Source organism: Acidovorax sp. GW821-FHT10E03 (genome assembly GCF_059415205.1).
In genome coordinates this window covers 99,226-155,922 of sequence record NZ_JBWKMU010000014.1, presented here as the reverse complement: position 1 = coordinate 155,922, position 56,697 = coordinate 99,226, and the positions used below count along the sequence as shown (strand labels likewise).

The following is a 56,697-nucleotide window of genomic DNA, read 5'->3' as shown; positions in this document are numbered from 1 at the left end:
TTCGTGCTGACCGAGCAGCGCCCGCGCATGCAGTCGCGCGCCGAGGTCGTCCCCCTGCACCAGGGCGATGCCGTGGCCTTCGCCGTGCACCACCGCCCCGTGCAGGGCACGCGCGGCGTCTACCGCGTCCACATGCGCCACGGCGTGAGCCGCGTGCGCTCGGGGCAGCGGCACACGGCGGGCATCATCTTTCACGATGCTGCATAGCGATGCTCCCGCTGAGGCGCCGTCGGGGCCTTCACCCCTCTCTCGCTGCGCGGGAGGGCCGCGCCCGGTGGCCTGGCGGAGCCAGTTCCACGGGCGCGCTCGCCTGGATCGCGCCCGTTGCACCGGCCCGGGCCATCACGCTAGAACCATGAATCCATGAACCTCGGTCTTTTTGATGAACTGCCCGCCACGCCCCAGGCGCCCGAATGGCTGGAGCCAGGCGCCGTGGCGCTGCGCGGCTTTGCCCTGGCGCAGGCGGCGCAGCTGCTGCAGGCCGTCGAGGCGGTGGCGGCCCGCGCACCGTTCAGGCACCTGGTCACGCCCGGCGGCAAGCGCATGTCGGTGGCCATGACGAACTGCGGGCCGCTGGGGTGGATCAGCGACCGCAGCGGCTACCGCTACGGCCCCACGGACCCGCTGACGGGCGAACGGTGGCCGCCCATGCCGGCGGTTTTCCATGCGCTGGCCCGCGAGGCCGCCGGGGCGGCGGGCTACCCCGGCTTCGCGCCCGACGCCTGCCTCATCAACCGCTACAGCCCGGGCACGCGGCTGTCGCTCCACCAGGACCGCGACGAGGGCAACTACGACCACCCCATCGTGTCCGTCAGCCTGGGCATCCCGGCGGTCTTCCTGTGGGGTGGCGCGCAGCGCACGGACAAGGCCCGCCGCGTGGGGCTGCTGCATGGCGACGCGGTCGTGTGGGGCGGCCCGGCGCGCCTGCGGTTCCATGGCGTGCTGCCGCTGGCCGAGGCCGCGCATGCGCTGACGGGCGCGCAGCGCATCAACCTCACCTTTCGCCGGGCGCGCCAGGAACCTGGGCCGGTCTCTTCAGCAGGCGGCGCTGCCTAGCGCGGATACCCCGTCTGCGACGCGATGGAGGCCAGCAGGTGGTCGGCCGCCGCGCGCCCGCGCAGGCTGTCGGCCACGGTGAGCCGCTTGCCGTTGCGCAGCTCCACCTCGATGCGGTAGAAGGTCTCCTGCCGCGCCCCCGTCTGGGTGGAATAGCTTTCGGCCACCCGCAGCCGGGCGATGTCCGTGGCGGGCGCCTGGTGGTGGACCAGCATGAGCCCCAGGAGCCGCCGCTCGGTGCGGATGCCCCGGCCGTCCAGCTCCACGCTGAGGCTGTTGGCCACCGCGTAGAAGCCGCCCACCACCGCCGCCCCGCCCATGCCGCCGAAGGCGATGAGGAAGAGCACCGGCACATCCTGGCCGCCCGCCAGCGCGGCAATGCCCACGAACACCGCCCCGGCGAGCATCCAGACGATGGTCTGCTTCCAGGCGCGCCCATACGGCAGGTACAGCCGCACCCCACCGGGAATGCGCTCCAGCTCGCTCACCGCGGCCACTTCGGCGTGGCGCATTTCCCGCAGCTGCGGGTGCTGCGCCGCGTCCGCGCGCGCCCCGTGGGAAGCCGCGCCGGTGGCGTACACCGGCACGTCGAACACACGCAGGAACCTGAGCCCGGGATCGGCCGATTCCACCTGCAGCCGCCATGCGTGGTGTTCGCTGTCCACCGGCTCCGTGGCGGGCAGGCCCGCCGGCACCCGCAGGCGCAAACCCAGCTGGATGCCATCGCCCCGGGGCTCGACCTGGGCCACGCCCTGGCTCTGCCATACCGTGGTTTCGCGCGACTCGCTCTTGCCGCCAGTGCGGCTGCGGTAGTGCCGCACGCAGCTGAGCGTGACCGCGAAGTGCTGCTGCCCGGGCCGGTGCGCCACGGGCAGCGCGAGCGTGGCGCCAAAATCGCCGCCGATGGCGCCTGGAAACGGGTCCAGCACCAGCCGTACATCGCCAAAGCGCCAGGCATCCAGCGTGGCCCGCACGGCCCACACCAGCGTCGCGACAGCCGCCAGCAGCAGGGCCCCGAACACGGCCACCAGCAGGTACTGGGGGCCGTCCAGCGCCTCGTCCCGGTGGGCGATCGCGGACGGCCATGCGATCGCATTGCAGACCAGGGCAAATGTCCATGCGACCCACACCTCATAGCGCTTGTTCGACCGGATGCTGTTGCCCGCCCAGGCCGGCCGCCCCATCCAGGGCCGGGCCGATGCCTCCAGCGCCTGCGCGCCGCGCCCGGCGCGGGGGCCGCGCCATGCGCCATGGAGCATGCCCAGGCCCACGCCGCCGAACAGCACCACGAACAGCATCTTGAACAGCTGCATGCCCGGGCGCAGGCTGCGGTCCAGCACGGCCTCGTGGGGGTTCGACGGGTTCACCCAGGCCTGCACCGGCTGGCCCTCGCGCTGGGCGGCCTCCAGGCGTTCCCCCAGCTGCTCCTGGAAGTCGCCGATGTTGTCCGCGCCGGACCCAATCGCCACGCGCTGGCCTTGATAGTCCCGGCCCCCCACCTGGTAGCGGTAGCTGGCCGACACGCTGTAGGTGGTGGACTTGCTGCCACGCGAGGTCTCCAGACGCGCCGACACCAGCGTGGCCGGCACCGGCTGCCAGCCCTGCATGCGGCCCCAGTCGTACAGCGTGGGCAGCACGCCGAAAAGCAGCATGCCCACGCCCACGGCGGCAAAGGGCAGCGCGAACAGCGCCATCGCCCAGGTGCCGGACTTGCCCCCGCCCTTGCGCGCCTGGGACTCGCGGTGCTTCTTTCTCCGGGTGTTGCTGGTGGCCATCGGTGTGCTGATGAAGTGGCGCATGGCGGCCGGGGCCCTGCCCGCCACCGGCAGCGTGGCGGGCACGGCGCGGCCGGCCACGGCGTCACGTCCTCCTCCCTGTGTTCTTGTGTGCTGGAAAAATCTGCGCCTCCCGTGCGCTGGCACGGCCTGGACGGGGGCCGTGCGGCGCCCGGACGGGGGCAGGCCTGATTCTGCGACCCGCCGCGCGCACGCGCAATGCATGTGCGGCGGTTGTCGTTTTTTGAATCTTTCAGGGCCCTGGCGATTCATGGATATGCGCCGATAGCTATATATTCGATAGCAAAAGCACCCCTGCCCCGGCAGCCCATCGGGGCACCAGGGCGAATCGGCCTTTGCCAGAATGGCGCCATGACCACGCCCACCGCATCCCACCGCGCGCCCCGCTACTGGCTCATGAAGTCCGAGCCGGACGAGTGCTCCATCGACGACGCCCTGACCGCCCCGGACGCCACCGTGCCCTGGACCGGGGTGCGCAACTACCAGGCGCGCAATTTCATGCGCGACGAGATGCACATCGGCGATGGCGTGCTGTTCTACCACTCCAGCTGCCCGGAACCGGGCATCGCGGGCATTGCCCGCGTGGCGTCTTCCGTGCGGCCCGACCCCACCCAGTTCGATCCGCAATCGCCCTACCACGACCCCAAATCCCCGCCGGACAAGCCGCGCTGGCTGCTGCTGGACGTGCAGGCGGTGCGCAAGACACGGCTCGTCAACCTGGCGCAGCTGCGGGCGCGCCCCGAACTGGGGGAAATGCGGGTGCTGCAGCGGGGCAACCGCCTGTCGATCACGCCGGTGGAGCCTGCCGAGTGGAGCCTGATCCTGGAGATGCTGGAGCCGCGCGCGGCGGCCCGCCACGGGTAGCGGGAAACGGCCCCGGGGCTACCCCGGCGGGGGTGGCGCGGGTACCGGCCCGTCTTGCGGCACCGGCGCCATGGGCGCCGAGCGCACGCAGTTGCGGCCGTCCGCCTTCGCGCGGTACAGCGCGGCATCCGCCCGTTCCACCAGCTGCGGCCATCCGGCCTCGCCCCGGTAGCCGCACGCCACGCCAAAGCTGGCCGTGACGCGCAGCGCGGTGTCCTCCGCCGAGGTGAAGGTTTCCCGCTCGAGCGCCTGGCGCAGCTTCTCGGCGATCACGAGGGTCCCGGCCATGTCGTCCCCCGCAACCAGCACCGCGAACTCCTCCCCGCCAAAACGGGCCACGATGTCGTTGGAGCGCAGAACCGTGCGCAGCAGCCTGGCGACCTGGATGAGCACGCGGTCGCCGGTGGGATGGCCGTGGGTGTCGTTGACGGCCTTGAAGTGGTCGATGTCCAGGAGGATGAGGCACATCGGGTCCCCCGCGCCCCTTCCGGCCCGCTGGGCCTGCGCGTGCCCGTCGAGCGCCCGGCGGTTGAGCAGCGAGGTCAGGCCGTCCGTCTCCGCCAGGCTCTTGAGCTCGTTGGCCATGGACGCCCGCTCCCTGAGCTTGCCCTGGAGCACCTCGATGGCGCGAAAGAGGCCGGTGACCTCGCCCGCGGCCGTGGGGTGCCCGTAGGGCACGGCGGGCCGGTCTTCGGCCAGCCGCAGGACCGCCGCGTGGGCATGGAGCAGCGGGCGGAAGACGCGGGCCCGCACCGAAAGAATCAGCCACACCAGGATCGCGAAGATGGCGCCCGTCACGACCGCCACCGCCGCCAGAGTGGCCAGCGCCGCATCCCTGTTGTGCTCGGACCGCTTGACCGCCGCGTCGAGGAAAACGCTGCGGTAGGTTTCAATCGGCCGCATGGTCGGCACGTAGCGCTCGGTGAACTCGGTCGCCGACATCGTGTAGCGGGCGCCCGGGCGTCCTTCGGCGATCAGCCGGTCGATCAGCGCAAAACCATCGCCGAAGTAGCCGCGTTCGATCTCTTCGCGGGTTCTTGCCAGCGTTTCATTGTCATGCAGCCCCCCGTGGGCGCCGATCACCTGCCACAGCGCCCTCAGCCGCCCCTGCGTTTGCCGGCTCTCGATGATGTTCTTGAGCGGCAGGCGCTGCCCCAGGGCGATGGGCGCCATGATCTGCGAGGCGGCCCGTCCCCCATAGTCCCGGAAGTCGTTGAGCATCTGGCCGATCAGGACGGGAGAGGCCAGGCTCGCGTCGTGGTGCAGGATCTCGTTGGCCTGCCAAGCGATGATCGCCTGGACTTTGTCGGACGCCTCGAACATGCCCTGGATGGCCGCATCCAGCTCGTCCGGACGCAGCGAGGCCAGGGGCACCGCCGCCACCTCGTCGACCTGGCGCCGCGCCCGGGCCAGCTGCTGCGTGACACCCTCCAGCAACGCCGGCGGCACGGGGTGGTGGTGCAGGCCCCAGCGCGGCGGCTGCGGCTGCGCCAGCGCCGCCAGCGCGGCGTCCACCCGGGACCGCAACTGTGCCAGGCGCCGGGTTCCCGCGCTGTCGGGCGCGGGCGCTTCGGACATCACGACATTCGCGGGCCCCCGCTCCGCCGCGACCAGGGTGGCGATATCGAGAACGCGCCGGAAATGCTGGATGTCGTGCAGCCCCTGCCGCGCCATCTCGAATTCGTGGAACGTCGGCACCACGATCGTCAGCGCGAGCAGCGCCGTGGCGAGGATCGCGATCGCGACATGGATCGACAGCCTCGTGTTGAAGCTGCGCTCCGGCGACACAGCGGGGCTGGCGTCCTGCGCGGTGTCCGCCGCATCCATGGCGCCCGCCGCGCCCTCTCCTTCTTCTTTTTTCTCTGTGGAAAACAGTGGAAAGAACAGCTTGAACCTCCTGGAGCCCCGAAATTGCACCCATTGCGCGCAGCGGCATGCCGCCCGGCTGCCAGACTAGGTTACCACCTGCAACCAGAGGCCCAGGGGGGTGATACCCGCAGGGCCCCGCCCCACGGCATGCCGGGCGCCGGTAGGAACGTGCTGACGGCAGCCTGCTTTCCCGTCCGACATCCGGCGGGCCGGCCGGCGCGCAGTGTGGTCCCTTTCACCACCACCTAGGAGCACGACATGCGCACGGCAAGCAATGAGCTCATGCAGCTGGAAAGGAAATTCTGGCAATCGATGGTCGACGAGGACACGGACACCGCCCTCGCCATGCTCGATGAACCGGCACTGATGGTCAGTAGCCACGGCGCCATGCAGTTTGACCACGCCACCTACCGGCGGATGGCGGAACAGGGCCCGATGGTGATCAAGTCCTTCGAGCTGAGCAACATGAACGTGCTGTTCCCCGACGACAACACGGCCGTCCTGACCTACCACGCGCGGCAGGCCCTCACGCCCCGTGGAAAGTCGGAAGAAATCAATCAGGAAATGACGGATTCGTCCGTCTGGATGCGCAAGGACGGCGAGTGGCGCTGCGTGATGCACACGGAAACACCCGTGGACGCCCGCCCGCAGCACTGACCTCCCTGCCCGGGCCCGCCGCGCAACCGGCCACGGCCGTGCGGCCTACTCAGGTTGCTGGGGTTGCAGGGGTTGCGGCGGCTGCTGGACAGCGACCGCCGCCCGTGCCTGGGCATGCAGCTTGGCCAGGAACTCCCGGTCCAGCAGCAGCCACAGCATCACCGGGGCCAGCGCGGTGAAGATGAACAGGTTGAAGTGGTAGAGGAACGCCACCACGTCGGCCACCCACCCGGGCAGCCCTGTCTGCACGAACACCTCGCGCCCGGCGCGGTTGAAGGCGTCGTTGCACCACTGCAGGGCGACGTTGACCGCCTGGATCGGCAGCATGGCCACCGAGCCGATGAGCAGCTTTCGCACCCAGCCCCGAGGAAACGAGGCAAGCAGCAATGCCCACAGGATCACGATGCCGTAGCCCAGCAGGCGGTAGTCCACCACGGGGGCGAGCTTGCCCGAGCGGAACTGGCCGTTTTGCACCGAGACCACCTTGAGCGTGGTGTTCAGCACCCCGGTGGTCTCCTTCTGGGTGTAGCTCAGCGCCCAGTGGAACACGGCGGAAGACGCCTCGCCCGCCATGAAGAACACGGGCTTGGAGAGTTGCGGCGACAGGTAGTACCACAACGGCATCAGGCACAGCAGGCTGCCAATGGCGACCAGCAGGAAACGTCCGACCGAACTAAGCTGCATTGGCGAGGGGGGGTTGAGGGGGTGAGGGAGGTTGTTGCCGGGCGATCCAGCGGATCCAGAGCATCCAGACCACCAGCACATCCAGCATGATGAGCGCCTGCCAGAGGTACAGGTGGGCAAACTCGAACACGGTCATGTTCCACTTGCCCAGGTAGTACAGGCTGATGATGCGCAGCAGGTTGACGGCCTGCACCGCCGCGATGCCGATGGCGATGCCGGCGAGCTTGTGCTTCCAGCTCGAAGGAAACGCGATCATGCCGGCGATGAGGATGATCGCCGCCTCCACCCCGTTGCAGCCCGCCTCGATGGACACCGCGAAGCCCGTGGCCTTGCTCATGAGGATGCGGCCGTGGTGCGCCACGTCGGCATCGAGCGGGGTCATGAGCGCCGCGCTGGCGGTGGCTAGCAGGCTGGTCCAGGGCTCGATGGCGACCCGTTGCACCTCGTCGAGCATGTCGATGCGAAAGAGAACCGCCAGCACCACGATGAAAATGAGAAAGAATCGGACCATACGTCGATGAGAAGAACCTGGTGAGGCGCACCAGCGCGCCAGGATTGCGGCAGGCGGCGAGGCCATGACAATGCGGGCCCGTTCACTCGGGCGCCGCAAAGAATATCAGAAGCCATCCCAAATCCACAAAGCCCGAATGGCATGGGCATGGCGTTGGTCCCCGGCGCATGTCCCGGAGACGGCGCTTAAAGGTCCGGCGCCGCGTACACCAGCACCTTGAGGGCGCGTTCCGGGTCCACGTCCGCAAATGCCGCCGGGTTGTCCACCCTCTCCACGAACGACAGCCCGGGCGCCTGCGCCTGCATCTGCTCCCGCAGGAATCCCTCGCCCAGCTCCGGCGCGTTCAGGCACAGCAGCGCGTGTCCGCCGGGCGCCAGCAGGTCCGGCAGACGGCGCATGAGGCGGGCATAGTCCTTCGTGGCCACGAAGCTGCCCTTCTGGTAGCTCGGCGGGTCCACGATGACCAGGCCATACGGCCCGCTGCGGGTGATCTTGCCCCAGCTGCTGAAGATGTCGTGCGCCAGAAAGCTCGCGCCCGTGGCGATGCCGTTGAGCTGGTGGTTCTGCTGGCCCACCGCGATGGCGCCATGGCTCATGTCCACGTTGACCACCTGCCGCGCGCCCGCCTGCAGCGCCACGACCGAGAACGCACAGGTGTAGGCAAAGAGGTTGAGCACCTTCAGGCCGTAGCGGTCCGCGCTGCGCGCGGCAGCAAAGTCGCGCACCCAGCGGCGGCCGCCGGCCATGTCCAGGAACAGGCCGTGGTTCTGCCCACGCAGCACGTGCACGCGAAAACGTGCACCGGCCTCGGGGACCGCATGCGGGTCGGGCACGGCGCCCGCCATCAGGCGGGTATCGCTGCGGCCCTCGGCGCGCAGCGCCTCGCCCCGGTGCTGGAACACCCAGTTCAGCGGCTGGCCATCCGGCGCGATCAGCGACCACCGCGCCTGCAGCGCGGCGCCAATGGCGTCGAGCGCTTCCTCGGTGGCCGGGGCAAAGCTGGTGAGTACAAAAACGGGCGGGTACACATCGAGCACCCATTGCTCGCAGCCCGGGTGCAGCCCGCCCCGGCCGTGGAAGATGCGCTGGGCATCGGTGGGCAGGGGCATCGCGGCGATGGCGTCGAGCAGGGCTTGCATGGAGAAAAAAGGCTTCAATGAACGGAAATCAGGAGAAAACGGCCGCATGCGCTGGTGCACTCATGCCGCACAGCTATTATTTCAATAGCAACCATGGATTATCGCCTGTGGCCCGGCGCGGGCGGGCTGCGGCCGGGTGGCTTGTGCACCCGCCGTGCCGGCCTGTCAGGCTTCTCCTGCGCTGTCGGCCCCGGGCGGGGCCTGCCGCGCCAGCCACTGCTTGCGCGAAGTGCGCAGCTTGAAGCGCTGGCGGTAGGCCCCCGGCGTCACCCCGCACACGCGGGCGAACACCTTGCGAAAGCTGCCCGTGTCGCTGTAGCCGCATTGTTGCGCCACATCTTCCACGGTCAGGTAGGTGGTCTGCAGCAACGCCTGCGCCTGGGCGATGCGCAGGCGGTGCAGGTAGTCCTGGGGGCTTTCGCCATGCACCTGGGCAAACCAGCGCAGCAAGGTGCGCGGACTGGTGGCAGCGGCGCGGGCCGTGGCCTGCAGGCTGTAGGGTTCGTTGCGGTGGGCCTGCAGCCAGCGCCGCGCCAGCTCCAGGGCGCCCGCGGCCAGCGGATGGCCGGTGGGGGTTTCCATGGCGGCGGTGGCCGTCAGCTGCCGCTCCCGGTCGAACAGCAGCGCGTGCATTGCCGCCTGCGCCAGTTCGGCGGCGGGCGTGTGGCCGAGCAGGTCCAGCACGGCTGGGAGGGTGTCCTGCAGGGATGCCGTGGTCCACAGGGTGCCATCGCGTTGCCAGGCCTGCTCCCGCTGCCACACCACGTCGGCAGGAGGCGCTCCATCGGCGGCAGCCGGCCCGCTCTCGCTGGACTGCAGCACGATGGACGGCGCGAACACCCACGGCAGCGCCGCCTTGCGCCCCGCCAGCAACCCGCAGTGGGCCAGCAGGCTGGAGCCGTTGAACAGCGCCAGGGCCCTGCCGCCCCCGCGCAGGTGGCTGTGCAGCATGGCGCCGAAGTGCTGGCTGTAGCGGCTGCTGACCTCGCGCAACTGGGGCCCCGTGGGCACCAGCCAGCCGGGGATGACGACCACGTGCAGAGGGCCTTGCCAGCCATCGCCCCCTGCTGGCACGGGGGGCGGGGTGGCATCGCCCTCATGCGGCATCGGCAGCCAGAACCAGCGCAGCGCGGGCTGCGCGCCACCGGGCCGCATGGCGGCCAGCATGTTCATGGCACGCAGGGCGTCCACCACCGCGGTGGCCGTGCTGGCAATGCTGTCGCGCCCCCAGAGGATGCCCACATTCACGCAGGACGAAAGGACGGTGGTGCGGGTGGACATGGTGGCGATATTGCCACCATTCGTGGCCAGACCACCACCCCGTTGAGGTGTTACCGGGCAGTAGCATGGTTGCGCGACCACAGCACCCCGCCGGCGATGCGAACCGCCCGCGGGTCCAACACCCAGGAGACCTGAACCCATGCGACAGACCCCAGCCACCGCCGGCCAGACGACGGCATTGACCACCCTCGCCGCTGCCTGCGCCGCCCTTTTTCTGGCGGGTTGCGCCATCCAGCCCGGCGCGGCGGGCAGCGACCGCGGCGTGACCATCGAGCGCACCACCTACGGCATTCCGCACATCACCGCGCAGGACCCCGAATCGCTGGCCTACGGCGTGGCCTATGCCTATGCGCAGGACAACGTCTGCATGACGGCCGACCAGCTCGTGACCGCGCGCGGCCAGCGCAGCAGCACCTTCGGCGGCCAGGCCATCGGCCTGCTGGGGCGCCGCTACATTCCCAACGAACAGATCGACCTGTTCATGGCCGCCCACATGGACGACGCCGCGCTGGAGCGCCACTGGGCGGCCACGAGCCCGCAGGTGCAGGCCATGGCGCGCGGCTACGTGGCGGGCTACAACCGCTACCTGGCCGACAACGCCGCCGCGCTGCCCGATGCCTGCCGCGGCAAGCCCTGGGTGCAGCCCATGACCCTGGCCCAATACCGCCGCATGGCCGAGGTGGTGGCCGTGCAGGCCGGTATTGCCGCGCTGGCCGACGGCATGCTGGGCGCCCAGCCGCCCGCCGCCAAGGCCGCGCAGGCGCCCGCCCCTGGCGTGGACCTGGCCGACGCCGCGCAGGCGCTGCGCGACGTGGGCCTGCTCGACTCGCCCCTGGGCTCCAACGCCTGGGCCTTTGGCAAGGACGTGACGGCCAACGGCAGCGGCATGCTGCTGGGCAATCCGCACTTTCCGTGGAGCGGCCCCAACCGCTTCTATGAAATGCACCTCACCATCCCCGGCCAGATGGATGTGATGGGCGTGGGCATAGGCACCTACCCCATGGTCTCCATCGGCTTCAACAAAGATGTAGCCTGGTCGCACACGGTGTCCACCGGCAAGCGTTTCACCTTCTACGAAGTGACGCTGGCCGAGGGCGATCCCACGACCTACCTGGTGGACGGCAAGCCGGAGAAGATGACGGCCCGCAAGGTCAGCGCCCAGGTTCCCGGCCCGGACGGCAAGCTCCAGGCGCGCGAGCACACCGTGTGGTCCACCCGCTGGGGCCCGCTGGTGGTGGTGCCCCGCGCCGGCCTGACCTGGAACGCCAGGACCGCCTACGCCCTGCGCGACGCCAACACCGGCAACACCCGCATGATGGATGCGGCCCTGGCCTTTGCGCGCGCCCGCTCGGTGCAGGATCTGCACAAGGCGCACGCCAACCTGGGCCTGCCCTGGGTGAACACCCTGGCGGCCGACCGCAGCGGACAGGCCATGTACGCCGACGTGAGCGTGGTGCCGGACATGGACGCCGCGCAGCTCGCGCGCTGCGCCCCCAGCCAGCCCGCCGCCGCGCTGCGGGCCGCCGCAGGCCTGGTGGTGCTGAACGGATCGCGCGCCGACTGCGACTGGCACCGCGACAGCGCATCGCCCGTCCCGGGCCTGATCCCCATCGGCCGCATGCCCGTGGCCTTCCGCACGGACTGGGTGCACAACAGCAACGACAGCTTTGTCTACACCCACCCGGGGCAGAAGTTTGACGGCATCTCGCCCATGGTGGGCGACGCCAGCCTCACGCGGCCCCGCACGCGCGCCGGCCTCGCGGAAATCCCCGAGATGCTCGGCCGCGGCAAGGTCACGCCGCAGGCCATCCAGGACCAGCTGTTCCAGAACCGCAACTTCATGGCCCAGGTGGTGGTGCCCGACCTGCTGGCCGCCTGCGACAAGGCGCCCTCGGCAGAGTCGCGCGGCGGCTGCGCCGCCCTGAAGGGCTGGGACCGCCGCAACAACCTGGACGCGCGCGGCGCCCATGTGTTCCGCGAGTTCTGGCGCACCGCGCGCAACATCCCCGGCGTGCACCGCGTGCCGTTCGATCCGGCACAACCCGTGGCCACGCCCGCCGGCCTGAAGATGGACGACGCCGCCACCGCCGCCAAGGTGTGGGAAGCCCTGGACGGCGCCGTGAAGACCGTCCGCGCGAGCGGCTTTGCGCTGGACGCCACCCTGGGCAGCGTGCAGCGCCCGGACATCACCGAAGAGCCCATCGCGCTGCATGGCGGCGAGGAGTTCGAAGGCGTGCTCAACAACCTGGGCCGCCAGGAACCCGCGCCGCTCAATGCGCGTGGCCTGCGCATCGACTACGGCACCAGCTACGTGCAGACGGTGACCTTCGACGCCAAAGGCCCGGTGGCCCAGGCCATCCTGACCTACGGCCAGTCCACCAACCCGGCATCGCCACACGCCAACGACCAGATGCGCCTGTTCTCTGCCAAGCAGTGGCACACCCTGCCTTTCCACCGCGAGGACGTGGTGAAGGCGCGCATCGGCGAGCCGCTGCGGCTGGTGAGGCACTGAGCCTGTTCGAGGTTTTCTAGAAGTCGCGCAAGCGCCTGGCCGCAATGGGATGCCAGGCGCGGCGCGCCGCCCCGATAGCCCGCACCGAGCCCGCCGACAGCCCGGCTACGGGCAAGCGCCGCAACGCCGCAGGCCGCAGGCCGCCCGGCAAGGCGCTTGCCCGAAGGTTGGAGTGACCTCGGGCGATTGCACGCCAATGCGATCCCCGAAAAGACCTGGAACGGGTTCCGAGAGCCGCCGGCTCCGAAAATGCCATTACAGTCATTGCCGGAGCCCACTGCCGGGCCTGCGCACTCTTGATCGAAAGGAATTGCATGCTGTCCATCCTCGGAACCATCATCGTCGGCTTCATCGTCGGGCTGATCGCGCGCGCCGTGAAACCCGGCGACGACAAGCTGGGCTTGATCATGACCACCGTGCTGGGCGTTGCCGGGTCGCTGGCGGCAAGCTATGTGGGCAGCGCCATGGGCTGGTACGCACCCGGCGCGCCCGCCGGATGGATCGCGTCGGTGGCCGGTGCCATCGTGCTGCTGGTGATCTACGGGCTGGTCAAGAAGAAGGCCTAGCCACCGCGCCCGCTGGTGCACAGGTTTGAAGAAAATCGGCCTCCAGCGCCCATGGATAAAGCGCAAGCAGCTATCTAAACAGTAGCAAATTGCTGCTGCAGCGCCACATGCTGCAGCAGCATGATCGTCTTTCCGTCCTGGATGGCGCCCCCGGCGATGCCCGCCAGGGCCTCGGCCAGCGGCATCTCGATGACCTCGATGTCCTCGCCCTCGTTCACCAGGCCGCCTCCAGCCCGCACGCGGTCCTGCGGCTCGTACTCGGCAATGAAGAAGTGCAGCTTCTCGGTGACCGAACCCGGGCTCATGTACGCCTCGAACACCTTGCGCGGCTGGCGCACGCGGTAGCCGGTTTCCTCCTGCGCCTCGCGGCGGATGCAGGTCTCGGGGTCGTCCCCGTCAAGCAGCCCGGCGCAGGCCTCGACCAGCAATCCGTCCGCGCACCCATTGAGGAAGGCCGGCAGCCGGAACTGGCGCGTGAGCACCACCGTGCCCCTGCGCGGGTCGAACAGCAGCAGCGCCGCGCCGTTGCCCCGGTCATAGGCCTCGCGGCTCAGCGTCTGCCACTGGCCGTCGCGCCGGCGCAGCGAAAAACTGACCTTGCGCAGCACGTACCAGTTGTCGGACAGCAGTTGCACGTCCAGCAGCTTCACGTGCTCCGCGCCGGCATTGAGCTCGGCGATGGGCACGGCGGGCACCGGGCGGCTCATCATGCGGCATGCCCCCGGGCGCCAGCCTGCCGCCGGGGCAGCTCGTCCACGTGGTGGAACACGGGAAGCCCGCGCGCCCGGGCCCGCGCCACGTCCATGTCCGCGCCGCGCGACGCGCCGGGCAGGCGCAGCACGGCATCGCAGCGCGCCAGCAGCCGCTCTGCCACCGGGTACTGGTAGGCATGGAAGACGGCATCGCCCGGCTCGCGCCCGCCCGCCGCATGGATGATGGGCAATGCCAGCCACTCGCCCAGCAGGGGCAGATGGCCGCGCTCGTAGATCGGCAGCGCGGCCGCCTCCAGGCGGGCCCGGTTGGCGGCGATGCGGTCCGCGTCGCCGTCGGTGCCAGAGAGGTACGGGCCGGCGATCAGCACCAGCAGCGGAAAGTCAGTGTCGGAAGGGGCGGGCATGGTGTTGCAATATTCAATACGTGCAATATCATGCACAAACATGCAAATTCGCGCAACCCACCCATGCTGACCACACAACGCAAGCAACTCCTGCTCGACCGCCTTCGGCGGGACGGACAGATCGTGGCCAAGGCCTTCAGCGAAGAGCTGGGCATTTCGGAAGACACCGTGCGGCGCGACCTGCGCGAACTGGCCGCCGAGGGCCTGCTGCAGCGCGTGCATGGCGGCGCCCTGCCCGCATCGGCCGCCGTGGGCAGCCTGCAGGCCCGTGAGCAGCTGGCCCCTGAAGACAAACGCGCCTTGGGCCGTGCCGGGGCGGCCCTGGTGCGGCCCGGCCAGGTGGTGATCCTCGACGGTGGCACCACCTCGCTGCAGGTGGTGTTGCACCTGCCGCTGCACCTGCGCGCCACCGTGGTCACGCACAGCCCGGCCGTGGCCGTGGCATTGGCCGGCCACCTGCAGATCGAGGTGCTGGTGCTGGGCGGCCGGCTGTTCCGCCACTCGATGGTGAACGTGGGCGCCAGCGTGGTCGAGGCGGCGGCGCAATTGCGTGCAGACCTGTACCTGATGGGCGTGACCGGCGTGCATGCCGAAGCGGGCCTGACCACGGGCGATTTCGAGGAGGCCGCCGTGAAACGCGCCCTGCACCAGCGCGCGGCCGAGACGGTGGTGCTGGCATCCGCCGACAAGCTGGGCGCGGCATCGCCCTTCACGATTGCGCCCCTCGGCGAACTGGCGGCCCTGGTGGTGCCCGCGTCCACGCCCGCCGCACTGCGCAGAAAGCTGCAAGCCGGTGGCGTCACGGTGACCCCCGCAGCCGCCGCCTGATCTGATCAGCCCAAGGGCCCCGCGCCCAGGCGCAGGTGCGCCACCAGCGCCTGGGCAAAACCCGACAGCACCGCCCCCTTGCGCACACAGATCTGCAGGTCGCGCTGAGCCCAGGGCTCGTCCATCTCCACCACCACCGGCGGCTCGCTCAGCCCCGCCACCTGCAAGGCCGCGCCGCGCGGCACCAGCCCGATGCCCACGCCCGCCCCGACCATGCGGCACACCGCCTCGAAGCTGCGCACCTGGATGCGCACGTCCAGGTGCCGGCCCAGCTCGGCGGCGGCATTCATCGTGAAGGTGTGGATGGCCGAGCCCGCGTGTAGCATGACAAACGCGTGGTCGAGCACCTCGGCGAACCCCACCTTCGCCCGCCCGGCCAGCACATGGCCCGCCGGCACGATGAGCACCAGGCGGTCCTGCCGGTACGGGGCCAGCTCCACCCCCGCGCCCGAGCCGCTGTCGGCCAGCACGCCCACCTCGATCTCGCCGCTGGCCACCGCCACCACGATGTCCGCGCTGGTGCGCTCCTCCAGGCTCACGCTCAGCTGCGGATGCCGCTTCAGGAAACCCGCCAGGTCGTCGGGCAGGAAGGTGTGCGTGGCATGCGTGTTGGCCCACAGGCTCACGTGGCCGCGGATGCCAGTGGCAAACGGCGAGAGGTTGGCATGCATCTGCTCTATGCTGGCCAGCACCTGGCGGGCATTGCGCAGCAGCGCCTCGCCCGCACGGGTGAGCACGAGGCCCCGGGTCTGGCGCTCGAAGAGCGCGGTGTTCAGCGCCTCCTCCAGGCGCCGCAGCCGGTGGCTGGCCGACGAAGGCGCCAGACAGGCGCGCGCGGCGCCGCGCGTGAGGTTGCGCTCTTCGGCAATGGCGACAAAAAGGCGCAGATCGATCAGGTCATAGGTCAATGGAGGCCCCTTGGCATTCGTCCACAACGAACGAACGGTTGCGGCAATAACAATTGTGCCCGCCGCGCCCGGCAGGCACCATCGGGCGCATCGATCTTTCTGGGCCCGCCTTTGAGCCTGCATGGCGTTCGCATTTTTTACATGCCCTGACCGCTTGCAGCGCGCCCTTTCCCCCCCCGCGCCCCCACCCTCTGCCCGCATCCCATGCCCTGGAAACACTGGTCCGCCGAACGCCTCGGCCTCATCCTCGCCATCCTGGCCGCGCTGGGCTTCTCCTTCAAAGCCATCTTCGTGAAGCTGGCCTATGCCGTGCCCCAGGCCGTGCCGGTGGATTCCGTCACCCTGCTGTGCCTGCGCATGGCGTTTTCCGTGCCCGTGTTCGCCTGGGTGGGCTGGCGTGCCAGCCGCAACCTGGCCCCGCTCACCCGGCGCGACTGGCTGCTGGTGATCGCGCTGGGCCTGCTGGGCTACTACGGCGCGAGCATCCTCGACTTCATCGGCTTGCAGTACATCACCGCCAGCCTGGAGCGGCTGATCCTGTTCACCTACCCCACGCTCACCATCCTGATCGGCGTGCTGTTCATGGGCAAGCGGGCATCGCGCCGCGAGATGGGGGCACTGCTGCTGTCCTACGCGGGCATCGGCCTGGCCTTCGCCCACGACTTGCACATTGCGGGCGACACGCACGCCGTGCTCATCGGCGCGGGCTTTGTGTTCGGTTCGGCCGTGTCGTACGCGTTCTACCAGGCAGGCAGCGAGCCCGCCATCCGGCGCCTGGGCGCGGCACGCTTCACGGCACTGGCGATGCTGGTCTCCACGGTCGCCACGCTGGCGCATTTCATCGTGTCCCAGCCCGCGGGCTCCCTGGTGCAGCCGGCCCCGGTCTACCTGCACGCGCTGGGCATGGCCATTTTCTCGACCGTGCTGCCGGTATTCATGACCTCGGCGGCCATCCGCCGCATCGGCGCAGCCCAAACCGCGCTGGTGGGCACGCTGGGCCCCATCCTCACGATCTTCTTCGGTTGCTGGCTGCTGGACGAGCCGCTGTCCTGGCCGCAGATGGCGGGGGCCGCGCTGGTGCTGGCGGGGGTTCTGCTCATCAGCAAACGCGGCGCGCCGGCGGTGCGCCAAGCGAAAGAGGGATCGACTTCGCCCGCATCCGTTGAATCCACCGTCAGACCGACCTGACCCCTCGCGGCGGTTGGCTCCTAGGGGCGGCGCGCACTTCCTTCCAGTCAGCGCCTAGGCCGCAAAGGTGCCTGTGCCTGTGGTCGCGCTCGCGGGCTTACTTCAACCCCAGCCGCGTCAGCTTCTTGATCAACCCCACCCGCGAAATCCCCAACCGCCGCGCCGCCTCAGACTGGTTGCCCGACACCGCCACCATGGTGTCGCGCACCATGCGCACTTCCAGCTCCATCAGCGCGGCGTCCAGGGGGCCGGTGCTGCCGGGCGGGGCCGGCGGATGGGTTTTGAGGTTCGCTGCGGTGTCGCTCACGTCGGGCATATCGCCGCTGGCCAGTTGCAGCAGCTCGGCATCCACCTCGCGCTGGTCGGGCATCAGCAGTGCCCCGGCGGACTCCACCACGGCTTTGAGCTCGCGCACATTGCCCGGCCACTCGCGCGCCATCAGCCACGCCAAGGCGCTGGCTGACAGGCTGGCACGGTGCGCCACGCGGTGCAAAAAGCGGGTGGCCAGCAGCGGGATGTCGGCGGGCCGCTCGGCCAGCGACGGGGTGCGCAGCACCACGCCTTTGAGGCGGTAGAACAGGTCTTCGCGGAAGGACCCGTCGCGCACCATCGCTTCCAGATCGCGGTGGGTGGCCGCCACCACGCGGGTGTCGGCGCGCTTGGGCACACGGCCACCCACAGGCACAAAAGTGCCCTCTTGCAAAAAGCGCAGCAGCTTGACCTGCATGGGCGGCGGCATCTCGCCCACCTCGTCCAGAAACAGCGTTCCGCCGTGCGCGGCCTCCACCAGGCCGGGCTGGTCGCGGTAGGCGCCGGTGAAGCTGCCTTTCATGTGCCCGAAGAGCTCGCTCTCCAGCAACTCTGCCGACAAGGCACCGCAGTGGATGGCGACAAAGGCCTCGCTGCGGCGGGCGCTGCAGGCGTGCAAGGCGCGGGCCACCAGTTCTTTGCCGGTGCCCGTGGGGCCCAGCACCAGCACGCTGACGTGGGTGGGCGCCACGCGGCGCACCAGGGCGCGCAGTTGCACCGTGGCGGCCGCCTGCCCCACCATGCCCAGGTCATCCAGCGACTGCCCTGCGCGCAGGGCGGCCAGTTCGGCATCGAGCCGCGCCTTGCGCAGGCCGCGCGCCACCACAAACCGCAGCATGTCGGGGTCGATGGGCTTGGTCAGAAAGTCCCAGGCACCCAGCTCGGTGGCGCGCAGGGCCAGCGCGTGGTCGCCGTGGCCTGTCAACACCACCACCGGCACGCGTGCAAAACGCGGGATCAGCTCCAGGCCGATCTCTGGGTCCATGTGCGGCGGCATGGCCAGGTCCAGCAGCACCAGTTCGGGCTGCTGTTTTGCAAACGCGGCCAGGGCCTGGTCGCCATCGCCCGCCAGCGTCACGGTGTGGCCCAGGTTGCGCAAAAAGGCTCCGCCCAGCCGCTGAAAGGCTGCCTCGTCATCGACCAGCAGCACATGGCCGTTTTGCGGCTCGCCTGCTGGCGTGGCGTCCTGCCCTGCATCCGGTGGGGTGTCGGCTGCGTTGTATGTGGTGTTGGCGGTCATGGCAGGCGTTGCGTCGTCGTCAAAGGAAAGCGCAGCGTGAAACACGTGCTCCAAGGTGGCCGCTCAGTCAGCGCCACCGACCCACCATGCGCGGCCATGATGCGGGCCACGATGGCCAGGCCCAGCCCGGTGCCGCCGGGGCTGCGCGATGCGAAGGGCTCGAACAGGCGGCTGCGGATTTCGTCCGGCACGCCGGGGCCCGCGTCGCAGATGTGCAGCAGCACGGCGGTGTCGGTGGTTTCTGCGTCGATGTGTACGGGGCTGTGCGTGGCTGCCGCTATGGCATCTGCAGCCCCATCGGGATCGGCAGCATCGGAGGCCATCGCGATGCGCGCGTTCTCCAGCAAATTGGTCAGCGCCTGGTCCACCCGCCGGGGGTCGGCCTGCAGCACCAGCGGCTGGGCCAGGCCGGCACCCAGGCTCACCTCAGGCAATCGCAGGGCTGCGTTGCGCACATGGGCGGCCAGGTCCAGCTCGCGGGGCACCAGCTTCCAGGGCTTGGCAAAGTCCAGCAGGTCGTGCGTCAGGTTGGCAATACGCGCCACCTGGTCGGCCACCTCGCGCCGCGTGTCGCTGGGCGCAGCGGCCACGGCCATCGAGATGATGTTGAGCGGGTTGCGAATGTCGTGCGCCACCGTGGCGGCCAGCGCGCCCAGCTCGGCCAGCCGCGCCTGCACCTGGCGCTCGCGTTCGCGGGCAGCAAACTGCTGGGCCTGCTCTACGCGCACCGCCGCCTCGGCCACCACCGTGCCAAACAGTTCGGCCACGTGGCGCGGGCCGGGCGGTGCGGCGTCCCAGCCCTGCAGCGTGGTTTGCCAGCCTTGCTCGCCCGGGTTGCACACCAGCTGCGGGGTGCTGCCGGGTGGAGTTGATGGCGCTGACGACGTTGAGGGTGTTGTTGATGCGGACGGAGCGCCAATCTGCACCTCCACCTGCGTCCCAATGCGTGCACTCAGCAACGTTGCGGCCTGCTGCGCCAGGGCCTGGGGTGTCTCGGCCGACAGCAGCGCGCTGCGCCAGGCGCCCAGGTCGGCAATCGATACCTCGCCCCCCGGGTAGACCAGCCGCTCGGCCACGCGGCGCACCGGGCCGTTGAGCGCCAGCACACTGGCCGCCACCGCCAGGCCACCCAGCCAGCGCGACTCAAACGGCAGCAGCGGCGTGAGCGCCAGCACCACCGCCCCCAGCGCCAACAGCAGCGCCCATACCAGCGCGCGGCGCGCCCAGGCGTTGGCCACAAACACGCCGTAACGCAAGATGCCGTAGACCAGAATCAACGAATACAGCGGCAGGCCCAGCAGCGGAAATGGGTAGATCGGCAAATCCAGCACCGCAATGCCGTACCCCGCCAGGCACAGCAGGCCCCACAGGCACGACGCGGTAACGGCGGCAATCTGCCGAAACTTCTGCCCATCACCCGACCGACGCGCGCGCAGCAAGGCCAGCAGCAGCACCGCCACACCGCCAATGCCCAAAATGACCCAGGCCATGCTGGCGATGGTGCCCACCGGGTCGGCCACCGCAATAAAGCCAATGTCGCGGTGCTCAATCAAGTGCCCCGGCACCAGGATGATGGAAACCACCGACGCAGTCGCGCCCAGCGCATAGGCCGCCGCAACGCCCCAGCGCCCCAGGTCCACCCGGCAAAACACGGTGCAGAAATGAAAGAACAGCGCAGAGGTAAATGGCGCCGTAGCCAGCAAGCGCATCGCCACCGGTTCGGTCTCAGGCCCCAGCCAGTTGGGCAGCTCGTTGCCCACCATCCACAGCGAGATGCCGATCAAAAACGCCGCCAGCAACCGGGCCCCCGCCACGCGGTCGGCCCAGGCCAGCAGCAGGGCTGCCAGCACCAGCGTTTCGAGCACCGAAAACCCAAGAACTGCGTGGATCAGCATGTGCAGACGGTGGTGGTGATCATGGCGTGACCTGTTCCTGGCGTTAACGGTGGGGGCTGCGCGCACTGTAAACCAAGTATGCAGTTCACAAAGCAAATTTCAATGAAATCAACCACTTGCAGCGGCCGCTGAGGCTGGCCCGGGTTTCGCAATAGAGAGTGCAACCGCCACTCCTGCAAAGCCCGCCATGTTTGCCCTTTTTACCCCAGCGCCCCGCCACTGCACCGCCAACCCAGCGCAGCCCAGCCCGGTACTCGACCTGCCCGCCTTGGCTGGCGCCGCAGCCTGGGCACGTCTGCCCGCCGCCGTGCAACGCCGCTTTGGCGCCGCGCACGCCGACGTCAGCTACCACGGCCACATGGACCTGCGCTGCTCGCTGATCGGCCACATCTACGCCGCGCTGACCCGGGCCTGGGGCGGCCCGCTGACCCACATCAACACCACCGCCCTGCCCGCCACCGTGAACGTCAGCCACAACGGGCGCGGCGGTGTGGTGTGGGAGCGGCGCTTTCACACCGGAACCGAAACCGAAAACGGCACCCGCCACGGCGCAGACCGCACCGTCCGATCCACCAAGGAGCTGGGCACCGACGGCACCCTGCTGGAGCGCACCGACGGCGGCCTGGCCATGTCGCTGGATGTGCTGGAAGAAGACGGCGCACTGGTGTTCCGCAGCCGCCGCTTCTGGTGGGTGGTGGCGGGCCTGCGTATCCCCGTGCCGACGTTGCTGACGCCTGGCACCTGCCGCGTTGCCCACACCGACCTGGGCGCAGGCCAGTTCCGCTTCACGCTGAGCATGGTGCACCCGCTGTGGGGCGAAACCTTCCACCAATCCGGCGTGTTCACCGATCCCGTCATCGATCCCGTGACCGATGACTGCACCGACCCCGCTGACACCGACTCTTCTTCTCACTGAGGGCTTCACACCATGACCGCCATGAACACCATCTTTCTGCTGCTCTCCATCCAGGCCGCCCTGGGCGCTTTTGACAACCTGTGGCACCACGAGCTCGAAGCCCGGCTGCCGCACCGCACTTCCGCGCGGTACGAGCTCTCGCTCCACGCCGCGCGCGAAGCCATCTACGGCGTCGTCTTTGTCGGCCTGGCCTGGTTTGAATGGCGCGGCGCCTTTGCCGCCGTGCTCGCGGCCCTGCTGCTGCTCGAGCTGGGCATCACCCTGGCCGACTTTCTGGAAGAAGACCGCACCCGGCGCCTGCCGCCGTTCGAGCGCGTGCTGCACACCGTACTGACCATCAGCTACGGCCTCTTCCTGGGCCTGATCGCCCCCGTGCTGTGGGCCTGGGTGCAGCAACCCACCGCCATGGTGTTGGCCCCGCATGGCTGGGTGTCTTGGCTGTTTACGGCCTACGCCGTCGGCGTGTGGGCCTGGAGCGTGCGCAACACGCTGGCCACCATCAAGCTTTACCGCACAGCACAGCCTGCACAGCCCAGCGCCCTGCATGCCCGCGGCCTCCAACCCCAGCCAGCCACCCTGGTCACCGGCGCCACGGGTTTTGTGGGCAGCGCCCTGGTGGCGGACCTGGTGCGCGACGGCCAGCGGGTGATCGTGTTGACCCGCGACGCCCTGCAGGCCCGCGCCAGCTTTGGCCCCGGCGTGTGGGTGGTGGACACCCTGGACGCGATTCCGTCCGAAACGACCATCGACGCAGTGGTCAACCTGGCAGGCGCCCGCGTGCTGGGCATGCCATGGACCCAGGCGCGCAGACGCCAACTGCTGGCCAGCCGGGTGGACACCACCGTGGCAGTCGTCAGCCTGATGCGGCGCCTGCAAAAGGCCCCGCGCGTGCTGGTCAGCGCATCGGCCGTGGGCTTCTACGGTGCATCGCCCAACGCGTCGATAGAGCCACTGGACGAAACCGCCCCACCCCGCCCGGGCGAGTTCCAGTCCGACCTGTGCGCGGCCATCGAACACGAGGCCCGGCGCGCCGAGGCCCTGGGCGTGCGGGTGGTGCGCATGCGGTTTGGAGTGGTGCTGGGGCACGGTGGTGGCGCGTATCCGATGCAGGCACTGGCCGCCCGCCTGGGCTTGGGGGCCGTGCTGGGGCATGGGCGCCAGCCTGCGCCGTGGGTTCACTTGGCGGACGCGGTGGGGCTGGTGCGGTTTGCGATGGCACACCCACAGCTGCAAGGCCCTGTCAATGCCGTGGCGCCCGAGGCGGTGACGCAGGCCGCGTTTGCGCAGGCCCTGGCTGCATCGTTTGGGCGGCGTGCGTGGATGCGCATGCCGGGGCTGCCGTTGCGGACCATGTTGGGAGAGATGTCTACGCTGTTGCTATACGGGCAGAACGCCGTGCCGAGCGCTGCGCTGGGCCATCGCTATCCATTTGTGTACCCTCAACTCGGCGGCGCACTTGCCGTCCTTGCGCGGGCCAAAGTGACGCGATCTGCACCAGCTCTGCAAAATATTGGTCAAAACAGGCTCTAGCGCTTATTGGAAAAGCGCCATAAGCTATCAAAAATGAAGCATCCAGTGACGCCCCGCCAAGTACCGTCACCGCTGCAGCAACCGGCGCGGGTCCGGTCACACCTTGCCCACAAACAGGTTTGCCACTCTGGGCGTGTCTGGCTTGGCGTTGACCGCATCTCGCGCGGCCTTAATCGCCTGCAGCAAGCTCTTGTCCTCCTCGCTACCCGGGCCCTGCTGCACCTCGTCCTGTGATCAGCACCACCCACTTGTCGACGGCGACAATGTGGAGCCCCCATCACACCGGGCTATGTGAAAAGACCAACGCTAGACAGGAAGCCCTCAATGAGCAAGGCAGGCATTCAATCCAATCGTGGAGATGGCTATCAGACGCTGGTTGCCTTTGAATGGGCACTCACCGTTCTCGATGATCCAACCTTTGAATGGCTTGAGGTCGATGCCGCGACGCTAAAGGTTGATGACGTAGTCATCGGCAAAACAGACGGTTCAAAGATTTGCTGCCAATGCAAAAAGAACCAAACAGAGCATCAGGCGTGGTCAGTGACGGATCTGGCTGGCGAACTTCAAAAAACCAGCCTCATGCTTGCCAGTGACCCGAAGACCTCTGTACGTTTCTATTCCCGAAGTCCCTTCGGGGAATTGGCAGCCTTGCGGGAGTTCAGCACCACCTATGCCGACGAGGCCAACTACCAAGCAAACTTGGGGCAGGCAACGGGGACGACAGATGCAAAACTGAAAACCCAGCTTGCGCATCACACGCCGACACTTTCCACCTACGACTTCCTTCGTCGCACCACATTTGAATCCAGTCCAGAGCTGGATCGCATGGAAGCACTGCTCCGCGAGCGCCTGCGTCGGTTGGCAAGCAACCCAGATGCTGCATTCAATGCCCTTTGGACGCGCCTTGACCAGCTCGGCTTTCGCGCTGACGGTCAGAACGGACAAAACGCCGCGGTACAACACCGCCTGACCAAAGCGGACCTTCAGTTCATTCTTCATGCTGCAGGTTCCATGCTGGCATTGCCCATGGATGTGGCCGAAGTTCGCTCTGCGTTTGGAAGCACGTCCTCCATCGGCAGAAAGTGGCGCCGAGATATTGCTGGCGAAACCGTTTCGACACCCTTAGTAGCTGAAATCCTGGCTGCGATTAACTCAAAGCCCTCGTCCATTTTGCTGACCGGCCAGCCAGGCGCTGGCAAAACATGCGTGATGCTGGCCTTGCAGGAAGCGCTTGAGCAGCAAACCCAGTCCCGTTCAGATCGTTTTCCCATATTTATCCAATCCCGCGAATTTGCGGACCTGGACACTGCGCAAGATCGTCAGGCGCAAGGGCTGCCACAAGACTGGGTGGAGCGCACGGCACGCATTGCTGAAGGAACCCATGTAGTGGTGGTCATTGATTCACTCGATGTTCTTTCCATCGCCCGCGAACACAAGGTGCTGGACTACTTTCTTGCTCAGATGGATCGCCTGCTGAGGCTGCCCAATGTCACGGTCATAACCGCTTGCCGCGACTTTGACCGCCAATATGACAGACGGATTGCACAGCGGAGATGGAGCAACGAATTCAAATGCCAACCAGTTGAACTGGGATACGGATATTGGCCCTCTGCTCGCCAGACAGGGCATCGACACTTCCAGCTTGGATGAGGCCACCCGGCAACTGATTCAGAACCCACGTGAACTGGCCTTGTATGTGGAGCTGGCAGGCCAAGGCGGTAGCTTCAACGTGGTGACAAGCCAAGCATTGGCTCAAAGGTACCTAGACACCATTGTTCAAGCCAACGATGAGCTGGGTGATGCCGCCATGCAAGCTATCGAGGCCATCGCAACAGAAATGCTGAGGCATCGCAGCCTATCAGTACCGCCGCAGCGGTTAGCAGCTTCTGATTTGGTCCGCAGGTCTCTACTGAGTCACAACGTCTTGCAATTAACCCAAGATGGGAAACTGACCTTTGGGCACCAAACTTTGCTGGATGTGCTGGTCATAAGTAATGCCCTACGTCACGGCAAGACATTGAATGCTTTCATTCAAGACTTACCGCCCGTGCCTTTCGTGCGCCCCAGCATCCGCAGTTTTGTGGCCCAACTGGCCGCTGGTGATAGAAAAACATTTCGCAGCCAATTGCGTACGGCACTCACCCAAAAAAATGCATTTCACATCCGTCGCTTAGTAGCGGAATGCTTGGCTGAGCAAATACCTCGCGACGATGACTGGCAGCTAATTCGCGATTTGCGAGCCTTACATCCAGAAGTCTTTCAGGTTATATACACCCAAGCTATTCGATTGGAATGGCATCACTTCTGGATGAAGCATCTGGTGGCCGACTTGAAATCTCAGCGCGACAGCGAGGGAATGACAAGACACGTTCACCGCGTCTCAGCTTGGAAAAATGATGATGTTGTGGGAGTAGTGGACTTCTGGACAGAAGCGCTTGCGACGGATTGGGTAGACCGTGTGCACTTGGCTGAACAATTAACGTATGCCATCGGAAGCATGGATCAGATGCATGCGGGCCAGATGTCTTCATTGGTGAAATCCTTGCTGAACATGCCGAGAGGACAACGCAGTTTTGTCGGCAAGGCTTTAGCCCGTTGTATTACAGCAGGAGGGCTGGATGACGAGATACTTTGGAAGTACATCGCGGGAGAGGTCAGCAACGATGATCTGATAGGACACCAATGGGACAAGAACCTGCATTGCGAGCCGCATGAATTTGGCAATTCGAATGACCGGTTTTTAAGTCGTCGCATGCAGGCGTCCACGCCTCTATTGTCCTTGTCTGTGGATTCATTGGAGCGGTGGGGACAAATCCGGTCATCACGATACGGCAGAGATCGGAGCTATTGGAGCGGTTTCCTACGCGACACATCTTATGAGGATGCCCACAGCCAAACTGACCACCGCCATGTAGATAGTGGAAGGGTTTTACTTGACGCTATCGAGGACGCCATCGTTCAACATGCCATCAACAATTCCGAGTGGTGGCAAAACAACCGGCAACGTCTGTGCTCCAACGCAGAGGGTTCATTGCGGTACTTCGCCATCTTGGCTTGCACAGCGGCGCCGGACACTAACCGGGATGTGATTGGCCTAATGTTGTGCGATGCAGGACTGCTGGAATCAAGTTTGCCTTTCGAACTGGGAACACTGATACAGACGAGTTTCATTGAGTTGGATCCAGGAGCCCAAGATGCAATCCAGGCGTGCATTTTGGGAATCCATCCCGAAGATGCCAGCGAGACGGGCCATCTTGCTTGGAAGCTGCATAAACAAGCTCAGTTAATTCTTCCCATCCCGTGCCATTTGCGTAGTCCAGCGACTCAAGCTGTCATTGATGCAGTCGAACGTTTCACTTGGCCTCTGGTCAGGCAGGCAAGCATTGGCTCTCGTGGTGGAGTAGTTTCATCGCCTTTTTCTTTTGAAATTTTTCTGAATTGCAGCGACTTGGGGATTTTGAAGTTAATAAGCCACTACGACGGCTATCTCAGAAACACTTTCAGTGATTTTTTGATTGGAGGTGAAGAGGAAGTGGGTGGTCAACTGCAAGAGGCCGCATCCCGAAACCCACTCCGATTCATCGCTTTTTTGCTGCACTATTGGGAAAAAATTCCGAATAGATTTCGCGATAACCTCATGCGCTGGGCTGCAACCTATCTCGACGTCTGTCACGGCAATCTGCGGCCAAATGGCAACTGGACCCCTGTCGAGGAAACCAATGTAGAGACTCTGCTTCAGAGCATTCTCAATGCCCTGGAAAAATACCCGGAATACTGGCATCACAGCCGCGAGGCAGCAAAGGCGCTGGAAGCCTGCTCGCATGTGATCCAAGACAGCCAGACGGCAGAACGCTTGGTGCATCTGGCCAATGATTTTTTAACCTTGGCCGAAGAAGACCCCCTACGAGGCGATTCTGTAAAGCTCTTAGACCTTGGCATCAATATGGCAAGGGGCCAAGCCGCCGATGCTCTGATGACTACTGGCGCAAGGCTTCAAGAAAAAAACATCCCATGGCCAGAAATATTGGCACCTGCTCTGCGATGCTTTGCGAACGATGCACATCCTGCTGTCCGCGCAGTCATGCTGCGACGTTTGCCCTATTTGCAGAGCCTTGCTCCTGAGGTGGGCTGGCAATTGTTTGACATTGCCATGCAAAAACCGGCCCCAGGTCTTTGGACGATAGCTGAGCCTTGCATGTACCACGCGTATCACCAGAAATTTGAGACAGTCAAACCTTGGCTTTCAAGGCTGGCGGCCCTTGGAATGGGGAAAGATTTGGAAACATGGGGCCGTATTTCTGCACTCGCGGCACTGAGCAACAAGCTTGATTTCAATTCGATGCTTGATGAGTTGAATGTTGCGAATATGGTCGAAGCCTGGCAAGGCGCGGCAACTGTTTGGAGTCACTCAGAAAACTATCAATATCATTCAAATCAATGTCGAGAGGCCTTTGAAGTCGGCATGGCCTCAGAAAATCGACATGCAGCCGTCGTTGCACGCAAAATGCGAGGCCTTTTTAGGGAAACGAAACCTTTGGCAGTTGTGCCCCTCACCCTACTCAAACGATGTTTCGATCTTTTGGAGTCCGACACTGAATCTAATGGGCGTGAGTTTTACGATTTTGATGCTTGGCTAAATGCTATGTCTCAGCGTGACCCAGAAGAGGCGCTCACCGCATGCGAAATTTTTCTGGAGTTCGTGCAACGCACCAAGCCGTACTTTTACGACAGCGAAAACAACCTTACCCAGCTGCTGACCCATCTTTTCGCCCATGCCGAAGAATTGGAAGAGTCGGATGGCGGGGCCATGATTCAGCGCGTCGTAGCGCTCCAGGACAAATTGCTTGCCATCGGTGTGAATGGCATCAGTGAATGGCTGAAGGCAGCGGAAAGACAGTGACTGCCTGTGACAGTTCTATTGGGCACTCACAGTCTAAGCAGTCAAATGCTTGCAATTTCGACGGAACGTTCAAGGCCGAAAGCTCAAGTGCCAAAGAGAACCGCCCGCCTTTGCACGCCGGTCCGGCACCCAGAGAGCCCACTGGTCTCCCCTACGGCAAATTCTCCCGAAAAATCACCTGACTCCGCGTCGTCTCCACCCCACTCGTCGGCTCCCTCCCATCCCGCAGATTCGCAAAAATCCGCACGCAGTTCATCACCGCGCCCTGCGGGTTCTGGGTGATCACCGCGTCCATCGTCCCGTCGATCAGCAGCGCACGCGTATCCGGCGTGAGGCCGTGGCCGATGAACACGATCTTGCGGTCTGCGCCCGCCTCCTTCAACGCACGCCCAATGCCTTCGGCCCCACCGCCGATGTTGTAGATGCCTGCTAAATCGTCGTGCTGCTCCAGCAGCGCGCGGGCCTGGCGGTAGTTGCGTTCGGCGTCGTCCTGGCCTTCGCGCACGCCCACCACCTGCACCAGGGGGAACTGTTCTTCAAACAGGTGCAAAAAGCCCGCCTCGCGCTCCTCGTGGGCGCGGTAGCGCAGTGATCCAACAATCATCGCCACATGCGCCTTGCGGCTGTGGGCCAGCGGGCCCATGAAGCGGGCGATCAGGTAGGCGGCGGTGCGGCCTGCGGCGCGGTTGTCCAGGCCCACGTAGGCCACGCGGCGCGAGTTGGATAAATCCGAGATCAGCGTGACCGTGGGCACGCCCTGCTCTGCCAGCTGGGCCACGGCCTCGCGCACCACGGGGTGCTCCAGCGCCATGAAGGCAATGCCGTCGCAGCGCTTGCCGTAGTGCAGCAGCGCCTTGGCCAGCGCGTCGGGGTTGAAGCTTTCGATGTACGCCGCCTGGCAGCGCACGTTGAACGGTGCCCAGTGGTCTTGCGCGTAGCCGATCACGTCGCCCAGCATTTGCAGGAAGCGGTTGCTGCCCTCGGGGATCAGCACCATCAGGCGCAGGGGTTGGGGCTGCAGCGCCGCGTGCAGCTCGGCCTGCGGTAGGTAGCCCAGGGTGGCGGCGGCCTGCAGCACCCGCTGCGCGGTGGCGTTGCGCACGCCCGAGCGTTGGTTCAGCACCCTATCGACCGTGGCGGTGGAGACGCCGGACAGCTGGGCGATGTCGGGGATGCGCGGGCTGCGGGGACTGCTGGGGTTGGGCGGGTTTTGAGCCATGTGGATTCAATCAAAAACCATCATTCAGCTTGCTGGTATTTGATGGATTCTGCGGATACTATCACTCGGCGTTCTATGCTGAAAGGCATCAGAACCCATCAGTAAAAACCCTAGGTTGTGACGGCTGGCACCCTTGCCAAGACGATCACGCAGGAGACAAAGACATGCCTCGTATTTCCGCTCACGCTCGTCTGTGCCCACAGGGCAAGCCGCCAGCTTTTGGCCGCCGCGCCAGCACACTCGCGGATTGACGCGCACGGTTGCTGCACTCATGACGTACGAGTTCGACTTTGCCAGCGTGCTGGCCAACTGGCCCCAGTTTCTGGAAGGGGCGTGGATGACCATCCTGCTGTCCTTCCCTGCCACCGTGATTGGTTTTGTGGGTGGCACGCTGCTGGCCATTGGCCGGCGCAGCGACCAGCGCTGGCTGGTGCGGGCCTGCGGTGCGTATGTGGAGGTGCTGCGCAACACGCCGCTGCTGGTGCAGGTGTTTTTGGTGTTCTTTGGCCTGGCCAGCCTGGGCTTCAAGGTGTCGGCGTTTGCTGCGGCGCTGCTGACGCTGGTGATCAACGTGGCGGCCTACACCTGCGAAATCATGCGGGCGGGCATGGATTCGATCCACAAGGGCCAGATCGAAGCGGCCGAGTGCCTGGGCCTCACGCGTCGGCAGGTGTACTGGCACGTGGTGCTGCGCCCGGCGATGGAGAAGGTCTACCCCGCGCTCACCAGCCAGTTCGTGCTGCTGATGCTGGCGTCATCCATCACCTCGCAGATTTCGGTGGAAGAGCTGACCGCCGTGGCGGCGCGGGTGCAGTCCGAGACCTTCCGCCCGTTTGAGGCTTACATCCTGGTGGCGGTGGCGTACCTGGCGTTGTCGCTGCTGATGCGGCTGGGGCTGTGGGTGTTCGGGCAGATCGTGTTCACACGCCAACGCAAACTAGGGAGCGCCAAATGATCGACGGTGGACTGAATTCGCACCACCTGCAGTACCTGCTGTTCGGCGCGCTGTGGACCATCGGCCTGTCGCTGATTGCGTTTGTGGGCGGTGGCCTGGCCGGGGGCGTGATTGCGCTGTGCCGCGTCAGCCCGATCAAGGCCGTGCGCTGGGCGACCATTGCGTGGATTCAGATCATCCAGGGCACGCCGCTGCTGGTGGTGCTGTTCCTGTGTTACTTCGGCCTGAGCATTGCGGGCCTGGAGCTACCCGCCATCGTGGCGGCCAGCATTGCGATGATTGTGTACGTCAGCGCGTATCTGGGCGAGATCTGGCGCGGGTGCATCGAGTCGGTGCCGCGCACACAGTGGGAGGCGGCCGAGTGCCTGGCCCTGTCTCGCACCCAGCGCATGCGGCTGGTGGTGCTGCCGCAGGCGGTGCGCATTGCCACGCCGCCCACGGTGGGCTTCATGGTGCAGATCGTCAAGAACACGTCGCTGGCGTCCATCGTGGGGTTTATCGAGCTGGTGCGTGCGGGGCAGCTCATCAACAACTCCATCTTTCAGCCTTTTACCGTATACCTGCTGATCGCCATCGTCTACTTTGCGATGTGCTACCCGCTGTCGGTGTGGAGCCGCAAGCTGGAGCAGCGCCAGCAGTTTGGAAACCGTGGCGCAGCCACTGTGCCTGTGACCACCGCATGAAACGAGAAGACACCATGAACCTCGCCCGAGACGCTGCCGCGCAACCCTTCCAGCCAGCGGCCTCGCCTGCGCAGCCCGTCGTTGAACTGAAGGACGTGCACAAGAGCTTTGGCAGCAACCAGGTGCTCAAGGGCGTGTCGTTTGCCATTCCCCGGGGCCAGGTGGTGGCCATCATCGGCAAAAGCGGCTCGGGCAAGAGCACGGCGCTGCGCTGCATTGACCGGCTGGAGATCATCGACAGCGGCACCATCAACGTGTGCGGCCACGCGGTGCACGACCCGGCCATCGACCTGCGCCAGTTGCGCCAGGACGTGGGCATCGTGTTCCAGAGCTACAACCTCTTCCCGCACCTGACGGTGGAGCAGAACATCACGCTGGCGCCCAAGGCCGTGAAGAGCCTGCCCACGGCCAAGGCGCGCGAGATTGCCGCCCGCACGCTGCAGCAGGTGGGCCTGGCGGACAAGGCGCAGGCCTACCCCGAGCAGCTCTCGGGCGGGCAGCAGCAGCGCGTGGCCATTGCCCGGTCGCTGGCGATGGAGCCGCAGGTGATGCTGTTTGACGAGGTGACCTCTGCGCTGGACCCGCAACTGACCGGCGAGGTGCTGCGCGTGATCGAAGCCCTGGCCCAGGGCGGCATGACCATGGTGCTGGTGACGCACGAGATGGAGTTTGCCGCCCGGGTGGCCGACACCATCATCTACATGCACGAGGGCAAGGTCTGGGAGACGGGCCCGGGCGCGATGCTCAAGAACCCGCAGACCGCCGAGCTGCGCGATTTCCTTTCTCACGGGCTCTGAGTTTCCAGGCCTGCCCTTTTCGATTCCCTATTCAAAAACCACCAGGAGACAACACCATGACCGCTTCCCTCATCCTCCGCCGCTCCCTGCTGGCCATCAGCGCCGCCGCCCTGTGCGTGCCCGCCATGGCCGAGCTGGCCGACATCAAATCCGCCGGCAAGCTGCGCGTGGGCATCGACTTTGGCGCGCCGTTCTACGGGTTTGTGGACGAAAAGATGAAGCCCGTGGGCTCGGACGTGGAAGCCGCCGAGCTGCTGGCCAAGGACCTGGGCCTGACGCTGGAGATCGTGAACACCACCAACTCCGCGCGCATCCCCAACCTGCTGTCGAACAAGGTGGACCTGATCATCTCGTCGCTGTCGATCACGCCTGAGCGTCAGAAGGCGGTGGACTTCTCCATCCCCTACGGCGCCATCCAGGCGGCAGTGGGCGCACCCAAGGGCCTCAAGCTCACCAGCATCGAAGACCTGGCCGGCAAGACCGTGGCCGTGACGCGCGGTGGCCCGCAGGACAAGATCGTGACCGAGCGCGCACCGCAGGCCAAGGTGGTGCGGTTCGACGACGAGTCCGCCTCCATCACCGCAGCCGCCACCGGCCAGGCCGACATCGTGGCCATCACGCCGCCGATCATCGCGGCCATTGCCAAGAAGAACCCGTCGCGCGACTTCGAGACCAAGTTCATCCTGCAGTCGTACCAGCTGGGTGTGGCCATGCGCAAGGGCCAGCCCGAGCTGATGGCCGCCGTGAACGGCTGGATCAAGACCAACCTGGCCAACGGCAAGCTCAACGACATACATGTGAAGTACGCGGGTGTGCCGATCCCCAAAGAAATCGTCGACGGCGCCAAGTAAGTAAATAAAGCAAGCCTGCAACCTGGGCGGCGCCTGATGGGCCCCGCCCGGCTGCGCCCTGCCCTGACGCATCACCAACAAAGGAAATTTTTATGAGCCGTCATTTCGGCGCCATCCGCCAACTTGGCTATGTGGTCCACGACATCGAAGCCGCCATGGACTACTGGAGCAAGACCCTGGGCGTGGGCCCTTGGTTCTACAACACCAAGGTCCCGATCAAGAACTACGTGTACAAGGGCGAGCGCTACGAGCCGCACAACTCGGTGGCGCTGGCCAACTCGGGCTATGTGCAGGTCGAGCTGATCCAGACGCGCAACGACGTGCCGTCGATGTACCGCGACTTTCTGCAGGCCGGGCGCACCGGGCTGCAGCACGTGGCCTACTGGACGAGCGACTACGACGCCGACCTGGCGCGGCTGACGGCCCAGGGCTTCAAGACGGTGATGAGCGGCGAGGTGGGCGAAAAAGGCCGCTTTGTCTACTTCGACACCGAGTACCACCCGGGCACGGTGATCGAGCTGTCGGAAGTGGCGGGCCCCAAGGGCCGCATGTTCGACCTGATCCGTGCGGAGTCGGAAACCTGGGACGGCACGACAGACCCGGTGCGGCCGTTCCCGGATCTCTCCAAGATCTGATGAAGGCCTGAAGAAGGTCTGAGTTTCAACCCAAATTGGCCTCTAGCGCTTGTTCCATAAGCACTCTCAGCTATCAAAACAGTAGTAGCACACCCCATGTCCCCAGACCGCTTTGAAGCCACCTACCTGATCGAGACCCCGCTGGACCCGGCCCACGTGGCCGAAGTGCTGGCGGGCGAACAATCGTGTGGCACCTTCACCCGGGTGGAGGGCGAGACCGACGCGCTGCGCGAACGTGCGCGCGCCACGGTCGAGTCCGTCAAGCTGCTGGACGTGGCGCCCGCCCCTTCGCTGCCCAACGGCTGGATGCAGCGGCGCGGCATGTTCGACACGCCGCAGACCTGGCAGCGGGCCCGGCTGCGCGTGAGCTTTCCGTGCGACAACATTGGCCCCAACCTGCCGACGCTGGCCGCCACGGTGTCAGGCAATCTGTACGACCTGGGTGAGGTCACCGGCCTGCGCCTGGAGTCGATGAAGCTGCCCAGTGCCTACCGCTCGCAGTTCGACATGCCCCGCCACGGCATCGCCGGCACGCGTGCGCTGACCGGCGTGCAGGGCCGCCCGCTGATCGGCACCATCATCAAACCCAACGTGGGCTTGTCGGCCGAAGAAACCGGCGACCTGGCGGGCCGCCTGTGCGCTGCGGGGGTGGACTTCATCAAGGACGACGAGGTCTGCGCCAACCCGGTGCACGCGCCGCTGGCCGACCGCGTCAAGGCCGTGATGCGCCGTGTGCGCGCCCACCGGGACAAGACCGGCAAGCTGGTGATGGTGGCCTTCAACATCACCGACGAGACCGACGCCATGCGCCGCCACGCCGACCTGATTGCCGCCGAAGGCGGAAGCTGCGTGATGGTCAGCCTGAACTGGTGCGGCTATTCCGCCGTGCAAACCCTGCGCCGCCACACCCCGCTGGCGCTGCACGGCCACCGCAATGGCTACGGCGCGCTGTCGCGCCACCCGCTGCTGGGCTTTTCGTTCAACGCCTGGCAGACGCTGTGGCGCCTGGCGGGCGTGGACCACATGCATGTGCACGGTCTGCAGGGCAAGTTCTCGCAGACCGATGAAGAAGTGATCGAGTCGGCCCACGACACGCTGGCCCCGCTGTGCGAAGGCCTGGACGACCGCGTGCTGCCCGCTTTCTCCAACGGCCAATGGGCCGGCACCGTGCCCGCCACCTGGGACAGCATCCAGTCCAACGACCTGCTGTTCATGTCCGGCGGCGGCATTCTGGCCCACCCCGACGGCCCCGCTGCGGGCGTGGCCAGCCTGCAGCAGGCCTGGGACGCAGTGCAAAAGGGCGAGACCCTGGCACAGCGCGCGGGCCACGCCCCCGAGCTGCGCCGAGCCATTGAATTCTTCGGCAAGAAATAAACGATGACGACGACGGCCCCTCTGTACGGCTGGTACGGCGACGACTTCACAGGCGCCACCGACACGCTGGCCGTGCTGGCCCAGGCGGGGCTGCGGTCCATGCTGTTCATGGGTGTGCCCAGCGCCGAGGCCCTGGCCGCCGCCGGGCCGCTGGATGCGGTGGGCATTGCTGGTGCCGCGCGCGCCATGCCTCCAGAGGCCATGCGGGCCGAGATGTCGGCTGTAGGCCGCTTCTTCGAAAAGCTGGCGCCGCCGGTGCTGCACTACAAGGTGTGCTCCACCTTCGACAGCGCCCCGCATGTCGGCAACATCGCTTGCGGCATTCAGACCCTGCACCCGTTCGTGAGCAACCGCTGGGTGCCCATCGTGGGCGGGCAGCCGAGCCTGGGGCGCTACTGCGCGTTCAGCAACCTGTTCGCTGCGGCGGGCACGGGCGGCGCCGTGCACCGCATCGACCGGCATCCCACCATGCGCCGGCATCCGGTCACGCCCATGGGTGAGGCCGATCTCCGGCTCCATCTGGCGCGCCAGGGGCTGGATGGCATCACCGCCCTGCACTACCCGCTGTACGACTCCCCCGACGCCCTGGACGCCGCACTGCAGGCCTTGCTGGCGCATGGCGCAGCGTCCCACGCCATGGCGCCGACCTTGCTGGACCTGACCACGCCCGGCCAGCTGGCCACCGTGGGCCGCCTGCTGTGGCAGCAGTCCCAACACGCCCGGTTGCTGGCCGTGGGCTCCAGCGCCGTGGCCCAGGCGCTGGTCGCCCACTGGGGCAAGACGGCGTCCACGGCCGCTGCGCCGCTGGCGCTCGCCGACGGGCCGGTGTTGGCCTGGGCGGGCAGCTTGTCCCCCCTGACCGCCGCGCAGGTGCAGGCCGCCACCGCATACCACCGCATCGCAGTGGACGCCCAACGGCTGTGCAGCGACACGGCCTACGCGCAGGGTCTGCAAGACGCCCTCTGCGCGGGGCTGCAGAGCGGAGAGAACGTGCTGGCCTTCACCGGTCCCACGGACGGCGCGCCGCTGGCCGCTGCGGCCTCTTCCACCGATGTCGCCCAGGCCAGCGCCCATCTGATCGCCCGCGTGGTGCAAGCCCACGCAGAACGCGGCGCGCCACTGCGCCGCATCGGCATCGCTGGCGGTGACACGTCAAGCCATGCAGTCCAGGCGCTGCAACTGTGGGGGCTGTCGTACAAGACCACGGTATGCCCCGGGGTCACGCTGAGCAGCGCACACAGTGCAGACCCGTCGCGCCACGGGCTCGAGTTGATGCTCAAGGGCGGGCAGATGGGCGGAACGGATCTGTTCGAAAGGCTGCTAGGCACCGCCTGACGGAGACATCCAGGCGACAAAAAGCCCGCGCAAGGCGGGCTCCTTATGAAAAGGCATTGCGGCAGGCGCGCCTGCCGCAATTTCTTCACACGCGTGGAACCGGAGTTCCTGAGTTCACGCACAGCGCAAGGTTCAGCGCCTTGATGGCCGTCTTGTAGTCCTCGCGCTCGATCACGAACTGCATGTTCACCTGCCGCAGGGTCTGGGACACGCAGTTCACGTTGACCCGCGCATCGGCCAGCGCCTGCGCGGCCTTGGCCAGCACGCCAGGGATGCCGATGTTGGAGCCGATGGTGCACACGATGGCGCTGGGCTTGATCGTCACGATCTGGTAGTCCTCCTGCAGCTCCGCCACCAGTTCGGGGGTGACCTGGTTGTCCCACACCAGGTGTGCGATGGAGTTGGCGTTGGTCGCCTTCAGGATGTAGCTCACATCGTGCTTGCAGAACACGTTCATCAGGCCCGCATCAAAGCCCACCGTGCCCACCATGCTGGGGTCGTGGATCTCGATCAGCGTGACCTTGTCGGTGCCGGTCACGATCTCCACGCGCGCGCGCTCGCCCACGAAGTCCTTGGTGATCAGCGTGCCGGGGTGGTCGGGCTCGAACGTGTTCTTCAGGCGGATGGGGATGCCGGCCAGCTCCATGGGCTTGGCGGCCTTGGGGTGGATGGCTTCCATGCCCACGTCGGCCAGTTGGTCGGCCACGTCGTAGTTGGTGGCGCCCACCACGATGGCGTTTTCCAGGCCCACGAGGTTGGGGTCGGCGGACGACAGGTGAAATTCCTTGTGGATCACGGCCTCGGCGGGGCGCACTTCCACGGCGATCTTGCTGAACGTGACCTCGGAATAGCCGCGGTCAAACTCGCGCATGATGCCTTCGGTGCCCTTGGTGTAGCCGGTGGCCACCACCACCTTGTCGCTCAGATCCAGTCCCTTGAAGCTCTGCGCGATGCGCTCGTCAATGGTCCAGGCTTCGTTGTCGTCAAAACCGGCCAGGTCCATCAGGATGGCGTTGACGCCACTGGCCTTGAGGATCTCGACCGAGTTGAACGCGCTGTGCGACTCGCCAATGGAGGCCAGCACCTCGCGCGCGGCCAACAGCACATCCTTGCGGCTCAAGTAGCCGCTGGCCAGCACGTGCTGCATGGCGTTCAGGTACTCACGCGCCTGGCCAATACGCTGGTCGATGAAGGCGTCGGCCACATCCAGCGGCAGGCCCAGGTCGGCGTAGCCCGCGTTCAGCTTTTTCAGGCTGGCGGCCAGCTGGGTCAGGGCGTCCTGGTAGCCCTTGCCCTCTGCAAACAGGGCATAGATGCCGCGCTCGCCCGTCTTCTTGTGCTCCAGCAACTGGTTCGTCACGCCCGAGTAGGCGGACACCACATAGATCCGGCCATAGATGCGCTTGGGATCGTGCAGCATGATGTGGCGCAGCACATCGCCAAAGGCGGTCATGGAAGTGCCGCCGATTTTCTCGACAGAGATCTTGGAGGAGTTGACGTCTGACATGGACAAGCTCAGAGGAGCAAAAAGGATTGGGAGGCCGGGCGGATGTCCTGCCCCATGGGTAGCGGCAGAAAACTCTCTATTTTCCACCACTTTTGTCGGGGTACCCTGGCGCAGGCATTGTGGCTGGGGCACATGCAGCGTCGCGTTGGCGCGGCTTCTGTGTATGGGGGGCCGCCTGGCATGGCCCGCGCAGGACCCTGTGGTCAAGCCCGTATCAAGATCGGGTCATGTTTCCCGCCACGAGGGGCGGTGCTGCCAATGCATCTTCGGCTGCCAGACCCCACTGGTCCCAGTCCTCGCCAAACAGCTCCGCCGGGTGCTGGGTGCGGTCCGAACCGTTGCCACAGCGCATGGCTTTGGCCGGACAGTACAGATCGCAGCCCCAGCACACCCGCTCGGGGTGAGCGGGTGCCTTGGGGAACCTTTTGGCAGCGGCCATGGGGCGCTCAGGTGGGCTGGCGACTGCTGCCGTCGGATCGTCAGATCACTTCTTCTGCGGCGGCACGTCGGTGCAAGAGCCGTGTGCAATCTCCGCCGCCATGCCGATGCTTTCGCCCAGCGTGGGGTGCGGGTGGATGGTCTTGCCGATGTCCACGGCGTCGGCGCCCATCTCGATGGCCAGCGCAATCTCGCCGATCATGTCGCCAGCGTGCGTGCCGACCATGCCGCCGCCGAGGATCTTGCCGTGGCCGTGGGCCTCGGGCGAGTCGTCGAACAGCAGCTTGGTCACGCCCTCATCGCGGCCGTTGGCAATAGCGCGGCCGGAGGCGGTCCAGGGGAACAGGCCCTTCTTGACCTTGATACCTTGCGCCTTGGCCTGGTCTTCGGTCAGGCCCACCCATGCCACCTCGGGGTCGGTGTAGGCCACGCTGGGGATCACGCGGGCGTTGAAGGCGGCGGATGCCAGCTCCTTGTTGCCCTGCAGTTCACCCGCGATGACCTCGGCCGCCACGTGTGCCTCATGCACCGCCTTGTGCGCCAGCATGGGCTGGCCCACGATGTCGCCAATGGCGAAAATGTGCGGCACGTTGGTGCGCATCTGGATGTCGACGTTGATGAAGCCACGGTCCGTCACGGCCACGCCCGCCTTCTCGGCGGCGATCTTCTTGCCGTTGGGCGTGCGGCCCACGGCCTGCAGCACCAGGTCGTACACCTGGGGTTCGGGGGCGGTGCCGCCCTCTTCCGCTGCTGCAAACGTGACCTTGATGCCCTCAGGTGTTGCCTCGGCGCCAACGGTTTTTGTCTTCAACATGATGTTGTCAAAACGCTTGGCGTTCATCTTCTGCCAGATCTTGACGAGGTCGCGGTCCGCGCCCTGCATCAGGCCGTCCATCATTTCGACCACATCGAGGCGCGCGCCCAGCGTGCTGTACACGGTGCCCATTTCCAGGCCGATGATGCCGCCGCCCAGGATGAGCATGCGCTTGGGGACTTCCTTGAGCGCCAGGGCGCCGGTGGAGTCGACCACGCGGAGATCGTCGGGCATGAAGGGCAGGCGCACGGCCTGGCTGCCGGCGGCGATGATGGCTTTCTTGAAGGCGATGACCTTCTTGGTGCCGGTCTTTTCCTGCGCCGTGCCGCTGGTCTCTTCCACTTCGAGGTGGTTGGCGCCGACGAAGCTGCCGTAGCCGCGCACGGTGGTCACCTTGCGCATCTTGGCCATGGCGGCCAGGCCGCCGGTGAGCTTGCCGATGACCTTTTCTTTATGGCCGCGCAGCTTGTCAATGTCGAGCGAGGGCGCACCGAAGCTCACGCCCAGGTCCGCCATGTGGCTGACCTCGTCCATGACGGCTGCGACGTGCAGCAGGGCCTTGGACGGGATGCAGCCCACGTTCAGGCACACGCCGCCCAGGGTGGCGTAACGCTCGACGATGACGACCTTGAGGCCCAGATCGGCCGCGCGGAAGGCGGCGCTGTAGCCCCCAGGGCCGCCGCCGAGCACGAGCACGTCGCAGTCCAGGTCGGCCGTGCCAGCAAAGCTGGATGCTACTGGATTGATAGCTGCTTGCGCTTGTGGTGCGGGCGCTGGAGCCGATTTTGGTGCAGATGCTGCAGCCACGGGTGTCGCAGGTGCCGGTGCAGCTGCCGGGGCCGCCGCGCCAGCGCCCTCCACCTCCAGCGTCAGCACCACCGAGCCTTCGGCGATCTTGTCGCCGAGCTTCACTTTCAGCTCCTTGACCACGCCAGCATGGCTGGAAGGGATCTCCATGGAGGCCTTGTCGGACTCCACGGTGATGAGGCTCTGCTCGGCCTTGATGGTGTCGCCGGGTTTGACGAGCACTTCGATGATGGCCACTTCGGCGAAGTCGCCGATGTCGGGCACCTTGATGTCGATGATTGCCATGGTGTGTCTTGCCCTTTCGTTACATCACGATGCGGCGGAAGTCCGCCAGCAGCGAGGCAAAGTACACGTTGAAGCGCGCAGCGCTGGCGCCGTCGATCACGCGATGGTCCCAGCTCAGGCTCAAAGGCAGCATGAGGCGCGGTGCGAACTGCTTGCCGTCCCATTTAGGCTCCAGGCTGCTCTTGCACACGCCCATGATGGCGACTTCAGGCGCGTTGATGATGGGCGTGAAGTAGCGCCCGCCAATGCCGCCCAGCGAGCTGATGGAGAAGCAGCCGCCGGTCATGTCGGCCGGGCCGAGCTTGCCGTCGCGGGCCTTCTTGGCCAGGTCGCCCATCTCTTGCGAGATCTGCACGATGCCCTTCTTGTCGGCGTCGCGGATGACGGGCACGACGAGGCCGTTGGGCGTGTCGGCCGCGAAGCCGATGTGGAAGTAGTTCTTGAGCACCAGCTGGTCGCCGTCAAGCGAGCTGTTGAACTCGGGGAACCTCTTGAGCGCGGCCACGGCGGCCTTGATCATGAAGGCGAGCATGGTGACCTTGACGCCACTCTTCTCGTTTTCCTTGTTGAACTGCACGCGGAAGGCTTCGAGGTCGGTGATGTCCGCGTCGTCGTGGTTGGTGACGTGCGGGATGACGACCCAGTTGCGGTGCAGGTTGGCACCGCTGATCTTCTTGATGCGCGAGAGGTCCTTGCGCTCCACGGGGCCGAACTTGGTGAAGTCCACCTTGGGCCAGGGCAGCAGGTCCAGGCCCACGCCGGAACCGCCCGCCGCTGCCGGCGCCTTGGCAGCCTGCGCCTTGGTCTGGGCGGCACCCGCCATCACCTGCTTGGTGAAGGACTGCACATCGTCCTGCGTGATGCGGCCCTTGGGGCCGGTGCCCTTGACCTCGTCGATGGGCACGCCCAGCTCGCGGGCGAACTTGCGCACGGAAGGGCTGGCGTGGGGCAGGCCCACGGTGGGCGTGCCGGGCTGGTGGGCGGGCACGGAGGCCGTGGCGGCGACCGGTGCAGCGGCTGCAGCAACCGGTGCGGGGGCGGCAACAGGCGCAGCAGCGGGAGCCGCCGCCGGCGCTGCGGGTGCTGCAGCTGCAGCAGGCGCACTGCCCGCCACGCCCTCCAGCAGAGCCACGAGGTCGCCGATGTTGACGGTGTCGCCGATCTTGACCTTGAGCTCCTTGAGCACGCCGGCGGCGGGCGAAGGGATCTCCATGGAGGCCTTGTCGGATTCGACGGTGAACAGCGACTGCTCGACCTTGATGGTGTCACCCACCTTGACCAGCAGTTCAATGACGGCCACGTCCTTGAAGTCGCCGATGTCGGGCACGCGCACTTCCACCGGGCCCGCAGCCGCAGGGGCTGCGGCGGGCGCAGCCGGCGCAGGCGCGGCTGCGGCCACGGGGGCTGCAGCCGCGGCGGCCGCGGGTGCAGGTGCCGCCGCCGGGGCTGCGGCCGCAGCGCCCGCGTCGGCGGCTTCCACCACGGCGATCACGGAGCCCTGCTTGACCTTGTCGCCCAGGGCGATCTTGAGTTCCTTGACCACGCCTGCGTGGCTGGATGGAATCTCCATGGAGGCCTTGTCGGACTCCACGGTGATGAGCGACTGCTCGGCCTTGACCGTGTCGCCCACCTTGACCAGCAGTTCGATCACGCCCACTTCGTCGAAATCCCCGATGTCCGGGACTTGAATGTCTACCAATGCCATTGTTGTCTCCGTTCGGTTTAGGCGTAGAGCGGGTTGACCTTGTCGGCCTGGATGTTGTACTTGGCAATCGCCTCGGCCACCTTGGTGGCGGGCAGCACGCCGTCTTCGCTCAGTGCCTTGAGTGCAGCGACCACGATGTAGTGGCGGTTGATCTCGAAGTGCTCGCGCAGCTTGCTGCGGAAGTCACTGCGGCCAAAGCCGTCGGTGCCCAGCACCTTGTAGGTGCGGCCCTTGGGGATGAAGGGGCGGATCTGCTCGGCATAGGCCTTCATGTAGTCGGTGGACGCGACCACGGGGCCTTGCGATGCGGACAGTTGCTGCGTGACGAACGGCACCTTGGGCGCTTCGGTCGGGTGCAGCAGGCTCCAGCGCTCGGCGTTCTGGCCGTCGCGGGTCAGTTCGTTGAAGCTCGGGCAGCTCCACACCGAGGCGGCCACGCCCCAGTCCTTTTCGAGCAGCTCCTGTGCAAAGAACGATTCGCGCAGGATGGTGCCGCTGCCCAGCAGTTGCACCGTGGGCGCATCCTTGGGCAGTGCGGGCGCCTGCTTGCACAGGTACATGCCCTTGATGATCTGCTCCTCGGTGCCGGGCTGCAGGCCGGGCATGGGGTAGTTTTCGTTCAGCAGCGTCAGGTAGTAGAAGACGTTCTCCTGGCGCTCGACCATGCGCTTCATGCCGTCGTGCATGATCACCGCGACTTCGTGCGCGAAGGTCGGGTCGTAGCTCACGCAGTTGGGGATGGTGTTGGCCAGGATGTGGCTGTGGCCGTCTTCATGCTGCAGGCCTTCGCCGTTGAGCGTGGTGCGGCCCGAGGTGCCGCCCAAGAGGAAGCCACGCGCCTGCATGTCGCCCGCCGCCCAGGCCAGGTCGCCGATGCGCTGGAAGCCGAACATGGAGTAGTACACGTAGAACGGGATCATGATCCGGTTGTTCGTGCTGTAGCTGGTGGCCGCCGCGATCCAGCTGCTCATGCCGCCGGCTTCGTTGATGCCTTCCTGCAGGATCTGGCCGGCCTTGTCTTCCTTGTAGTACATGACCTGGTCCTTGTCGACCGGGGTGTACTGCTGGCCAGCGGGGTTGTAGATGCCGATCTGGCGGAACAGGCCTTCCATGCCGAAGGTGCGGGCCTCGTCCACCAGGATGGGCACCACGCGCGGGCCCAGGGCCTGGTCGCGCAGCAGCTGGGTGAGGAAGCGCACGTAAGCCTGCGTGGTGGAGATTTCGCGGCCTTCGGGCGTGGCTTCCAGGATGGCCTTGAAGGTGTCCAGCGCGGGCACGGTGAAGCTCTCGTCGGCTTTCACGCGGCGGTGCGGCAGGTACCCGCCCAGGGCCTTGCGGCGCTCGTGCAGGTACTTCATTTCCGGGGTGTCGTCGGCCGGCTTGTAGAAAGGCAGCTCGGCGAGCTGGCTGTCCGGGACGGGGATGTTGAAGCGGTCGCGGAAGGCCTTGATGTCTTCGTCGCTGAGCTTCTTCGTCTGGTGGACGGTGTTCTTGCCCTCGCCGATCTTGCCCATGCCAAAACCCTTCACGGTCTTGACCAGCAGGACGGAGGGCTGGCCGCCGTGGTTCTGCGCGGCATGGAATGCGGCATAGACCTTTTGCGAATCATGGCCGCCGCGCTGCAGGTTCCAGATCTCGTCGTCGGTCATGTGCTCGACCATCTTCAGGGTGCGCGGGTCGCGGCCGAAGAAGTTCTTGCGCACGTAGGCACCATCGTTGGCCTTCATGGCCTGGTAGTCGCCATCGTTGGTTTCCATCATGAGCTTGCGCAGCGCGCCGTCCTTGTCGGCGGCCAGCAGCGCATCCCAGCCCTTGCCCCAGATCAGCTTGATGACGTTCCAGCCAGCACCACGGAACTCGCCTTCGAGCTCCTGGATGATCTTGCCGTTGCCACGCACGGGGCCGTCCAGGCGCTGCAGGTTGCAGTTGATGACGAACACCAGGTTGTCGAGCTTCTCGCGCGCGGCCAGGCCGATGGCGCCCAGGGATTCGACCTCGTCCATTTCGCCGTCGCCGCAGAACACCCAGACCTTGCGGTTCTCGGTGTTGGCGATGCCACGGGCGTGCAGGTACTTGAGGAAACGCGCCTGGTAGATGGCCATCAGCGGGCCCAGGCCCATGGACACGGTGGGGAACTGCCAGAACTCGGGCATGAGCTTGGGGTGCGGGTAGCTCGACAGGCCCTTGCCGTCCACTTCCTGGCGGAAATTGAGCAGCTGGTCTTCGGAGAGGCGGCCTTCGAGGTAGGCGCGGGCATAGATGCCGGGGGATACGTGGCCCTGGATGTAGAGCAGGTCACCGCCGTGGTTCTCGCTCTCGGCGTGCCAGAAATGGTTGAAGCCGGCGCCGAACATGCTGGCCAGCGAGGCAAAGGAGCCGATGTGGCCGCCCAGGTCGCCGCCTTCGGGCGGATGGTGGCGGTTGGCCTTGACGACCATGGCCATGGCGTTCCAGCGCATGTAGGCGCGCAGGCGCTGTTCGATTTCGAGGTTGCCGGGGCTGCGTGCCTCCTGGCCGGGCTCGATGGTGTTCACGTAGCCGGTGTTGGCCGAGAACGGCAGGTCCACGCTGTTCTGGCGGGCATGTTCCAGCAATTGCTCCAGCAGGTAGTGGGCGCGCTCGGCCCCCTCCTTGTCGATGACGGCGGACAGCGCATCCATCCACTCACGGGTTTCCTGCTGGTCGGTGTCGGTGGCGGGCGCGGCGCCGTTTCCGGCCTGGGGGTCGGGCTGAGCTGACATGCTTTGTCTCCTGTAGGTGTGGCAGCAATTTAGTACGTTGGCTCTAGTTTCGCATATTTTTTGATAATTTCAAATGGTGCTTATGCATTTCACATTACAAGAAAATGCTGCAAACGCACATTGACCCGCCGTTCCAACACCGGGCATCGCCTCCCCTACACTTGGAACATGGACTCCCTGCCCCCCACGTCTTCCCCCACCGCCATGGTCGTGGCCGCGCCCGCCCGCTGGTGGCGCAAGTGGTGGCGCGGGTTGTCGCCCACACGGCAGGACCGGTTCGCGGCCCTGGCGCCGCTGGCCGCCGTGCTGATGTTTCTCGCGGCCATCGTGGCCGCGTTCTGGTATTTGCGCGCCGAGGAGGCCGAGCGCGAGCAGGAAGCCCTGCGGCGCGATGTGGAATATGCGCAACAGCGCGTGCGGCTGCGGCTGCTGGAGCGGCAGGAACAGCTCATGCGCATCGCGCGCGACCTGTCCAACCAGGAGCTGGAGCGCACGGAATTCGTGAGCCGCGCCGAAACCCTGATCAGCCAGTACCCCGAGCTGCAGGCCATCACCTGGATCGACGAGCGCCGCCGCATCCGCGCCAGCCACGCGGCCCCCACGCTGGCCAGCAGCGAACTGCGCATCGCGGGCGAAGTGCTCAAGCCGGGCGACACCGCCGACACCTTCGGGCTGGCGCGCGACCTGCAGCAGCCGGTGTACGCCCAGCCGGCCGCCACCTCGGGCGACTCGACGCCGCTGCTGCAGCTGCAGGTGCCCTTGAACAACCAGGGCAAGTTCAGCGGCGTGGTGCTGGGCGAATACTCCATCGACAGCCTGCTGCGCTATGGCACGCCCACCGAAGTGCTGGCGCGCTACGCCGTCACGCTGCTGGACGGCAAGAACCAGGTTCTGGCGGGCACCCCCCTGGGCCCGCGCAACACCGCCACCCAGCTCCTGCCCTGGACGCCCCGCGCCAATGAATACGAGGTGCCCGTGTCGCCCGTGGGCAACGGGCTGGTGCTCAAGGCCCAGGCCTACCGCACCTCGCTGGGCGTGGTCGGCAGCGGGCTTTTCTGGCTGGTGGGCACGCTTTCCGCCATGACGGCATGGATGCTGATCGCCACCTGGCGCCACACCCGCCGCCGCATGCAGGCACAACAGGCCCTGGTGGCCGAGACGAATTTCCGCCGCGCGATGGAGAATTCCATCCTCACCGGCATGCGTGCGCTGGACATGGAAGGCCGCATCACCTATGTGAACGCCGCCTTCTGCCAGATGACAGGCTGGAGCGAGGCGGAACTCGTGGGCCTGAAGGCGCCCTTCCCTTACTGGCCCGACTCCGACCACGAAGCCCTGCACGCCAAGCTGCGCGACGAGCTGTCCGGCAAGACCATCGTGGGCGGCTTTCAGGTGCGGGTGCGGCGCAAGAGCGGCACCTTGTTCGATGCCCGCCTGTATGTCTCGCCTCTGATCGATGCGCACGGCCAGCAAACGGGCTGGATGACGTCGATGACCGACATCACCGAGCCCAACCGCATCCGCGAGCAGCTCTCGGCATCGCACGAACGCTTCACCATCGTGCTCGAATCGCTGGACGCGTCGGTGTCGGTGGCCCCGCTGGGCAGCGAAGAGCTGCTGTTCGCCAACAAGCTCTACCGCCAATGGTTCGGCTCGCAGACCGGCGGGCACCTGCAGCTGGTCGCCCAGGCCGGCGTGGTGCCCGTGGCGGGCACCGACCACCGGGGCATGGACGACGAGGACGGCCTCATGGGCCTGCCGACCGACCCGCTGACCAGCGCCCGCACCGAGAACGCCGAGATTTACCTGCCCGACCTGGGCAAGTGGCTGGAAGTGCGCTCGCGCTACCTCAACTGGGTGGACGGGCGCCTGGCCCAGATGGTGATCGCCACAGACATCACCCCCCGCCGCCAGGCCGAGGAGCAGGCGGCGCGCCAGGCCGAGCGCGCGCAGTCGGTGAGCCGCCTCATCACCATGGGCGAAATGGCCTCCAGCGTGGCGCACGAGCTCAACCAGCCGCTCACGGCCATCAACAACTACTGCAGCGGCATGGTCTCGCGCATCCAGAGCGGCCAGCTCACCGAAGAGGCGCTCCTCACGGCGCTGCAGAAGACGGCCCACCAGGCGCAGCGCGCGGGCCAGATCATCCAGCGCATCCGCGCCTTCGTGAAGAAGAGCGAGCCCAACCGTACCCTGGCCGACGTGCACTCGATGGTCAACGAAGCCGTGGAGCTGGCCGACATCGAGCTGCGCCGCCACAACGTGCGCCTCACGCATTACGTAGCCGCCCGCCTGCCGCCCGTGATGGCCGACACCATCCTGATCGAACAGGTGCTGGTCAACCTCATGAAGAACGGCGCCGAGGCCATCCAGCACGCCAGCCGCCCCCCGTCCGGGCGCAGCGTGGAGCTGCGCGTCGTGCCCAAGCACATCGAGGACCGCGAGGTGGTGGAGTTCTCCGTGCAGGACACCGGCAAGGGCCTGGCGCCCGAGGTGCTCGAACGGCTGTTCGAAGCCTTCTTCTCCACCAAGGAAGAAGGCATGGGCATGGGCCTCAATCTGTGCCGCAGCATCGTCGAGTCGCACCAGGGCCGGATGCAGGCGGAGAACCTCTACAATGGATCGGAGGTCACAGGCTGCAGGTTCTCCTTCTGGCTGCCGCTTGCCAAGCCTGCTGATGCCACTACAAATTCTGTAGCACACGTACGAAACCCAAGGACAATTGCATGAGCTTGATTCCGAAAAAAGGCACTGTTTACGTTGTAGACGACGACGAAGCAGTTCGCGATTCCCTGCAGTGGCTGCTGGAAGGCAAGGACTACCGGGTGCGTTGCTTTGATTCGGCCGAAACGTTTCTGTCGCGCTACGACCCGCGCGAGGTGGCCTGCCTGATCGTGGACATCCGCATGGGCGGCATGACGGGCCTGGAGCTGCAGGACCGCCTCATCGAGCGCAAGTCGCCCCTGCCCATCGTGTTCATCACCGGCCACGGCGACGTGCCGATGGCGGTGAACACCATGAAGAAGGGCGCGCTCGACTTCATCCAGAAGCCCTTTGACGAGGAAGAACTGGTCGGATTGGTCGAGCGCATGCTGGACCACGCCCGCGAGGCCTTCGCGGGCTACCAGCAGGCCGCCAGCCGCGATGCCCTGCTGTCCAAGCTCACCAGCCGCGAAGCGCAGGTTCTGGAGCGCATCGTCGCCGGCCGCCTGAACAAGCAGATCGCGGACGATCTGGGCATCAGCATCAAGACGGTGGAGGCGCACCGCGCCAACATCATGGAAAAGCTCAACGCCAACACCGTGGCCGACCTGCTCAAGATCGCGCTGGGCCAGAACGCGCCCAAGGCGTAATACTATTTTTTTGATAGCTGCTCGCGCTTTCCAATAAAGCGCCAGAGCCCGATTTGACGGATATTTTTTGACATGACCGCCCAACTCATCGACGGCAATGCCCTTTCCCGCCAACTGCGCGCCGACGTGGCGCAACGCGCCGCCGCCCTGAAGGCCCGGGGCACCACGCCCGGGCTGGCGGTGGTCCTGGTGGGCGACAACCCCGCCAGCCAGGTGTACGTGCGCAACAAGGTCAAGGCCTGCGAAGACGGTGGCCTGCATTCCGTCCTTGAAAAATACGAGGCCGACATGACCGAGGCCGCCTTGCTGGCCCGCGTGGAAGCCCTCAACAACGACCCCGCCATCCACGGCATCCTGGTGCAACTGCCCCTGCCCCGGCACATTGACGCGCAGAAGGTGATCGAGGCCATCTCGCCCGCCAAGGACGTGGACGGCTTCCACATCGCCAGCGCCGGGGCCCTGATGACCGGCATGCCCGGCTTCTGGCCCTGCACGCCCTACGGCTGCATGAAGATGCTGGAGAGCATCGGCTACGACCTCAAGGGCAAACACGCCGTGGTCATCGGTCGCAGCAACATCGTGGGCAAGCCGATGGCGCTGATGCTGCTGGGCCAGAACGCCACCGTCACCATCTGCCACAGCGCCACGCAGGACCTCAAGGCGCAAACCCTGCAGGCCGACGTGATCGTGGCGGCGGTCGGCAAACGCAATGTGCTGACCGCCGACATGGTCAAGCCCGGCGCCGTGGTGATCGACGTGGGCATGAACCGCAACGACGAAGGCAAGCTCTGCGGCGACGTGGACTTTGACGGCGTCAAGGAAGTGGCCGGCTGGATCACCCCCGTGCCTGGCGGGGTTGGCCCCATGACCATTACCATGCTGCTGGTGAACACCATCGAAGCCGCCGAGCGCACCGCAGCGCACTGACCTGGGTCAGTGCCGTCGATGCCGGCTGCTTTGCAACTTGAACTCGCGCCATCTGGCGCCATCTGATTTCGCATGAGCAACGCCCTCCTCGACTTCTCGGACCTTCCCCATTTCGACCGCATCGCACCGCAGGACGTGGCCCCTGCCGTCGACGTCCTGCTGGAGCGCGCCAACGCGGCGCTGGAAACAGTCACCGCACCGGACTTTCCGGCGCGCTGGGACGCGATCGCCAAGGTACTGGACGTGGCGACCGAGCAGCTGGGAACCGCGTGGGGCAGCGTCAGCCATCTCAACAGCGTGGCCGACACGCCGGAACTGCGCGCGGCCTACAACGCCGCCCTGCCAAGGGTGACGGAGTTCTGGACCCGCCTGGGTGCCGATGAACGCCTGTATGCCAAGTACAAGGCCATCGACCCTGCCACCCTGACGGGCGAGCAGCGGCAGGCCCACCGCAATGCCGTGCGCAATTTCGTGCTCAGCGGCGCGGAGCTGACGGGTTCCGCCAAGGAGCGCTTCGCGCAGATCCAGGAACGCCAGGCCGAGCTGAGCCAGAAATTCAGCGAGAACGCCCTCGATGCGACAGACGCATACGCCTACTACGCGAGCGCCGAGGAACTCGACGGCATTCCCGCCGATGTACAGCAGGCCGCGCGGGCGGCGGCGCAGGCCGACGGCAAGGACGGCTACAAACTCACGCTCAAGATGCCCTGCTACCTGCCGGTGATGCAATTCGCCACCCGCAGCGATCTGCGCGAGAAGCTCTACCGCGCCTACGTCACCCGCGCTTCCGACCAGGCCGAGGGCGATGCGCGCAAATTCGACAACACGGCGCTGATCAGCGAGATCCTGGCACTGCGCCGCGAAGAAGCCCAATTGCTGGGCTATGCCAATTTTGGCGAAGTCTCCGTCGTGCCCAAGATGGCCCAGTCGCCGGACCAGGTGATCGGGTTCCTGCGCGACCTGGCGCGCCGCGCCCGCCCCTATGCCGAGAAGGACGTCGCCGACCTGCGTGCGTTCGCGGCCGAGAAGCTGTCGTTGACCGACCCGCAGGCCTGGGACTGGCCCTACGTCTCCGAGAAGCTCAAGGAGGCGCGCTATGCCTTCAGCGAGCAGGAAGTCAAGAAGTACTTCACGGCGCCCAAGGTGCTGGCGGGCCTGTTCAAGATCATCGAAACCCTGTTCGAGGTGTCCATCCGCCGTGACAGCGCGCCGGTGTGGAACCCCGCCGTGGAGTTTTACCGCATCGAGCGCGGCAATACGCTGGTGGGCCAGTTCTATCTGGACCAGCCCGCCCGCACGGGCAAACGCGGCGGCGCCTGGATGGACGACGTGCGCACCCGCTGGCTGCGCCCCGACACCGGCGTGCTGCAGACCCCCGTGGCGCACCTGGTGTGCAACTTCGCCAGCGGCGTGGACGGCAAGCCGCCGCTGCTCACGCACGACGACGTGATCACCCTTTTCCATGAGTTCGGCCACGGCCTGCACCACATGCTGACCCAGGTGAACGAGCGCGACGTCTCGGGCATCGGCGGCGTGGAATGGGATGCGGTCGAGCTGCCCAGCCAGTTCATGGAGAACTTCTGCTGGGAGTGGGACGTGCTCAAGCACATGACGGCCCACGTGGACACGGGCGAACCCCTGCCCCGCGCGCTGTTCGACAAGATGATCGCCGCCAAGAACTTCCAGAGCGGCATGCAGACGCTGCGCCAGATCGAGTTCTCGCTGTTCGACATGCTGCTGCACACCGAGCACGACCCGGCACAGGACATCATGCCGCTGCTCGACCAGGTGCGCCGCGAGGTGGCCGTGCTGCAGCCGCCGGCCTTCAGCCGCACGGCCCACACCTTCAGCCACATCTTCGCGGGGGGCTACGCCGCCGGCTACTACAGCTACAAGTGGGCCGAGGTGCTGAGCGCCGATGCCTATGCGGCCTTCGAAGAAACGGCCGGCAGCGATGGGCTGCCCAGCACCGAAACGGGCCGCCGCTACCGCGAGGCCATCCTGGAGGCCGGCGGCAGCCGCCCCGCGATGGAGTCCTTCAAGGCCTTCCGGGGCCGCGAGCCCAGCCTGGATGCCCTGCTGCGCCACCAGGGCATGGCCGAAGAGTCGACGGCCTGACCGAATCCATGGCACCCAGGGCAGTTTGCACTGCGCCCGGGGCCGACGATCGATCCTGTATGGAGTGAGAAAAATGAAGATGCACAATCCGCTGACCGCCCCCCTGCTGGCATCCTTGCTGATGGTGTTGGCCAGCGCCAGCGTCCAGGCGCAAGGCGTCTACCGGATCGTTGGCCCGGATGGCAAGGTGACGTTTTCGGACCGCCCGCCGGCCGACGCCAGCGCCCAGCCCGCGCGGGCAGCCGCTGCGCCGCCCGCAGCGGCCAACGCCGCGCTGCCGTACGATCTGCGCCAGACCGCCAGCCGCTTTCCCGTCACGCTCTATACGGGCAACGATTGCCCGCCGTGCACCTCCGCGCGCAATCTGCTCACGTCGCGCGGCATACCGTTCACCGAGCGCACCGTGTCCAGCAACGAGGACATCGCAGCACTGCAGCGCCTGAGCGGCAACTCCAGCCTGCCCTTTGGCACCATCGGCGGCCAGCAGCTCGCGGGTTTTTCTGAAGGGGAATGGACGCAGTACCTGGATGCTGCAGGCTATCCCAAGCAATCGCAGCTGCCCGGCAACTACCGCCAGCCTGCCCCCACCCCTCTGGTGGCCATCAAGGCCGTGGAACCTGCAACAGCAGCGGCTGCAGCGTCGGCCCCGGCGTCCGCAGTACCCATGGTGCGCCCCCCGGCTCCGGCCAATGAGGGGCCGTCGCCCAGCAATCCGGCGGGCATCAGATTCTGAGCGTCCCTCTCCCTGGGAACGGGCGGGCCGGCGGCCGCCAGGACAAAGGGGCCTTTTCAGGCCCCTTTGTCCATTCCGGCGGACATGCGTCCGTGCCCGCCGCCAGGCCCCGGGCTCAATAAGTGAGCGTCTTCACCCCTTGCGCCGTGCCCAGCAGGCAGACCGACGCCTTCTGGTGGGCAAAGACACCCACCGTCACCACGCCCGGCCACTGGTTGATGTCGGACTCGAACGCCAGCGGGTCCGTGATCGAGAGCCCCCGGACGTCCAGGATGTGTTGGCCGTTGTCGGTCACCAGGGGCTGGCCATCCCGCAGCCGCAGTTGCGCCTGGCCGCCCATCGCCGCAAAACGCCGCGCTATGTGGTTGGCGGCCATCGGAATCACCTCGACGGGCAAAGGAAACTGCCCCAGCGCCTGAACCAGCTTGGATTCGTCGGCGATGCACACGAAACGGCTGGCCAGCGCTGCGACGATCTTCTCGCGCGTCAGCGCCGCGCCGCCTCCCTTGACCATGTGGCCCTTGCCGTCGATTTCGTCGGCACCATCGATATAGACCGAAAGGGCCTGGACTTCGTTGGCATCGAACACCGCAATGCCCAGCGCCTTCAGGCGCTCGGTGCTGGCCACGGAGCTCGATACTGCCCCCTTGATCTGGTCCTTGATGGTGGCCAGCGCGTCGATGAACTTGTTGACGGTGGAGCCGGTACCCACCCCCACAATCTCGCCGGGCACCACATATTGCAGCGCGGCCTGGCCTACCAGGGTCTTGAGTTCATCTTGGGTCAGGGAGGTGGAGGTCGTCATGGGAGAAAATCAGGGGGAAACCTTGAATTATCCCCTCATGTCCCTGATCCCCTACGCCCTCACCCGCCCCTTTCTCTTCGGCCTGGATGCCGAGACCGCCCACGAGCTCACCATGGACATGCTGGCGCGCGGACAGCGCACGCCATTGCAATGGGCCTGGTGCAATGAAACCGTGGACGACCCTGTCGAATTGGCGGGCCTGACGTTTCCCAACCGCGTCGGCATGGCGGCGGGGCTGGACAAGAACGCCCGCTGCATCGACGCACTGGGCACCATGGGCTTCGGCTTCGTGGAAGTGGGCACCGTGACACCCAAGGCGCAGCCCGGCAACCCCAAGCCCCGCATGTTCCGCCTGCCCGAAGCGCGCGCGCTCATCAATCGCCTGGGTTTCAACAACGAAGGGCTGGATGCGTTCCTGCACAACGTGCAGCAGGCCCGCTTTCGCTCGCAGAGCCGCAAACACCCCCTGCTGCTGGGCCTGAATATCGGCAAGAACGCCACGACCCCGATCGAGAACGCCACCAGCGACTACCTGGCCTGCCTGGACGGCGTGTACCCGCACGCGGACTACGTCACGGTCAACATCAGCTCGCCCAACACCCAGAACCTGCGCGCGCTGCAGAGCGATGCGGCGCTGGACGCGCTGCTGGGCGCGATCGCCGAGCGCCGAGCAGCCCTGGCGGCGCGGCACGCGCGGCGCGTACCGGTGTTCGTGAAGATTGCCCCGGATCTCGATGAAGCCCAGGTGTCCGTGATCGCCTCCACGCTGCAGCGCCATGGCATGGACGGCGTGATCGCCACCAACACCACCATCAGCCGCGCGGCCGTGCAGGGTTTGCGCCACGCGCAGGAAACCGGCGGGCTCAGCGGCGCCCCGGTGCTGGAAGCCAGCAACCAGGTGATACGCCAGCTGCGTGCGGCCCTGGGCAGCCGTTTTCCCATCATTGGCGTGGGTGGCATCATGAGCGCCGAGGATGCGGTGGGCAAGGTCCGCGCCGGCGCCGATGTGGTGCAAATCTACACCGGGCTGATCTACGAAGGCCCCGCGCTGGTGGCGAAGGCCGCGAAGGCCATCAAGGCCATGGGCTGAGCCACGGCACGCCGCCCGCGCGCCAGGCCCCCAAAAAAAGAGCCGCCCATCTGGGCGGCTCTTTTGCCGTGGGACAGAACGCAGGCTCCTGCCGGCCGCCCGGCAAGGTGCCGGCAAGGCCGGTCAGCGCCGCAACCGCATCAGCATGGGCAGCAGCACGCCGGCCCAGCGAATCAGCCGGCGCGGCCCCGCCACGACGGCGACGCCGGCCATGGCCGCCACCGCCAGGGGGTGTTCCCGGGCGAATCCCGCGGCGCGCAGCACCAGGGACTCGTCCAGGCCGCCGTCACCCTGGTCCCGCTGCGCCAATGCCAGCGACTGTGCCCGGGCCGCCCTGCGGGCGCGCAAGCGTTCGCGCTGCATGGCGATCCGGTCCAGCACACGCTGCTGGGCCGTGGTGGGCTCGGGAACCACGGCTTGCGGGGCAGTGGTCGATGGGTTCGTCGCAGCCATTACAAACGCTCCTTGATGTCACGCCAGTCCTGCGCCAGCTCGCGCCGCGTAAGGGCAAAGCCCTGGCCCGCCTTCTGCACGACGGAAACCAGCGACATGAGCGTGGCGGCCCAGCCGACAGTCCAGACGGCTGCCACGAGCCAGGCCACCAGGGTGCGCTGGGGGGTGTCCCAGAAATGCACCAGCACCGCCAGCGAGAGCATGATCAAGGCCACCACGGTGAGCCCCGCCACCACAATGGTCAGCACCAGCATCTGCTGCAGGCGCTGCTTCTGATCCTGCCACTCCAGGCGTGCGAGGTCCATGCGGTCTTCCGCCGCGATGGCGCCTTCGATCACGTTGGCGCGCCAGCGGGCCACCAGGGCCTCCAGCCCCAGGAGGGAAAGCCAGTTCATGTGCAGCCTCTGCGTTGTGCGGCCGTGCGCGGCAGGCCGGAATCAGCGCCGCGCAAGCAGGAAGCCCACCAGGGCGCCAACGGCCAGCGCGGCCCCGGCCACGCGCCATGGTTCATCGTGCGCATAGCGGTCTGCCGCAAGGGCGGCATCCTTGGCCTGGCGGGCCGCATCCTGCGCCGCGCGCACCGCGGATTCGCGCACGTTGTGCATGCCGTCGTCCAGACGCTGGCGCAGCAGCTTGATTTCAGGGACCGCGTCGAGATCCTTGTTGGCGAGAAGCCCCCGCAGATCAGAAACCAGCTTTTCCAGTTCGCCCTGGGTGGTGGTGGTGTCGGAAGCAGTCATACAAGCCTTTCTTGAAGCAACACAAAAAAATCAATCATCCCTGCCGGAACAGGACTCGGGTTCATCTTAGCCACCTGCCCCCGCCCCGCTTCGTAGGACGGCGACGCAAGAGGTTACGGATTGCAAATGGTTTGCCGCAGATCAGACCAGCGTGGCCACATGGTCCGCAATGGCCAGGGCGCTTGTCAAGCCGGGGGATTCGATGCCAAACAGGTTCACCAGGCCCGGGACGCCGTGCACCGCGGGCCCCTGGATCATGAAGTCCGCCGCGGGTTCCCCGGGGCCATGGATCTTGGGGCGCATGCCCGCATAGCCGGGCGCCAGCGCTCCGTCGCGCAGCGCGGGCCAGTATTTGCGGACCTCGGTGTAGAACGCGTCCCCGCGTGCGGGGTCGACCAAAAGGTCGTCCGGCGAATCAACCCACTGCACGTCGGGGCCGAACTTGGCCTGCCCGCCCAGATCCAGCGTCAGGTGCACGCCCAGGCCGGCAGCCTCGGGCACGGGGTAGATCAAGCGGCTGAAGGGTGCCTTGCCAGACAGCGTGAAATAGCTGCCCTTGGCGTAGTGGGCACGGGGCACATGATCCGCTCCCAGCCCCGCAAAGCGGCGGGCCAGCCCGGGGGCGTGCAGCCCTGCGGCATTGACCACGGTACGGGCTCGCAAACGCGTGCCATCGGACGCTACCAAATCAATAGCATTCTGCGCGCATTCCGCTTGCGCCAGGGGCGAATTGAGGGCCACGAGTCCCCCCGCATGCTCCAGGTCGCCCTGCAGCGCGAGCATCAAGGCGTGGCTGTCCACGATACCGGTACTGGGCGAAAACAATGCAGCGACGCATTCCAGCGCGGGCTCCAGCGCCCGTGCTTCCTGGCGGCCGAGCCAGTGCAGATCCGGCACGCCGTTGGCTTGCGCCCGTGCCTGGATGGACTCAAGACCAGGCAGCTGCCCCGACGAGGTTGCCACCAGGAGCTTGCCGCAGCGGCGGTGGGGCACGCCACGCTCGGCGCAGTAGGCATACAGCATGTCCCGGCCTTGGACGCACAGCCGCGCTTTCAGCGACCCGGTGGGGTAGTACAGCCCGGCATGGATGACCTCGCTGTTGCGCGAACTGATGCCGGTGCCTATCGCATCCGCGGATTCCAGCACCATGACCTCGCGGCCCCGCAGCGCCAGGGCCCGGGCCACGGCCAGGCCGACCACGCCCGCCCCCACCACCACACAGTCGACTACATCCGCCATTCGCTCGCCCTCGTCCTTGCCCTTCGGTGCTCAGCCTTGCTCGAAGCCGTCGAGCACATTGACGGCATTGGTTCCCAGCTCGGCCGCCGCGTAGCCACCTTCGAGAACGAAGACAGCGGGCAGTCCCAGGCGTGCGAGGCGCGCGCCCAGCCGGGTGAAATCGGACGAGGCGAGTGCGAAGCGGGAAATGGGGTCGCCCTCGAACGCGTCGAGCCCCAGCGAGACCACAAGGGCATCGGCCCCGTGGCTGGCGATCCGCGCACAGGCACTTTCCAGCGCATCGAACCAGGCGGCGGCGCTGGTGCCTGCCGGCAGCGGCAGGTTCAGATTGAAGCCCGCGCCCTCTCCTGTCCCGGTTTCGTCCGCATGGCCCAGGTAAAAGGGGTATTCCGTGCGCGGGTCGCCATGCATGCTGATGAACAGCACGTCGGAGCGGTCGTAGAAGATGCTTTGCGTGCCATTGCCATGGTGATAGTCGACATCCAGCAGGGCCACGCGCCGGGCGCCCTCGTTGCGCAATACCTGCGCCGCCACGGCGGCGTTGTTCAGGAAGCAGTAGCCCCCCATGAAGTCCGGGCCGGCATGGTGGCCTGGCGGGCGTGTGCAGCAAAACGCCGCGCCCACACCCCGCGCCACCCGGGTGGCGGCACTGGCGGCCGCATCCGCGCCTGCCTTGGCCGCCGCCCAGGTGCCGGGGGCCATGGGCGTGCCGTTGTCCATGGAGTACAGGCCAAGCCGCGCCACGAAGTTCTCCGGCTCCAGATCGCTGCGCAGGGTGCGCACGGGCCACACGGATGGAAAAGGCTGCACATCGGCGTTCGCGGGGTCCAGCGCCATCCATTGCTGCCAGGCCGTCTGCAGGAAGGCCAGATAGCGCTGCGCATGCACCTGGGACAGCACGGGCCCGCTGTCCACATCCGGCGCCGTGAGGCCGTGGCCCCGCGCGCGCAGTGCCTCTTCGACATAGTCCACGCGCGCAGGCTTCTCGAAGCAGGGAACGCGTTCGCCGCGAAAGAATTCGTGGGTGGGGGCGTGTCCCTGGTGCAGCGGGTTGTGAAAGGTGATCATGGGTCGGGCGTGTCGGCAAAGGAAGCCCGTGGCAGGCCAGGGTGGCCTTCCCGCGGGGCAGTCCCGCCATGGACTCGAGGCTGACACTGTAGCCGCTTTGCGGCGCCCTGCCGCCGAATGGGCCCTGGAGGCCCCGGCCCATGAAAAAACCCCTGCAGACCAGAGATCTGCAGGGGTTGAATTGGTGGGTGATACATGGATCGAACATGTGACCCCTGCCGTGTGAAGGCAGTGCTCTACCGCTGAGCTAATCACCCGT

Annotated in this window: 47 protein-coding genes and 1 tRNA gene (1 of these 48 only partly in view); 24 read left to right on the top strand and 24 right to left on the bottom strand. The window is 66.4% G+C overall.

The annotated features are described in order from the left end of the window. A protein-coding gene (locus tag AC07OD_RS23425; protein ID WP_494598167.1) for a 2OG-Fe(II) oxygenase crosses the window boundary here: on the top strand, positions 1-207 show its 3' end. It extends 531 nt beyond the left edge of the window; 207 of the gene's 738 nt are visible here — the last part of the coding sequence; its start codon lies off the left edge, out of view; its stop codon occupies positions 205-207. Between the two features lie 156 nt (positions 208-363). Continuing rightward, on the top strand, positions 364-1,056 hold the full coding sequence (gene alkB, locus AC07OD_RS23420) for a DNA oxidative demethylase AlkB (RefSeq protein ID WP_494598166.1): 693 nt from the start codon (positions 364-366) through the stop codon (positions 1,054-1,056). Here the strand turns inward: alkB and AC07OD_RS23415 are convergent. After that, positions 1,053-2,912 carry a DUF3592 domain-containing protein gene (locus AC07OD_RS23415; RefSeq protein ID WP_494598165.1) on the bottom strand — a complete coding sequence of 620 codons (1,860 nt, stop codon included), beginning with the start codon at positions 2,910-2,912 and terminating at the stop codon, positions 1,053-1,055. The two genes, alkB and AC07OD_RS23415, sit on opposite strands and share 4 nt — an antisense overlap. A gap of 291 nt (positions 2,913-3,203) precedes the next feature. Between AC07OD_RS23415 and AC07OD_RS23410 the strand changes: the two genes are divergently transcribed. Then, the gene (locus AC07OD_RS23410) at positions 3,204-3,716 is read left to right on the top strand and encodes an EVE domain-containing protein (RefSeq protein WP_494598164.1); all 513 of its coding nucleotides are present in this window, start codon (positions 3,204-3,206) and stop codon (positions 3,714-3,716) included. A gap of 18 nt (positions 3,717-3,734) precedes the next feature. On the opposite strand, the gene AC07OD_RS23405 is transcribed toward AC07OD_RS23410, so the two are convergent. Next, the gene (locus AC07OD_RS23405; RefSeq protein WP_492244933.1) at positions 3,735-5,543 is read right to left on the bottom strand and encodes a GGDEF domain-containing protein; all 1,809 of its coding nucleotides are present in this window, start codon (positions 5,541-5,543) and stop codon (positions 3,735-3,737) included. Between the two features lie 300 nt (positions 5,544-5,843). Between AC07OD_RS23405 and AC07OD_RS23400 the strand changes: the two genes are divergently transcribed. Continuing rightward, a complete protein-coding gene (locus AC07OD_RS23400) occupies positions 5,844-6,242 on the top strand; it encodes a nuclear transport factor 2 family protein (protein ID WP_218338625.1) in 399 nt (132 codons plus the stop codon). Positions 6,243-6,287: 45 nt separating this feature from the next. Here AC07OD_RS23400 and AC07OD_RS23395 read toward each other — a convergent pair whose 3' ends face one another. From AC07OD_RS23395 to AC07OD_RS23380, 4 genes are all read right to left on the bottom strand, one after another. After that, complete coding sequence (locus AC07OD_RS23395; RefSeq protein WP_494598163.1) at positions 6,288-6,926, bottom strand: exosortase H-associated membrane protein; 639 nt, start codon at positions 6,924-6,926, stop codon at positions 6,288-6,290. Beyond that, complete coding sequence (gene xrtH, locus AC07OD_RS23390) at positions 6,916-7,437, bottom strand: exosortase H (protein ID WP_218295076.1); 522 nt, start codon at positions 7,435-7,437, stop codon at positions 6,916-6,918. The genes AC07OD_RS23395 and xrtH overlap by 11 nt, the downstream gene beginning before the upstream one ends. 185 nt (positions 7,438-7,622) lie before the next feature. Then, complete coding sequence (locus AC07OD_RS23385) at positions 7,623-8,576, bottom strand: class I SAM-dependent methyltransferase (protein WP_218295077.1); 954 nt, start codon at positions 8,574-8,576, stop codon at positions 7,623-7,625. A gap of 165 nt (positions 8,577-8,741) precedes the next feature. Continuing rightward, positions 8,742-9,857 (bottom strand): helix-turn-helix domain-containing protein, encoded by a 1,116-nt coding sequence (locus tag AC07OD_RS23380; RefSeq protein ID WP_494598162.1) that lies wholly within the window; start codon positions 9,855-9,857, stop codon positions 8,742-8,744. Between the two features lie 139 nt (positions 9,858-9,996). Here AC07OD_RS23380 and AC07OD_RS23375 point away from each other — a divergent pair, with 139 nt between their 5' ends. Both AC07OD_RS23375 and AC07OD_RS23370 read left to right on the top strand, forming a co-directional pair. Next, complete coding sequence (locus tag AC07OD_RS23375; RefSeq protein ID WP_494598161.1) at positions 9,997-12,369, top strand: penicillin acylase family protein; 2,373 nt, start codon at positions 9,997-9,999, stop codon at positions 12,367-12,369. A gap of 314 nt (positions 12,370-12,683) precedes the next feature. Next, positions 12,684-12,935 carry a GlsB/YeaQ/YmgE family stress response membrane protein gene (locus AC07OD_RS23370; RefSeq protein ID WP_218338630.1) on the top strand — a complete coding sequence of 84 codons (252 nt, stop codon included), beginning with the start codon at positions 12,684-12,686 and terminating at the stop codon, positions 12,933-12,935. Positions 12,936-13,009: 74 nt separating this feature from the next. Here AC07OD_RS23370 and AC07OD_RS23365 read toward each other — a convergent pair whose 3' ends face one another. Beyond that, positions 13,010-13,642, bottom strand: a complete 633-nt coding sequence (locus tag AC07OD_RS23365; RefSeq protein ID WP_494598205.1) for an NUDIX domain-containing protein — start codon at positions 13,640-13,642, stop codon at positions 13,010-13,012. Next, positions 13,642-14,052 carry a DUF4406 domain-containing protein gene (locus tag AC07OD_RS23360; protein WP_218295083.1) on the bottom strand — a complete coding sequence of 137 codons (411 nt, stop codon included), beginning with the start codon at positions 14,050-14,052 and terminating at the stop codon, positions 13,642-13,644. Before AC07OD_RS23360 ends, AC07OD_RS23365 begins: the two co-directional genes overlap by 1 nt. A gap of 63 nt (positions 14,053-14,115) precedes the next feature. On the opposite strand from AC07OD_RS23360, the gene AC07OD_RS23355 reads away from it, so the two are divergent. Next, positions 14,116-14,880 (top strand): DeoR/GlpR family DNA-binding transcription regulator, encoded by a 765-nt coding sequence (locus AC07OD_RS23355; protein ID WP_494598160.1) that lies wholly within the window; start codon positions 14,116-14,118, stop codon positions 14,878-14,880. Between the two features lie 5 nt (positions 14,881-14,885). Here the strand turns inward: AC07OD_RS23355 and AC07OD_RS23350 are convergent, their stop codons facing one another. Further along, on the bottom strand, positions 14,886-15,788 hold the full coding sequence (locus tag AC07OD_RS23350) for a LysR family transcriptional regulator (protein ID WP_218295085.1): 903 nt from the start codon (positions 15,786-15,788) through the stop codon (positions 14,886-14,888). A 204-nt stretch (positions 15,789-15,992) separates the two neighbouring features. Here AC07OD_RS23350 and AC07OD_RS23345 point away from each other — a divergent pair, with 204 nt between their 5' ends. Further along, positions 15,993-16,976 (top strand): DMT family transporter, encoded by a 984-nt coding sequence (locus tag AC07OD_RS23345; RefSeq protein WP_494598159.1) that lies wholly within the window; start codon positions 15,993-15,995, stop codon positions 16,974-16,976. A 97-nt stretch (positions 16,977-17,073) separates the two neighbouring features. Here AC07OD_RS23345 and AC07OD_RS23340 read toward each other — a convergent pair whose 3' ends face one another. Then, positions 17,074-18,525 (bottom strand): sigma-54-dependent transcriptional regulator, encoded by a 1,452-nt coding sequence (locus AC07OD_RS23340; RefSeq protein WP_494598158.1) that lies wholly within the window; start codon positions 18,523-18,525, stop codon positions 17,074-17,076. Continuing rightward, positions 18,522-20,420 carry a sensor histidine kinase gene (locus tag AC07OD_RS23335; RefSeq protein ID WP_494598157.1) on the bottom strand — a complete coding sequence of 633 codons (1,899 nt, stop codon included), beginning with the start codon at positions 20,418-20,420 and terminating at the stop codon, positions 18,522-18,524. Before AC07OD_RS23335 ends, AC07OD_RS23340 begins: the two co-directional genes overlap by 4 nt. Positions 20,421-20,607: 187 nt before the next feature. On the opposite strand from AC07OD_RS23335, the gene AC07OD_RS23330 reads away from it, so the two are divergent. The 3 genes from AC07OD_RS23330 to AC07OD_RS23320 all read left to right on the top strand — a co-directional run bounded on the left by AC07OD_RS23330 (position 20,608) and on the right by AC07OD_RS23320 (position 24,516). Further along, on the top strand, positions 20,608-21,336 hold the full coding sequence (locus AC07OD_RS23330) for a DUF4166 domain-containing protein (protein ID WP_494598156.1): 729 nt from the start codon (positions 20,608-20,610) through the stop codon (positions 21,334-21,336). 21 nt (positions 21,337-21,357) lie between these two features. Further along, positions 21,358-22,866 carry a TIGR01777 family oxidoreductase gene (locus AC07OD_RS23325; protein WP_494598155.1) on the top strand — a complete coding sequence of 503 codons (1,509 nt, stop codon included), beginning with the start codon at positions 21,358-21,360 and terminating at the stop codon, positions 22,864-22,866. A 324-nt stretch (positions 22,867-23,190) separates the two neighbouring features. Further along, complete coding sequence (locus tag AC07OD_RS23320; protein WP_494598154.1) at positions 23,191-24,516, top strand: AAA family ATPase; 1,326 nt, start codon at positions 23,191-23,193, stop codon at positions 24,514-24,516. 3,401 nt (positions 24,517-27,917) lie between these two features. Here AC07OD_RS23320 and AC07OD_RS23315 read toward each other — a convergent pair. Further along, positions 27,918-28,985, bottom strand: a complete 1,068-nt coding sequence (locus AC07OD_RS23315) for a LacI family DNA-binding transcriptional regulator (protein WP_055397313.1) — start codon at positions 28,983-28,985, stop codon at positions 27,918-27,920. 271 nt (positions 28,986-29,256) lie between these two features. Here AC07OD_RS23315 and AC07OD_RS23310 point away from each other — a divergent pair, with 271 nt between their 5' ends. The 7 genes from AC07OD_RS23310 (at position 29,257) to AC07OD_RS23280 (ending at position 35,615) form a co-directional block, all read left to right on the top strand. Continuing rightward, positions 29,257-29,940 carry an amino acid ABC transporter permease gene (locus AC07OD_RS23310; RefSeq protein ID WP_121506463.1) on the top strand — a complete coding sequence of 228 codons (684 nt, stop codon included), beginning with the start codon at positions 29,257-29,259 and terminating at the stop codon, positions 29,938-29,940. Then, on the top strand, positions 29,937-30,623 hold the full coding sequence (locus tag AC07OD_RS23305; protein ID WP_494598153.1) for an amino acid ABC transporter permease: 687 nt from the start codon (positions 29,937-29,939) through the stop codon (positions 30,621-30,623). The genes AC07OD_RS23310 and AC07OD_RS23305 overlap by 4 nt, the downstream gene beginning before the upstream one ends. Positions 30,624-30,637: 14 nt before the next feature. Then, positions 30,638-31,420 (top strand): amino acid ABC transporter ATP-binding protein, encoded by a 783-nt coding sequence (locus AC07OD_RS23300; protein ID WP_494598152.1) that lies wholly within the window; start codon positions 30,638-30,640, stop codon positions 31,418-31,420. Between the two features lie 56 nt (positions 31,421-31,476). Then, positions 31,477-32,271, top strand: a complete 795-nt coding sequence (locus AC07OD_RS23295; RefSeq protein WP_494598151.1) for a transporter substrate-binding domain-containing protein — start codon at positions 31,477-31,479, stop codon at positions 32,269-32,271. A gap of 92 nt (positions 32,272-32,363) precedes the next feature. Beyond that, positions 32,364-32,906 (top strand): VOC family protein, encoded by a 543-nt coding sequence (locus AC07OD_RS23290; protein WP_494598150.1) that lies wholly within the window; start codon positions 32,364-32,366, stop codon positions 32,904-32,906. Positions 32,907-33,002: 96 nt separating this feature from the next. Continuing rightward, positions 33,003-34,280, top strand: a complete 1,278-nt coding sequence (locus AC07OD_RS23285; RefSeq protein ID WP_494598149.1) for a ribulose-bisphosphate carboxylase large subunit family protein — start codon at positions 33,003-33,005, stop codon at positions 34,278-34,280. 3 nt (positions 34,281-34,283) lie between these two features. Next, entirely contained in the window at positions 34,284-35,615 is a 1,332-nt protein-coding gene (locus tag AC07OD_RS23280; protein WP_494598148.1) for a four-carbon acid sugar kinase family protein, read from the top strand. 85 nt (positions 35,616-35,700) lie between these two features. Here the strand turns inward: AC07OD_RS23280 and AC07OD_RS23275 are convergent, their stop codons facing one another. From AC07OD_RS23275 to aceE, 5 genes are all read right to left on the bottom strand, one after another. Next, a complete protein-coding gene (locus AC07OD_RS23275; protein ID WP_369642409.1) occupies positions 35,701-37,122 on the bottom strand; it encodes an aspartate kinase in 1,422 nt (473 codons plus the stop codon). Between the two features lie 214 nt (positions 37,123-37,336). After that, entirely contained in the window at positions 37,337-37,561 is a 225-nt protein-coding gene (locus AC07OD_RS23270) for a DUF3079 domain-containing protein (protein WP_369642408.1), read from the bottom strand. A 45-nt stretch (positions 37,562-37,606) separates the two neighbouring features. Further along, a complete protein-coding gene (gene lpdA / locus AC07OD_RS23265) occupies positions 37,607-39,466 on the bottom strand; it encodes a dihydrolipoyl dehydrogenase (RefSeq protein WP_494598147.1) in 1,860 nt (619 codons plus the stop codon). Positions 39,467-39,485: 19 nt separating this feature from the next. Beyond that, positions 39,486-41,171: a dihydrolipoyllysine-residue acetyltransferase gene (aceF, locus tag AC07OD_RS23260; RefSeq protein WP_494598146.1), complete on the bottom strand. Its 1,686-nt coding sequence runs from the start codon at positions 41,169-41,171 to the stop codon at positions 39,486-39,488. A gap of 17 nt (positions 41,172-41,188) precedes the next feature. After that, positions 41,189-43,912, bottom strand: a complete 2,724-nt coding sequence (gene aceE / locus AC07OD_RS23255) for a pyruvate dehydrogenase (acetyl-transferring), homodimeric type (RefSeq protein WP_218338646.1) — start codon at positions 43,910-43,912, stop codon at positions 41,189-41,191. 168 nt (positions 43,913-44,080) lie between these two features. On the opposite strand from aceE, the gene AC07OD_RS23250 reads away from it, so the two are divergent. From AC07OD_RS23250 to AC07OD_RS23230, 5 genes are all read left to right on the top strand, one after another. Continuing rightward, on the top strand, positions 44,081-46,642 hold the full coding sequence (locus AC07OD_RS23250) for a PAS domain-containing sensor histidine kinase (RefSeq protein ID WP_218295104.1): 2,562 nt from the start codon (positions 44,081-44,083) through the stop codon (positions 46,640-46,642). After that, positions 46,639-47,265, top strand: a complete 627-nt coding sequence (locus tag AC07OD_RS23245) for a response regulator transcription factor (protein ID WP_218295105.1) — start codon at positions 46,639-46,641, stop codon at positions 47,263-47,265. Before AC07OD_RS23250 ends, AC07OD_RS23245 begins: the two co-directional genes overlap by 4 nt. 72 nt (positions 47,266-47,337) lie before the next feature. Next, positions 47,338-48,192 carry a bifunctional methylenetetrahydrofolate dehydrogenase/methenyltetrahydrofolate cyclohydrolase FolD gene (folD, locus tag AC07OD_RS23240; RefSeq protein WP_218295106.1) on the top strand — a complete coding sequence of 285 codons (855 nt, stop codon included), beginning with the start codon at positions 47,338-47,340 and terminating at the stop codon, positions 48,190-48,192. A gap of 72 nt (positions 48,193-48,264) precedes the next feature. Then, positions 48,265-50,310 (top strand): M3 family metallopeptidase, encoded by a 2,046-nt coding sequence (locus AC07OD_RS23235; RefSeq protein WP_218295107.1) that lies wholly within the window; start codon positions 48,265-48,267, stop codon positions 50,308-50,310. Between the two features lie 73 nt (positions 50,311-50,383). After that, on the top strand, positions 50,384-51,043 hold the full coding sequence (locus AC07OD_RS23230; protein WP_494598145.1) for a glutaredoxin domain-containing protein: 660 nt from the start codon (positions 50,384-50,386) through the stop codon (positions 51,041-51,043). Between the two features lie 115 nt (positions 51,044-51,158). Here AC07OD_RS23230 and rpiA read toward each other — a convergent pair whose 3' ends face one another. Further along, positions 51,159-51,848, bottom strand: a complete 690-nt coding sequence (rpiA, locus tag AC07OD_RS23225) for a ribose-5-phosphate isomerase RpiA (protein WP_218338650.1) — start codon at positions 51,846-51,848, stop codon at positions 51,159-51,161. A gap of 37 nt (positions 51,849-51,885) precedes the next feature. On the opposite strand from rpiA, the gene AC07OD_RS23220 reads away from it, so the two are divergent. After that, positions 51,886-52,938 carry a quinone-dependent dihydroorotate dehydrogenase gene (locus AC07OD_RS23220; RefSeq protein ID WP_494598144.1) on the top strand — a complete coding sequence of 351 codons (1,053 nt, stop codon included), beginning with the start codon at positions 51,886-51,888 and terminating at the stop codon, positions 52,936-52,938. A gap of 123 nt (positions 52,939-53,061) precedes the next feature. Here AC07OD_RS23220 and AC07OD_RS23215 read toward each other — a convergent pair whose 3' ends face one another. The 6 genes from AC07OD_RS23215 to AC07OD_RS23190 all read right to left on the bottom strand — a co-directional run bounded on the left by AC07OD_RS23215 (position 53,062) and on the right by AC07OD_RS23190 (position 56,695). Further along, a complete protein-coding gene (locus tag AC07OD_RS23215) occupies positions 53,062-53,391 on the bottom strand; it encodes a hypothetical protein (RefSeq protein ID WP_494598143.1) in 330 nt (109 codons plus the stop codon). Continuing rightward, positions 53,391-53,786 carry a phage holin family protein gene (locus tag AC07OD_RS23210; RefSeq protein WP_218295112.1) on the bottom strand — a complete coding sequence of 132 codons (396 nt, stop codon included), beginning with the start codon at positions 53,784-53,786 and terminating at the stop codon, positions 53,391-53,393. Before AC07OD_RS23210 ends, AC07OD_RS23215 begins: the two co-directional genes overlap by 1 nt. A gap of 42 nt (positions 53,787-53,828) precedes the next feature. Beyond that, entirely contained in the window at positions 53,829-54,131 is a 303-nt protein-coding gene (locus AC07OD_RS23205; RefSeq protein WP_010458410.1) for a DUF883 family protein, read from the bottom strand. A gap of 141 nt (positions 54,132-54,272) precedes the next feature. Then, entirely contained in the window at positions 54,273-55,370 is a 1,098-nt protein-coding gene (locus AC07OD_RS23200) for an NAD(P)/FAD-dependent oxidoreductase (RefSeq protein WP_494598142.1), read from the bottom strand. Positions 55,371-55,400: 30 nt separating this feature from the next. Further along, the gene (locus tag AC07OD_RS23195; RefSeq protein WP_492255333.1) at positions 55,401-56,438 is read right to left on the bottom strand and encodes a histone deacetylase family protein; all 1,038 of its coding nucleotides are present in this window, start codon (positions 56,436-56,438) and stop codon (positions 55,401-55,403) included. Between the two features lie 182 nt (positions 56,439-56,620). After that, positions 56,621-56,695: transfer RNA gene (locus tag AC07OD_RS23190), tRNA-Val, on the bottom strand. Positions 56,696-56,697: the final 2 nt, after the last annotated feature.

What these genes read in the sequence shown, in the direction of transcription:
- alkB (WP_494598166.1), top strand. Translation starts at nt 364, where the DNA reads ATGAACCTCGGTCTTTTTGATGAACTGCCCGCCACGCCCCAGGCGCCC.
- AC07OD_RS23410 (WP_494598164.1), top strand. Translation starts at nt 3,204, where the DNA reads ATGACCACGCCCACCGCATCCCACCGCGCGCCCCGCTACTGGCTCATG.
- AC07OD_RS23405 (WP_492244933.1), bottom strand. Translation starts at nt 5,543, where the DNA reads ATGGATGCGGCGGACACCGCGCAGGACGCCAGCCCCGCTGTGTCGCCG.
- AC07OD_RS23400 (WP_218338625.1), top strand. Translation starts at nt 5,844, where the DNA reads ATGCGCACGGCAAGCAATGAGCTCATGCAGCTGGAAAGGAAATTCTGG.
- AC07OD_RS23395 (WP_494598163.1), bottom strand. Translation starts at nt 6,926, where the DNA reads ATGCAGCTTAGTTCGGTCGGACGTTTCCTGCTGGTCGCCATTGGCAGC.
- xrtH (WP_218295076.1), bottom strand. Translation starts at nt 7,437, where the DNA reads ATGGTCCGATTCTTTCTCATTTTCATCGTGGTGCTGGCGGTTCTCTTT.
- AC07OD_RS23385 (WP_218295077.1), bottom strand. Translation starts at nt 8,576, where the DNA reads ATGCAAGCCCTGCTCGACGCCATCGCCGCGATGCCCCTGCCCACCGAT.
- AC07OD_RS23380 (WP_494598162.1), bottom strand. Translation starts at nt 9,857, where the DNA reads ATGTCCACCCGCACCACCGTCCTTTCGTCCTGCGTGAATGTGGGCATC.
- AC07OD_RS23375 (WP_494598161.1), top strand. Translation starts at nt 9,997, where the DNA reads ATGCGACAGACCCCAGCCACCGCCGGCCAGACGACGGCATTGACCACC.
- AC07OD_RS23370 (WP_218338630.1), top strand. Translation starts at nt 12,684, where the DNA reads ATGCTGTCCATCCTCGGAACCATCATCGTCGGCTTCATCGTCGGGCTG.
- AC07OD_RS23365 (WP_494598205.1), bottom strand. Translation starts at nt 13,642, where the DNA reads ATGAGCCGCCCGGTGCCCGCCGTGCCCATCGCCGAGCTCAATGCCGGC.
- AC07OD_RS23360 (WP_218295083.1), bottom strand. Translation starts at nt 14,052, where the DNA reads ATGCCCGCCCCTTCCGACACTGACTTTCCGCTGCTGGTGCTGATCGCC.
- AC07OD_RS23355 (WP_494598160.1), top strand. Translation starts at nt 14,116, where the DNA reads ATGCTGACCACACAACGCAAGCAACTCCTGCTCGACCGCCTTCGGCGG.
- AC07OD_RS23345 (WP_494598159.1), top strand. Translation starts at nt 15,993, where the DNA reads ATGCCCTGGAAACACTGGTCCGCCGAACGCCTCGGCCTCATCCTCGCC.
- AC07OD_RS23340 (WP_494598158.1), bottom strand. Translation starts at nt 18,525, where the DNA reads ATGACCGCCAACACCACATACAACGCAGCCGACACCCCACCGGATGCA.
- AC07OD_RS23335 (WP_494598157.1), bottom strand. Translation starts at nt 20,420, where the DNA reads ATGCTGATCCACGCAGTTCTTGGGTTTTCGGTGCTCGAAACGCTGGTG.
- AC07OD_RS23330 (WP_494598156.1), top strand. Translation starts at nt 20,608, where the DNA reads ATGTTTGCCCTTTTTACCCCAGCGCCCCGCCACTGCACCGCCAACCCA.
- AC07OD_RS23325 (WP_494598155.1), top strand. Translation starts at nt 21,358, where the DNA reads ATGAACACCATCTTTCTGCTGCTCTCCATCCAGGCCGCCCTGGGCGCT.
- AC07OD_RS23320 (WP_494598154.1), top strand. Translation starts at nt 23,191, where the DNA reads ATGAGCAAGGCAGGCATTCAATCCAATCGTGGAGATGGCTATCAGACG.
- AC07OD_RS23315 (WP_055397313.1), bottom strand. Translation starts at nt 28,985, where the DNA reads ATGGCTCAAAACCCGCCCAACCCCAGCAGTCCCCGCAGCCCGCGCATC.
- AC07OD_RS23310 (WP_121506463.1), top strand. Translation starts at nt 29,257, where the DNA reads ATGACGTACGAGTTCGACTTTGCCAGCGTGCTGGCCAACTGGCCCCAG.
- AC07OD_RS23305 (WP_494598153.1), top strand. Translation starts at nt 29,937, where the DNA reads ATGATCGACGGTGGACTGAATTCGCACCACCTGCAGTACCTGCTGTTC.
- AC07OD_RS23300 (WP_494598152.1), top strand. Translation starts at nt 30,638, where the DNA reads ATGAACCTCGCCCGAGACGCTGCCGCGCAACCCTTCCAGCCAGCGGCC.
- AC07OD_RS23295 (WP_494598151.1), top strand. Translation starts at nt 31,477, where the DNA reads ATGACCGCTTCCCTCATCCTCCGCCGCTCCCTGCTGGCCATCAGCGCC.
- AC07OD_RS23290 (WP_494598150.1), top strand. Translation starts at nt 32,364, where the DNA reads ATGAGCCGTCATTTCGGCGCCATCCGCCAACTTGGCTATGTGGTCCAC.
- AC07OD_RS23285 (WP_494598149.1), top strand. Translation starts at nt 33,003, where the DNA reads ATGTCCCCAGACCGCTTTGAAGCCACCTACCTGATCGAGACCCCGCTG.
- AC07OD_RS23280 (WP_494598148.1), top strand. Translation starts at nt 34,284, where the DNA reads ATGACGACGACGGCCCCTCTGTACGGCTGGTACGGCGACGACTTCACA.
- AC07OD_RS23275 (WP_369642409.1), bottom strand. Translation starts at nt 37,122, where the DNA reads ATGTCAGACGTCAACTCCTCCAAGATCTCTGTCGAGAAAATCGGCGGC.
- AC07OD_RS23270 (WP_369642408.1), bottom strand. Translation starts at nt 37,561, where the DNA reads ATGGCCGCTGCCAAAAGGTTCCCCAAGGCACCCGCTCACCCCGAGCGG.
- lpdA (WP_494598147.1), bottom strand. Translation starts at nt 39,466, where the DNA reads ATGGCAATCATCGACATCAAGGTGCCCGACATCGGCGACTTCGCCGAA.
- aceF (WP_494598146.1), bottom strand. Translation starts at nt 41,171, where the DNA reads ATGGCATTGGTAGACATTCAAGTCCCGGACATCGGGGATTTCGACGAA.
- aceE (WP_218338646.1), bottom strand. Translation starts at nt 43,912, where the DNA reads ATGTCAGCTCAGCCCGACCCCCAGGCCGGAAACGGCGCCGCGCCCGCC.
- AC07OD_RS23250 (WP_218295104.1), top strand. Translation starts at nt 44,081, where the DNA reads ATGGACTCCCTGCCCCCCACGTCTTCCCCCACCGCCATGGTCGTGGCC.
- AC07OD_RS23245 (WP_218295105.1), top strand. Translation starts at nt 46,639, where the DNA reads ATGAGCTTGATTCCGAAAAAAGGCACTGTTTACGTTGTAGACGACGAC.
- folD (WP_218295106.1), top strand. Translation starts at nt 47,338, where the DNA reads ATGACCGCCCAACTCATCGACGGCAATGCCCTTTCCCGCCAACTGCGC.
- AC07OD_RS23235 (WP_218295107.1), top strand. Translation starts at nt 48,265, where the DNA reads ATGAGCAACGCCCTCCTCGACTTCTCGGACCTTCCCCATTTCGACCGC.
- AC07OD_RS23230 (WP_494598145.1), top strand. Translation starts at nt 50,384, where the DNA reads ATGAAGATGCACAATCCGCTGACCGCCCCCCTGCTGGCATCCTTGCTG.
- rpiA (WP_218338650.1), bottom strand. Translation starts at nt 51,848, where the DNA reads ATGACGACCTCCACCTCCCTGACCCAAGATGAACTCAAGACCCTGGTA.
- AC07OD_RS23220 (WP_494598144.1), top strand. Translation starts at nt 51,886, where the DNA reads ATGTCCCTGATCCCCTACGCCCTCACCCGCCCCTTTCTCTTCGGCCTG.
- AC07OD_RS23215 (WP_494598143.1), bottom strand. Translation starts at nt 53,391, where the DNA reads ATGGCTGCGACGAACCCATCGACCACTGCCCCGCAAGCCGTGGTTCCC.
- AC07OD_RS23210 (WP_218295112.1), bottom strand. Translation starts at nt 53,786, where the DNA reads ATGAACTGGCTTTCCCTCCTGGGGCTGGAGGCCCTGGTGGCCCGCTGG.
- AC07OD_RS23205 (WP_010458410.1), bottom strand. Translation starts at nt 54,131, where the DNA reads ATGACTGCTTCCGACACCACCACCACCCAGGGCGAACTGGAAAAGCTG.
- AC07OD_RS23200 (WP_494598142.1), bottom strand. Translation starts at nt 55,370, where the DNA reads ATGGCGGATGTAGTCGACTGTGTGGTGGTGGGGGCGGGCGTGGTCGGC.
- AC07OD_RS23195 (WP_492255333.1), bottom strand. Translation starts at nt 56,438, where the DNA reads ATGATCACCTTTCACAACCCGCTGCACCAGGGACACGCCCCCACCCAC.